Here is a 57,671-nt window from a genome sequence, read left to right on the forward strand (position 1 = left end):
CTCTCGACTTCGAATCTACCCCATCGAAAAGACACAAGCGCACGATGTGCGCGAAAAGCCAACAAAGCGGCGACGAGGCACCCTCCAGCGCCCACGCCCTGGGCCCCAGGCATCAGCACCAAACCACGGGGCAATCCCAGGTCCCACGCGGCCCCATCGCGCACATCGTGCGCTCCTACCCCTCCCGTCGGGCCGTTACTTCTTCTTGGTGGGGGCCGGTGCCGGCGCGGGCGCCGGCTTGGCGGCCGCTCCAGCCGCCGGGCACTGGCCCTGGGCGTTGAGGGTACCCTGGGTCTGCAGCTGGGCGATCATCTGCTGGCCGCGTTCCTGGCCCCACTGCTTGCCGATCTGCATGCCCTCGGCCATGGTCGCGGGCATCTGGGTGATGACCTTCTGGCCCAGGGGCGAGCGGTAGAACTTCAGCAGGCCGTCGATATCCTCGGCGGTGAAATGCTTCTGGTAGACGGGGACCATCCGGCCGATCAGCTGGTTGGTGGCGTTGGCGTCCACGAAGCCCTGCCAGTAGCTGGCCGGAACGCAGGGCAGCGCGTTCTGCATCACGCCCGCCATCTGGCTGTTCATCTGGCTGAGCATCCGCCCCATGCCCACGGCGTCCATCAGCTGGCGCACTTGCTGCTCGCTCGGCGCGGCGGCCATCGCCTGGCCCGTACAAACTGCCAGCACCAGGCCGGCCGCGATCCCTGTCCACTTACGCATGGGTATGTTCCTCTTCGGATGGATGGTCACCCCTCCCCGGGGTAGCGGCCATGGTAGCCGAGTCGGGCCGCCCGCCTGCGCCCGCCTTCGGCAGGGCTCACGAAACCCACCGCAGCGGCCCCGACCACCCCCGCACAACTGCTGTGATGAACCGTCAAAAGTCGACGCTGAATGAAGGCGGAAAACCCTTGGTATAGTCCGGGGCTTCCCCCATTTATGTAGGCACATGGACAGCATTCGCATCCGCGGCGCCCGCACGCACAATCTCAAGAATATCGACCTCGACCTGCCCCGGGACAAGCTCATTGTCATCACGGGGCTGTCTGGTTCGGGCAAATCCTCGTTGGCTTTCGACACGATCTATGCCGAAGGCCAGCGTCGCTACGTCGAGTCGCTGTCCGCCTATGCGCGGCAGTTCCTCTCGATGATGGAAAAGCCCGACGTGGACACGATCGAAGGCCTCTCGCCGGCCATCTCGATCGAGCAGAAGTCGACCTCCCACAACCCCCGCTCCACCGTCGGCACGATCACCGAGGTGTACGACTACCTGCGCCTGCTCTACGCGCGTGTCGGTACCCCGCGTTGCCCGACCCACGCTATCCCGCTGGAGGCCCAGACGGTCAGCCAGATGGTGGACACGGCGATGGCGCTGGACCCGGAGAAGCGCTGGATGCTGCTGGCGCCGGTCATCCGCGAGCGCAAGGGCGAGCATGTCCAGGTGTTCGACCAGCTGCGGGCCCAGGGCTTCGTCCGCGCGCGCGTGGACGGCGAGGTCTACGACCTGGATGCCGTGCCGCCCCTGACGCTGCGCCAGAAGCACACCATCGAGGCGGTGATCGACCGCTTCCGCCCGCGCGACGACATCAAGCAGCGCCTGGCTGAGTCGTTCGAGACCGCCTTGCGCCTGGGCGACGGCATCGTGGTGCTGGTGGACATGGACGACCGCAAGGCCGACGAGCAGCTGTTCTCGTCACGCTACTCGTGCCCCCTGTGCGACTACTCGCTGCCGGAGCTCGAGCCGCGCCTGTTCTCGTTCAACTCCCCGGTGGGTGCCTGCCCGACCTGCGACGGCCTGGGCGTGACCCAGGTGTTCGATGGCGCGCGCGTGGTCGGCCACCCCGAGCTCAGCCTGGCCGGCGGTGCCGTGCGCGGCTGGGATCGCCGTAATGCGCACTATTTCCAGCTGATCGTATCGCTGGCCAAGTACTACGGCTTCGACCCGGAAACGCCCTGGCGCGAGCTGCCCAAGTCGGTGCAGAACGCCGTGCTCAACGGCTCGGGCAAGGACGTCATCCCGTTCCGCTATATCACCGAGCGTGGTGGCAAGGTCACCCGCGAGCACAAGTTCGAAGGCATCCTGCCCAATCTCGAGCGCCGCTACCGTGAAACCGAATCCAACGCCGTCCGCGAGGAGCTGGCCCGCTACATTGCCGATCATCCCTGCCCCGACTGCGGCGGCCAGCGGCTGAACCCGTCCGCGCGCAACGTCTTCGTCGCCGACCAGGCCATCCCCTCGCTGACCTCGCTGGCCATCGACCGCGCCCTGGCCTTCTTCGACGGGCTGAAGCTGCCCGGCTGGCGCGGCGAGATCGCGGTCAAGATCGTCAAGGAAATCCGCGAGCGGCTGACTTTCCTCAACGACGTGGGACTCAACTACCTCACGCTGGATCGCCAGGCCGACTCGCTCTCGGGCGGCGAGGCCCAGCGTATCCGCCTGGCCAGCCAGATCGGCGCCGGCCTGGTCGGCGTGATGTACGTGCTGGACGAGCCGTCCATCGGCCTGCACCAGCGCGACAACGAACGCCTGCTGGGCACGCTTACCCGACTGCGCGACCTGGGCAACACGGTGATCGTGGTCGAGCACGACGAGGACGCGATCCGTGCCGCCGACCACATCCTGGACATCGGCCCCGGCGCCGGCGTGCATGGCGGCCATATCGTGGCCGAGGGCACGCTGGCGCAGGTGCTGGCCACGCCGGCTTCGGTCACCGCCAAGTACCTCACCGGTGAGCGCGGCATCGTCGTGCCCAAGGTGCGGCGTCCGGCCCGCAATGACCAGTGGCTGGAGTTGAAGGGCGCAACGGGCAACAACCTCAAGGACGTGGACGTACGCATCCCCGTCGGTACGTTCACCTGCGTGACTGGCGTCTCGGGCTCGGGCAAGTCCACCCTGATCAACGACACGCTCTACCGCCTTGCCGCGATGGAACTCAACGGCGCCGGCGAACAGCCGGCCGCTTACGAGTCGATCGAAGGCCTGTCGCTGTTCGACAAGGTGGTGGACATCGACCAGTCGCCGATCGGACGTACCCCACGCTCCAACCCCGCGACCTACACGGGGCTGTTCACCCCACTCCGCGAGCTCTACGCGCAGGTGCCCGAGTCGCGCCAGCGCGGCTACCTGGCGGGACGCTTCAGCTTCAACGTGCGCGGCGGTCGCTGCGAAGCCTGCGAAGGCGACGGCATGATCAAGGTGGAGATGCACTTCCTCCCGGACGTGTATGTGCCTTGCGATGTCTGCCACGGCAAGCGCTACAACCGCGAAACGCTGGAAGTGCTCTACAAGGGCCACACCATCGCCGACGTGCTGAACATGACGGTGGAAGATGCGTTCAAGCTGTTCGAGAACGTGCCGGTGATCGCCCGCAAGCTGGAAACGCTGCGCGCGGTCGGCCTGGATTACATCAAGCTCGGCCAGAGCGCCACCACGCTGTCCGGTGGTGAAGCCCAACGCGTGAAACTGTCGAAGGAGCTGTCCAAGCGTGACACGGGCAGCACGCTCTATATCCTCGACGAGCCGACGACCGGCCTGCACTTCCACGACATCGAACAGCTGCTCGAGGTGCTTCATAAACTCGTCGAGCACGGCAACACCGTGGTGGTGATCGAGCACAACCTCGACGTGATCAAGACAGCCGACTGGCTGGTGGACCTGGGTCCCGAAGGCGGCGCCGGTGGCGGACGCATCCTCGTCAGCGGCACGCCCGAGACGGTGGCCGCCACGGCGGAGTCGCATACAGGCAGGTTCCTGAAGACCCACCTGAAACCGGTGCGTGCGCCGGTGCCGAAGACCGCTCTCAAGGCGACCGGCAAGACGCCCGCGAAATCCGCCGCTCCCGCCAAACCGGCCGCGCCGGTGAAGACGCCCGCGGTGAAGAAAACGGCCGCCGCGACGAAAACGAGCGCTGCGACGAAGAAGACCGCCACGAAGAAGAAAGCCAAGGCATGACGACCGAGACCCCGAACACCCCCAACCCCTTCTTCATCACCCCGATGGAGGTCCGCTGGCAGGACCTGGACGCCTACAACCACGTCAACAACGCCAACTACCTCGTGTACCTGCAGGAAGCCCGGATCAAGTGGCTGCAGCAGTTGCCGGACAAGTGGTACGGCGAGGACGGTGCACCGGTGATGGCGCACAGCGAACTCAACTACCGGCTGCCCATCGAGTGGCCGGCGGACATCCAGATCGAGCTCTACATCAACCGCATCGGCAACAGCTCCATGACGATCGGCCACCGCATCGTAACCAGCGACGACGCGACGAAGATCCACTGCGACGGCAGCGTCACTATGGTCTGGATCAGCCCGAAGACCGGCCGCCCGGTACCGATCCCGCAGGCGATCCGCGATGCGGCGGGCACCATGCCCGCCTGAGCCCGGGGCGCGGCGATTCGCAAGATCACGCGCATTCACAAAGGCTATGTATGATTCGGCAGGGTCATCATGGAGAGAGTGAATCATGTCGCGTCGTATCCTTGCCCTTGCGATAGCCAGCGCCGTCGCCCTGCCCGCCCTCGCGGCCGGTGAGCGCACCTCGCTCACCCTGTACCGCGCCGACGGCGACCAGCTGTTCGCCACCAACGGCGATGCCGTCTCCGCCGAGGGCTACGCCGTCGTCCACGAGCGTCGATCCTTCGATCTCAAGGGCGGCACCCAGGACCTGTCGATCGACGGCCTGCCGTCCGCCCTGGACAGCGAGGCACTGTCGCTGCGCTTCCCCGGCAAGGACACCCGCGTGCTGTCGCAGCGCCTGCTGCTCGGCCAGGGTTTCGACGGTGCGGTGGCCGGCCTGGTGGGCCGCAATGTCACCGTGATCGGCGACGGCGGCCAGCCGATCGCCAGCGGCACGCTGGTGCGCGGCGGCGATGCGCTGGTGGTTCGCGACACCGGCGGCCAGGCCACGCTGATCCGCAACTACTCGGCCCTGCGCGCCACGGACGCGGCGGACTTCGCCCGCGGATCGACACTGCAGGTACGCGTGGCAGGCTCGGGGGCGGGCAGTACGTCCGCCCAGCTCGACTACCCCACCTCGGGCATCGGCTGGCGCGGCGCCTACGTCGCCACGCTGGCACCCGGCGACACGTGCTCGATGAATTTCACCGCCGCGGCAAGCATCGCCAACCGCAGCGGACGCGACTGGAAGGATGTTTCGCTCAAGCTGGTCGCCGGCGATGCCAACCGGGCGAAGGCCGCACCGCAGCCCAAGATGTTCATGGCACGCGCCGTCGCCGCGCCCGCCCCCATGGCGATGGAAGATGCCGCACCCGAGCAGGCCACGCTGGGCGACCTGCGCACCTACACCCTGCCAGCCGCCGTGGACCTTCCCGACGGCAGCGTGACGCAGACGCCGCTGTACGAAAGCCGCACCCTGGCGTGCGAGCGCAAGGCGGTGTACGACACCGGCATGCGTTACTACAACTCGCGGCCGCGGACGGAACCCGACATCGGCCAGCCGGCGGAAGGCACGCCCATCGTCTCCACGGTCGGCTTCAAGGCGTTCGACGCCCTGCCCGCCGGCTACGTACGTGTGCTGACGGTGGATCGCGACGGCAATGCCGAACTGCTGGGCGAAGGCCGCCTGGACGACACGCCGAAGAACAGGGACGCGACGATCACCCTTGGCAACGCCTTCGACCTGACCGCCAAACGCGAGCAGACCTCGTTCACCGCCAACGAAGCCCAGCATCGCATCGACGAAGGCACGCGCATCGTGCTGAGCAACGCCAGCGACGTGAAGCGCACGGTCACCCTGCGCGAGCATCCGGCGCGCTGGCGTGCCTGGACGGTGGTGTCGTCGTCGGTGAAACCGACGAAGAGCACGCCCGACGTCCTGGAATTCAACGTCGAGGTGCCGGCCAACGGCTCCGCCACGCTGGATTACGCGCTGCGCTACACGTGGTCGCCCGGCGACATCAAATAAGGAACCGCGCCATGCTCGACATCCTTCCGCACGAGGGCGGCATCCACGAAATCCGTCTGGCCCGCGCGCCGGTCAACGCGCTCGACATGGACCTGGTCACGGCACTGCGTGAGGCCATCGTCGATGCACCCCGCAACGGCGCCCGGGCCATCGTGCTGTCGGGTGCGCAGGGTATGTTCTCGGCGGGCGTCGACGTTCCCGCCCTGATGCAGCGGGATCGCGACGGCGTTGGCGAGTTCTGGACAGGGTTCTTCGCCCTGTGCGGCGCCATCGCCGCGTCGCCGGTGCCCACCGTCGCCGCCATCACCGGGCACAGCCCGGCCGGTGGCGCGGTGCTCACCTTGTTCTGCGATTACCGGGTCATGGCCCATGGCGTCTACAAGATCGGCCTGAACGAGGTCCAGGTAGGTCTGTCGGTGCCCGAGCCGATCCAGTTCGCCCTGCGCCGCATCGTCGGCGCCTGGCGCGCCGAGCGGCTGCTGGTGGCCGGTGCGCTGATCGATGCCGAACAGGCCCACGCCATCGGTCTGGTCGACGAACTGGCGACGGTGGAACAGGTGGTCACGCGCGCTGTGCTGTGGGCCGGCGAACTGCTCAAGGCACCGCCGGGCGCCATGCTCCGTACGCGCGCCATCGCCCGGACCGACCTGCTCGCCGTCTGGGGAAACACCGACGGGCTGTTGGGTGCGGACTTCATCGACGGCTTTTTCAGCGACGAGACCCAGGCCACCCTGCACGCGCTGGTCGCCCGGCTGAAAAGCAAATAAGCCGAAACGTTTCAGAAAAACCCGGTGATACCCGCCACGCCTTGTGCGGCGTGCAACCGCGCTTCCGCCACATCGTCAGGGCCGAGTCCACCCTGCGCGTAGACCGGCAGGGATGCCGCTTCGGCAAGCCGGGCAAAGCGCGGCCAGCCCATCGGCTCGGCGTCCGGATGGCTGGGCGTGGACTGCACGGGCGACAACGTGGCGAAGTCACAGCCCAGCCGGGATGCCAGGGCCAGCTCGTCAGCGTCGTGACACGAGGCGCCCACCCTTTGCGCGAACGGCAGCGGGCGCGCGCTCAACGCGTGCAACTGCGCGGCACCCAGGTGCACGCCGAAGCCCTCGCCCAGCGCCAGCGCACCTTCGATATCCCGGTTGAGCAGCAACGTCGCTCCGAAGCGATGCAGCTCGTCCTTCATCGATGCCGCGATCTGGCGCGTCACCGCGCAGGGCTGCCCCGGAAGACGCAGTTGCAGGAGCCGCTCTCCCCGCGCCAGCGCCACGCGCAAGACGCTGGCCACGCGATCCGGTGCTTCGCCGGCGGGCGTGATCGGGTAATGGGCCGGCAGGCGCATCGCGGCGAGGATGGGGCGATCGGCCGGCGCCAGCTGCGCCGCATCGATGTGTCGCGGGTCCTTCCACGCCAGCGCCGTGGCTTCGAGCGCCCGGGGTTCGCCGCTCCAGGCGCGGATGCAGATCGCCTCGAGCAGCATGGTGCGCTCGCCGTAGGTCCACGGAATGCGGATCAGCGCCTCGAACGAGAGAGGATCGGCAGCGATGCCCAGTTCCTCGTCCAGCTCGCGCAGCAGCGCCTCCACCGGGGTTTCTCCGGCTTCCCGCTTGCCGCCCGGGAACTCCCACAGCCCGGCCAGGTGCTTGCCGGGCGGCCGCTGGGCGATGAGCAGCCTGCCGGCGCCGTCGACGAGGACGCCGGCCAGCACGTGCATCAGACGTTCCGGACGTATTCGACCATGTCGAACGAGAAGGCGTGCTCCTTGTCCGCCGCGTGGTGCACGCGCGACACCTCGGACCACTCCTTGAAATCGATACCCGGGAAGAACACGTCGGCCCCGTCGACCGCGGCATACACCCAGGTCAGGTAGAGGGTGCGCGCATAGGGCAGCGCCTCGCGGAAGACTTCACCGCCGCCGATCACCATCAGCCCCGAGTAGCTGCAGCTGGCCTGGGCCTCCTGCACCGAACGCACCGTGACCTGCCCCGGGAAAGGGGCCTCGCCCTTGCGCGACAGCACGTAGTTGGTGCGGTCCGGCAGCGCCCTGCCGATCGATTCGGCGGTCTTGCGGCCCATCAGCACCGACTTGCCGGTGGTCAGTTTCTTGAAGTAACGCAGGTCGTCGGGGAGGTTCCAGGGAAGGCCTCCCTGCTTGCCGATGGCAAAGTTTTCGTCGAGCGCGGCAACCAGGTGTACGGCCATGGAACATCCTTCAACAAGGGAAAAGAGATCGGGCGGCGTGCGCCCGTGCGGTGCGAATGGTAGTCCTCCCCGGCCGGCGGGGAAACTAACGACCGTTTGATTTTGCCGTGCTAGCGGCGCCGCGAGGTGGCACGGGGCCGTAAATCGTCGAGTGCGCGGGCATTGTCGCGGGCCCACCCATAGATCATCTCGATCGGCTCGACCAGCCGCTGCCCGAGCGGGGTCAGGGCATACAGGACACTGGGTGGCACCGCGCCGTCCTCGACACGGCGCTGGACCAGCCCGCTGTCCGCCAGCTCGCGCAGGGTCTGGGTAAGCATCTTCTTCGAGATACCGGGCAGACTGCGCAACAGCACGCCGGAGCGGGCCTCGCCCCGGTGGCGCGCGTGCAGGGTATGCAGGATCATGCTGGTCCACTTCGTGGCGAACAGTTCCAGCACGCGGCGCGGCGCGCAGTCTTCCAGCCAGTCGTCGTCGGGGGAACCGGGTTTCATGCGTGGGTACCTTTTGGTGCCTTCTTGGAACGGGCTGCCAGCGTCTTTATGGTGAGGGGATGTCCCCATAAGAGTAACCCCATGAACCATGCACTCGTCGTCGGCGCCAGCGGCATTATCGGCAGCGCCCTCACCGAACGCCTCGTGGCGAGCGACTGGCAGGTCTCCGCGCTGGCCCGCCGACCCGGCGAACGCGCCGGCGTGACTGGCATCGCCGCGGACCTCACCGACGCCCAGGCCACCCGCGATGCGCTGGCCGGCATCGCGCCCACCCACGTCTACATCGCTACATGGTCGCGCCAGGCGAACGAGAAGGAAAACATCCGGGTCAACAGCGCGATGGTTCGCCACCTGCTGGACGGCCTGCGCGAGGCCGGCAGCGTGCGGCACGTGGCACTCGTGACCGGCCTGAAGCATTACCTCGGCCCCTTCGAGGCCTATGGACAGGGCGCGTTGCCCGAAACCCCGTTCCGCGAGGAGCAGGGGCGACTGGACGTTGACAACTTCTATTACGCCCAGGAAGACGAGGTGTTCGCGGCGGCAAAACGCGACGGCTTCCACTGGAGCGTGCACCGCCCGCATACGGTGATCGGCGTGGCGGTGGGCAACGCCATGAACATGGCGACCACGCTCGCGGTATACGCCTCGATCTGCAAGGCCACCGGCCGGCCGTTCCGCTTTCCGGGGTCCGACGCACAATGGCGCAGCCTTACCGACATGACCGATGCACGCCAGCTGGCGCGGCACCTGGCCTGGGCATCGACCACGCCTGTCGCGGCGGACGAGGCGTTCAACGTCGTCAATGGCGACGTGTTCCGCTGGAGCTGGATGTGGTCGCGCATCGCGCAGTGGTTCGGCCTGGAGGCCGCGCCGTTCGACGGCAACGTGCTGCCACTCGAACGACAGATGGAAGCGGACGCGCCGGTATGGGAACGTATCGTCGCCGAGCATGGCCTGGCCGAACCCGACATGCACCGCCTGGTCTCCGCATGGCACAGCGACGCCGACCTCGGCCGCCCCATCGAGGTCGTTACCGACATGTCGAAGAGCCGCCGCATGGGCTTCCTCGATTACCAGCCCACGGACGACGCGTTCTTCGACGCCTTCGCCCGCCTTCGCGCGGAACGCATCATCCCGTAATCGGGATGATGCCATCGGGTCAGGCGCCCCGGTCCTTCTTCAGGGCGCCTGCCTTGTGCGCGGCCTTCGCGCCCGTCTTCTCGCTGACGACCAGGTATTCGGGGTTGTCAGGCGACGCGGCCACCTCGTGGCCCTTGATCTTCGTGGGTGCGGTGAGCTTGCGCTCTACCGTGCCCTTCGTCGTGCCTTGCGACGTCTTCCACGTCACCTTGTCGCCACGCTTGGGGTTATCCATCGGTCACCTCCGCGTCAAAACGCGACCGTAGACCGCTCCACGTCGACACGACGTCTCGTCCAGGCCACCTCGACGTAAACGCCCGGAACGTCATTACCACTCGCCCGTGCCCTCCCCGCGACCCGCCCCTCGTAGGAGCCCACGATGTGGGCGAAACCTCATCGTTTTCTGAGGCGAATGAGGCAGAAGGTTAGGAAAAGCGACGGCTTCGTTTGGCGGTCGGAAACGCCTACAGGCATGAGGGGCGCGGCATCGGTCGCGCTAGCTACGTTGACGGTTCGCGCACGTGCGTGCGCTCCTACATTGAGGGTTCGCGCACGCGCGTGCGCTCCTACACGGCAACCGGCGCCCGAATGGCCGCATGCGGCTCATAACCTTCGATGGCGACATCCTCGAAGCGGAAGTCGAACACCGAGGTCACCGCCGGATTCAATACCAGGCGCGGCAACGCACGGGGCGTCCGCGCCAGCTGTGTCGTCGCCTGTTCGACATGGTTCGCGTACAAATGCGCATCGCCCAGGGTGTGTACGAAGTCACCGACGCCCAGCCCGGTCGCCTGCGCGATCATGTGGGTCAGCAAGGCGTAGCTGGCGATGTTGAACGGCACACCGAGGAAGATGTCACCGGAACGCTGGTACAACTGGCACGACAGTTTCCCGTCCGCCACGTAGAACTGGAACAGGGTGTGGCACGGCATCAGCGCCATCCGCGGCAGTTCGCCCACGTTCCAGGCGGAAACGATGAGCCGTCGCGAATCCGGGTTGCGCTTGATCTCGTCCACCACCCAGGCGATCTGGTCGACGGTCTTGCCGTCCGCGGTGGGCCAGGCCCGCCATTGGCGGCCATAGACCGGACCGAGATCACCGTTGGCGTCGGCCCACTCGTCCCAGATGCGGACGCCGTGTTCCTTCAGATATGCGATGTTGGTGTCGCCCTGGAGGAACCAGATCAACTCATGGACGATCGACTTCAGGTGAAGTTTTTTCGTCGTGACCAGCGGGAAACCTTTGGACAGGTCGTAACGCATCTGCCAGCCGAATACGCTGCGTGTACCGGTGCCGGTACGGTCGGCCTTGGTCGCGCCATGGTCGAGCACGTGGCGCAGGAGTTCGAGATAGGGTTGCATGATGGCTGTCGTCGTCAGGGCGCCGGGGCGGTAGCCGCCGACGTCGCGGGAGCCGCCAGCGGCGCATAGGGTGCGCGCCGGGACAGGGCCAGCAGCAGGATGCCCAGCGCAATGAGCGGCAGCGACAGCACCTGGCCCATGGTGACCCAGCCGAAGGCGAGGTAACCCAACTGGGCATCGGGCACCCGCACGAATTCGATCAGGAACCGGAAGCACCCGTAGAGCAGCCCGAACAGGCCGGACACCGCGTAACGGCGGCGCGGCTTCATCGAGAAGATCCACAGCACGATGAACATCACCACGCCCTCGAGCGCGAACTCGTACAGCGGATTGGGATGGCGCGGCAGCGCATCCGGCGCGTGCGGGAAGATCATGCCGATGGGCAGGTCGGTGGGCTTGCCCCACAGCTCGCCGTTGATGAAATTGCCCAGTCGACCCAGGCCGAGGCCCAGGGGCACCAGCGGTGCGACGAAGTCGATCGTGTCGAACAGCTTGATACCGTTGCGCCGCGACCAGAACAGGCCAGCCAGCACCACGCCCATCAGGCCACCATGGAACGACATGCCGCCGTCCCAGACGCGGAACAGCGCCAGTGGGTCGGTCCATATCCAGTTGATCGGCGTGTAGAACAGCATGTAGCCGACGCGACCGCCCAGCACCACGCCCATCATCAGGTAGAACATGAGGTCGCCCAGGCGCTCCGAGCTGACCGGCAGGCGGCCCTGCCGGCGGCGGTATTCGCCGAGGGCCCAACCACCGAGGAAACCGCCCAGGTACATCAAGCCATACCAGTGGACCTGGAGGGGCCCGAGCGACAGGGCGACGGGATCGAAATGGACGACGAACGGAGTGCTCATGGAAGACCTGGGGCGAACGCAGGCGCCCAGTGTACCGCCCCACCCCCGGTGTCGGGGACTGCCGGCGGCGAGGCCACCGGCGCCGGGCCCGGTTCGATGCCTCGCCTTGCCAAGGTCTTGCCGTCACGCCTTGCCGTATCCGCACGAATCGGCTATATCCCGGCGCTGGGTGCCGTCCGGGGGACGGTGCCGTCATGGATGCCGAACCACCAGGGGAGTTGAGGATGAACCATCGTCTTGTCCGGCCGTTACTGGCCGCGCTGTGCCTTGCCACTACCGCCGCCGCTGCCGCGGACCTGATTCCGGTCGCCGATTTCGCCCGCCGCATGCCGCTGACCGACCCCAAGCTTTCCCCGGACGGGCAATACGTCTCCATGGCGTTCCACGACCCTGACGGCAAGACGCACGGGTTGTCGATCTACCGCGTGAGCGACCTGAACAAGCCGGTGACGCTGATCCGCATGCCCACCTACGAGATGCCGGCGGACATGGTCTGGGCCAGCAATACGCGACTGGTGGTGGCGCGCGGCAAGGTGGACGGTTCCATTGGCGCCGCTTCCTATACCGGCGAACTGATGGCCATCGACGTCGACGGCAAGAACGCCGACTACCTCTACGGTTTCGAGAGCGTCGGCAAGCGTGCGTCCACGCGCGCCCTCGACCGCGGATGGGGCACGATCGAGGGTGCGCCGGTGACCGCCAACGGCCACTTCTACATGCGCGCCACGCCGTGGGACAACCAGGACCAGAGCACGCTGTACGACGTGGACGCCCAGTCCAGTGCCCGGCGGCAGATGGCCGACATCGCGCAGGGCGGTCTCAGTTTCATGATCGCCCCCGATGGCACGCCCCGCTTCGCCTTCGGCACGGACGACAATTTCAAGTGGGTGGTGCTGCGCCACGACGGCAGCGGCTGGACCAAACTGCCGGGCAACGCGGACCACCAGAACTTCACGCCGATCGCCAAGGTGGCCGGCAGTGAGCACATCTACGCGCGATACAGCCCCAACGGCCGCGGCGGCGAGTACGTCGAGCAGGACGAGGACGGCGGTAACACGAAGGTGATCCGCAAGGACGACTTCAGCATGGTGAGCTCCGCCGGCCTGTGGACGCCGGCACCGCTGCGTCCGTTCGGCACGATCGCCGACACGGGCGTGCCGAAGGCCGAGTACATCGACCCCCAGGCACCGATCGCCAAGCTGCACCTGGCGCTGTCGCAGAAATTCCCGGGCGCCTTCGTCAGCTTCATCGGCTTCAGCCAGGACGGCGGGCAGCTGATGTTCAAGGTGGCAAGCGACCGCGAGCCGGGCCGCTACATGCTGATCGACACCAAGACGTACAAGGTGTCCAAGCTGTTCGACGCACAGCCCTGGATCGATCCGGCGAAAATGGCCGAGCGTCGGCCGATGCGCTTCAAAGCCAGCGACGGTCTTGAACTGGAAGCCATCCTCACCTTTCCCAAGGGCGCCTCGCAGGCCAACCTGCCGATGGTGCTGCTGCCCCACGGCGGACCGCACGGCATCGCCGACGACTGGTACTACGACACGGACGCGCAGTTCCTGGCCAGCCGGGGCTACCTCGTGCTGCAGGTCAACTACCGCGGCTCAGGCGGTCGCGGCAGCGCCTTCGAGCAGGCGGGCTACCTCAAGTGGGGCACGCGCATCCAGGACGACCTGATCGACGGGGTGAAGTGGGCCATCGCCCAGAACTTCGCCGACCCCAAGCGGGTCTGCGTGTTCGGCGCCAGCTTCGGCGGTTACTCGGCGCTGATGGTGCCGGTGCGTGCGCCCGGTGTGTTCAAGTGTGCGGTGGCCTACGACGGCATCTACGACCTGAACATGATGTACGCCAAGGGCGACATCAAGCAGTCCAAGAGCGGTCGCAGCTACCTCACTACGGTGATCGGCCGCGACGAGGCCGACCTCGCCGCCAACTCGCCGACGCACCTGGCCGACAAGATCGACGTGCCGGTGTTCCTCGTTCACGGCGAAGACGACCAGCGCGCGCCCTTCGCGCAGTTCAAGGCGATGCGCGCGGCGCTGGACGCCGCCCACAAGCCCTACGAGACGCTGACCAAGCCGGACGAGCGCCACGGCTTCGTCAAGCCGGCCAACGTCGAGGAGTTCTACAACCGCTTGCAGGCCTTCCTCGAGAAGAACATCGGTTCCGGCCAGGCGACGACCGCGTCCGTGCCCTGACCGACCCATGACCTTCGCCGGTTGCCCCGGTCACGTCGCACGCGTTATCTTCGCGTGATCGTCGTGGCCGGGTGGATCGCGGCGGGTTTGGGAGGTTTCAGGGTATGCACGTCAGTTCCGGGCAGAAGCGCCACGTTGCAGGTCGACGTGCGGCGCTCGCCGTCGCGCTCGGGGGCTGCCTGCTCGGCTCCGTGGCACGCGCCCAGCAGACCGCGCCGTCGTCGGCGGAGACACTCTCGCCCGTCAATGTGACCGTCACCGGTTCGCGCATCCGCGGCACCGATGTGGAAACCGCCCAGCCGGTGGTCGTCATGGATCGCCAGGCCATCAAGGCCACGGGCCTTACCCGCCTGGACGACATCATCGCGAGGATGCCCTCCGCGGGCACACCCGAAGTCACGCCACAGGACACCCTGTCCTCCAGCCGCGATGCCGGTGGACGCTATGCCAACCTGCGCAACCTGGGCGCGGTACGCACCCTGGTACTGGTCAACGGCCGGCGCTGGACCACCAGCCTCGGTGGCCTCACCGATCTCTCCACCCTCCCCGTCGCCCTCGTGGAGCGCATCGAGGTGCTCAAGGACGGTGCCTCGTCGATCTATGGTTCCGATGCCATCGGCGGCGTGGTCAACATCATCACTACCGATCGCTTCGAGGGTGCCTCGGCGGACGTGCTGTACGGCGTCAACGGCCGCGGCGACGGCGCACAGAAGAACGGCAGCTTCACCTGGGGCAAAAGCACGCAGGACGCCTCGCTCATCCTGGGCGCCAACTACGAAGACGGCGACGACCTGAGCGATGCCAAGCGGGCACTGACGCGGTTGCCCAGCGGCCCGCGCCATCCGGACAGCGGTTTCGGGATGGGACCCTACGGCGGCGTCTACGATCCACGCCAGCCGGGGCGTGCCTACGTGCTGAACCACGGCCCCGGCGTCACCGCGGACAGCGCCGACCTGGCCGACTACCATCCCTACGACCCCAACAGCACCGCGGACAAGTACGCGACCACACGCGACATGACCTTCCGCGCGGGCAGCAAGCTGCGCAACCTGTTCGCCACGGGCCGCTACAACCTCACCGACGACATCGCGCTGCGCGGCATGGCCAGCTACGGCGTGCGCGACACCTCGTGGCAGGCCGCAGGTTACCCTCTGCAAAGCGGCGCGGGTCGCCGCACACCGCTGCTGATCGACGCCGACAATGCCTACAACCCGTTCCCCGGTGACGACACCGCATTCTTCCGGCGCACCACCGAGTTTCCGCGTGTCACGTGGGCGAAGAGCAAGACGTTCCATATCGACGGTGGTGCCGAAGGCAACTTCAACTGGGGCGACCACGTCTGGAACTGGGACGTCACCTACGCGTACTCCGAGGCGCGCGGCAGCACCACCACCAGCGGCAACATCGACCTGGACCATGCGCGCAAGGCGCTCGGCCCCACGACCGCGATCGACGGGCAACCAGCCTGCGCCGATGCCGCCGACCGGGCGGCCGGCTGCCTGCCGTGGAATATCCTCGCCGGTCCGGGCGCTACCCCCGCTTCGGTGTGGCGCTATGTCTCCTCGACCGGCACCTCGCGACAGACCACGCGCAGCAACGACATCATCGCCAACCTGACCGGCGGCGTGGTCGACCTGCCCGCTGGTGTCCTGCGCGTGGCGGGCGGCGTCGAGCACCGCGACGAGCGCGGCCGCTATGCGCCGTACGCCGCGGATGCCGCCGGGCTGACCACGCAACTGGCCAGCGCGCCCACCGATGGCGGCTACGTGGCGAACGAAGCCTACGTGGAGCTGGACATACCGCTGCTGGCCGACCTGCCGCTGGCACGCGAGCTGGCCGTCAACGTATCGACACGCTATTCGCACTACTCCGCCTTCGGCGGCCGCAGCGCGCGCAAGTACAGCTTCCGCTGGAAGCCGTTCGACGACCTGCTGCTGCGCGGCACATACGCGGAGGGCTTCCGGGCGCCGACGGTGGCCGACCTCTATGCCGGCACCAGCGAAAGCTTCGAGAGCTTCCTCGACCCCTGCGACACCGCCTACGGTGCCGCAGCCGGCCACGCCGACGTGGCCGCACGCTGTGCCGCCGCCGGTCTGCCGCCAGGTTACCGCCAGGTGGCGCAATCCGGTGCGCAGATCGCCTCGGCGACGGGTGGGCAGAACCCCGTCGCCTTCACCACGGGCGCCAATCCGGCGCTCAAGCCGGAGTCGTCCATCACGCGCACCGCCGGCCTGGTTTACAGCCCCAGCCGGCTCGATGGCCTGGACGTCACGCTCGACTACTACAAGGTGGCCATCCGGGACGTCATCACCCCGATCCTCGCGGGCGACATCCTCGACTTCTGCTACGTCGCCAACGACCCGACCTACTGCGGACGCTTCACGCGCAATGCCGCCGGGGCTATCACCTCGCTGGACGAGAGCCTGGCCAACCTTGGCTCGCTGCGCACCGAAGGTTACGACCTGGGCGTGCATTACCGCTTCCCGGTGACGCGATGGGGCGAGTTCGCCCTGCTCTCGGACAGCACCTATCTGCAGGACTACGCGCAGACCAGCGCCACGGGCGCCACGCCACGCCAACTGGCCGGCTACATGAACGGCGCGCAGGGACTGTATCGCGTGCGTTCCAACCTTTCCCTGGACTGGGCGCGCGAGCGCTTCGGCGCCACATGGACGGTACGTTATTTCTCCGGCCTGAACGATGCGTGCTGGTCGCCCGGCGTCGAGTGCAATCGACCCACGCAGACCAACGCGCTAACTGGCGTCACCGGCATCAGCCGCAAGGGCGGCGTCGCCTTCCACGACGCCCAACTCCGCTGGCAGGCGCCCTGGAACGGCAGCTTCCGCATCGGCATCAACAACGTGTTCGCACGCAAGGGCCCGCTGTTCTACAACGTGTCATCCGCCGGCGGCGGCAGCCCACCCTACAACCCCGCCTACGACATCGACCGCTACTTCTACGTCGGCTACCAGCAAAAGTTCTGACCGCCCAACGTACGCCGCACACGCGTACCTCATGCTGCATACCCCGTGTAGGAGCCCACGATGTGGGCGATCCACCCCGCCGCACCCCTCACTGAACCATCGACGCACCTTGCTGCTGCGCCTGCGCCATCTGCTGTGTCGTCTGCTCCCTCTGCCGATCAACATCACCGATCTGCTGTATCGACTGACCTGCCTCGGGCGGCGGCCGACTCAGATCGATCTTTGCCGGTGTCGCCATCGGATCGTTGGAATCCACAACCAGCCGCATGCGCTCACCATCGAGGTGGACATAGTCCAGGCCGCCGGCGGCAATGCGGTTCTGGTGGCAGGCGGCGGTGAACTGAAGCAGGCGATCTTCCGACGCTTCCGGCAGCCGTTGCTGCAACTCGTTATAAAGAGCGTGCTGCGCACTATCAGGATGACGGGGGTCGTCGCGGGAAGGTGATGCTTGCGGTGAAGCGATCACGGCTCGATCCATCGGATGCGCCGCAGGGCCGTCACGCTCCGCGTTACTTCGCGAGTGCTGCATGGGCTCGACGACGCGGTTCTCCGTGCCGATGCCTACGTGCCCCGCCGATCTCAGTTCTGCGATGAAGGCCTGCCCTTGCACCATCGATTGCGTCGCGTCATCCGCCCTCCCGGTGACCGGCAAGGCATGAGCGGACTGGAAGCGAGCGACCGCCGTCTGCGTCGCCATATCGAGTTCACCGTGGGTTGCCAGCGGCTTGCCTGCCATGTCGCGAATGCCGAGGGTGTTGAGGTTCTGCTGGAGGCTGCGGATGGCGTCGGAACCCTGGCGTTCGGGCTGTACGCCGTGGTGTTGTGCGACGTTGGGCATTACAAAGGCAGCATTCCCGCGCTCCGCATTGGCGGCACGGGCCACGAGCTGCGGTTCTTCCTGACGCATCGAATGGGATCGCATCGGCTCCGGCATCGCCTGTAGCGGCGACGCCATAGACAGATCACTATCCCGCTGCCGGGCCGCGGCTTCTCGCGATGTATCCAGCGCCTGCAAGGCATCGATACTTGCCGACCGCGAAACCGGGACGCCTAGCGTGTCAGATGACGTCTGTGTGGCTTGCAAGCTCGGCCGACCCGGACCAATCGCCTCGCCGAACCGCACATCCGTAATCTCGGTCATTCCCTGGCGCTTCGCCTCGTCGACGAGCCCAGTCGCCAACCGGTCCACTTGATCGGCTTCGAGATCGAAGCCGGAGCGCACATGCAACTCCAGGATCTGCACGCTGGCGGACTGATACATGGCATGGTCGGGATGAGAAGGTTCGCTCAGCTTGGCAGGCGGGTCGATGGCCACAGAGCCGAGGCCACCGCTATGGACGCCGACGGGATAACGTGGGCCGACCTGGGACGCAAGGCTCGGATCGAAGGGATCGGGTGGTGCGCACGCAATGATCTCGCGAACATCCACGCAATGCGGCGGCGACGCCTGCGAACCCATGATGTCCCGATGTCCGTGCTGCCTGAACTCCGACGTGCCGTAGAACCACATGTGGTCCTCGGAGTGGTGAATCACGTACATGCTGGGGTCGGTCGGCTCCGGTAGCCGACTCACCAGCGGTACGTCGCTGTGCGCGTTGAGAAAGTCGGCCGCCATGTTGAAATTGAGCGTCGACAGGCCGTTCTGGTGATAGCTTCCGCCGATGTCCGAGTGGGCACCGGGGACGGTCACGCCTACGAATCGCCCATCCGCCGAACGACCAGGCGGCAGGATCTGCGTGGAGGGAAAGGCGTTACGGCGCTCGTCGCGTGCCGTGATCTGCAAGCCGGATACCGTCGACGAGGTAGGCTGTCGATCGTGGTTGTTTGGCGTACCCGTCCCCACCGGATCGAACAGGATTTCGCTCATCAGCGTCTTGCCGGGCTCTCGAAGCGGCGGCAGCGCCCAGGAAACATCGGTATGCCCGAGCGAGCGCTTTGTTTCTGTACGGCCGGCGTAATCCTGAATACCCAGCTCATTTACCATGCGCACGAAGCCGGCAGCTTGCTCGGCGCCACGACTAAAACCAGTCGCCACCACCCTGATATCCGCCTCCGGATCATCGGTTAGCCATTTCTTCGACGTAAAAGCAAAATTGCGGTACATCCATTCAATACGCTCGCCATACGACTGACCAGTCACACCATCGATGGTTTTTGAGATGAAATTTTCCTGAGTTCCCGCACCTCGAATGTACTCTGACACAACCCGCCCATCATGGCTCTCAAATGAATCGATCTGATCGTGCAGTAATGCGACATTAGTTGCGTGCTCCGGTTCGGCATACTTGTCGTTACCGGTACCGTCAAAGTTCGCCACATACAGACGAGCGTGGGGGTTCAACGAATTGAACATTCTCGGCACAGTTACCGAGCCGATCTCAGAAGCAGACCTTGCATAGGAGTTATAGTCCTCACGACTCAGGCTCTCCATGCGCACCGAGTCAACGATACGGCCTTGCTTGTTACGTTTATGCTTTTCGCTCACTTCCATGCGTCCCTAGCTAGAATTTTTTTGAATACGCAAGAACAAGGTCATGTCGGTAATTGGTGTGCTTATTACGTGGGTCCATCGGACGAATCAAAGGAATCATGGCTTTCATATACACGTGCACGGACCGCCCCTCGACGACGAGGATAATGTCGGGCGGCATGTAAGACACGGCAAGGTTTACGTCGCCGATATTCAACTGGGGCGAATAGATAACCAACCTTGACTTAAAGATCTCTTCAAGATCTATTTCTTCTTCATGCATCTCACCATCTTTCGAAGTCCATACGACTTGGGCTTTCGAGGGGAAATCAAGAATGCCCCATCCCCCTCTGAGATTTTTGCTAATCGCAGAGGTAAGAGGACCTGATGGCTTATCCTCATTCACGACGTACGATTTGTCATAGAGAACACGGCAGGCAAGTGTGTCGTAGCACCTGGCAGAAAAATTATGGTCAAAAAATGGCATGATCAACTTGCCATTTTTAACGGTGGGCGGAACATATCTACGATCGATGCTCGACCCATATAAGACATGGGCAGCCGTCCCGTATTCCTGCCTTGGACTTCTATGACCATCAGAAGCGCAGCCACTCGCAGCACAAAGCACCGTTGCCATGGCAAGATTTCGATAACTGCTCATTTCTCCGTCCTCAGCCTCTCTGTCTTTCATTTTTTCCAGACCTATCGGATCAGCTATAAAGGGCTTCGGCTTAGGCTCTTCAGCCATGCAGCCTCCCGCAGCACCCAACTCGATTCGCGTACGCGCATTGGCTATTTCCAATTCCCGCTGCAAACGCAAGTCGTACAGAGGATCGGGCGCTCTCAACTTGTGTACCGCACGAAACGACGATGATCGCGTCTGCCTCGGCAAGGATTCATCGTTTGTCATTTCTACCTCGATCCCGTCCCACTACGCCCCGCTGGACGTCTGCCGCAACGCATCCAACACCGGCCCAGTTCCTCGTTCACCAGCCGGACGACCAGGTTTAGGCAGCGGAGCGCTCTTCTCCCTACGCACGCGCACAGGCGCCACCCCCGCCCGCTCGCGGAACATCTTGTCCTTGAAGAACCAGTTCTTCCGCGCGCGAATCGGCTTGCAGCCTTCGTAGAAGATCAGCTCCTCATCACCGGGAAGCTCCTTGATCTCCTGCGGCAACAACAACGCCCGACGTTCCTCGCTATGACTGGTCGACACCTGGTGCGAACCACTCCCACGACTCGTGTTGCGATGCTCCTTGCGAACGGTCTTGTAACCGAGCATTTCGCTGTACTGGTTGGCGTCGGCCTGCTCGCGTGGCGCGAACACAATCTGGGCACCGTGGTTGGTGATGAAGTTTTCCGCATCGTGGTCGCCGTACGCCGCGCGTAGCTGCGCCCGGCTCTGCACAATGCACAGGTCGCGCACGCCGTAGCTGGCGGAGATGGAAATACGCTTGGCCCATACATCCACGCGGCCCATGGCCGTGAACTCGTCCATGAGCATCAGCATCTGGTAGCGGAGGTCGGGCTCTTCCCCAAGCTGCCTTCCGAGGTTGTTGCCGATCACGGTGCTGAAAAAGATGTTCAGCAGCTTGGCGCTCTCGTCCAGCTTGTTGGTCGGGATGATGACGTAGAGCGTGGTCAACTTCTTCCGGAGGCTGGTCACGTCGATGTCGCTGTCGTTGGTGGCGGCGGCCAGGATGGGGCTCAGGAATTGCTGCAGTGGCGCGTGCATGGAGGCGACGACTGAAGAGAAGGTCTGTTCGGCCAGACCCACCAGGTTGCCGAACACCGTTCGGGTCTGGGGGCTGATGTAGTCATAGGAGGGATCCTTCAGCAGTTGCTCGAGGGTTTCCCGGGTGCTCCCGTGGTGCTCGCCGCTGGAAAAGCGCAGCACGCGTTCGAAGCTGGGGAACAGCGGTGCCTCTTGCTTCGCGCCCGGCGCCCCCTGCCCCTGGACAACGGCACGACCCGCCGTCTTGTGTTCCCACGCTTCGAACAGGTACGACGTGAACGCCGTAAAGGCGGCACGACTCTGCGACGTCCAGAAGGGATCGCCGCCCGGCTGGTCGGGATACAGGATGGCGGCGATCGTCTGGATTTCACCGATGCGCTTGTCCGGGCTCATGCCCTCGAGCGTGGTCATGGGATTGAAGCGATGCGTGTCGCCGTTCTCGTCGTAGGGCGCCCACACGCGGATGAGCTGGCCCTGTTGCTCGCGCCAGCCGCTGGTGGCCTTGTGCAGCTCACCCTTGAGGTCGAGCACCACCATCGACTGCTGGTAGGAAAGCAGCACGGGAATGGCGATGCTCGTGGTCTTGCCCGAACGGGTCGGACTGATCGTGATGACGTGCTGCGCACCGCCCAGCCAGAGGTAGCGCCCCCTGAACTTGCCGAGCAGGATGCTCTGCGGTGTCTGCTTGAGCAGGCCCGCCTTCTTCAGGTCCGATAGCTTCGCGAAGCGTGCCTCGCCGTGCATGGACTCGGCACGCCCGCGCAGCGACGTAACGAGGACGAGCAGCCACGCGAGCAGCGGCACGCCGAAGCCCGCCGCACCGCACAGCTTGATCTTCATGGCATACGGCGCGACCTGCGGTAGCTCCAGCGCACGCACATACTGCCAGTAGGTAACCGCCTCCAGCGGCACCTGGTCCAGCTGCAGGGCCCACAAGGTAAGAAACCCCGCCAGGTATTCCCCGCCCGCTGCGCCGAGCACTGCGAGGATGGCGAGCGTCGTCGTCTTGGTCGTGCCACTCATCGTCCGGTGATCCGTCACTGAAAAATCGGATCGCAAGGATGCGCCAGCGGCACGCCGAATCAGAGCGTCCCGGGCAAGAAAGTCCTATTTTTCAGATTTATTCTATGCCGGTGAACTTTCTCATCGGCTGGGTGCCCGGGGGATCAGAGCACCAGCGGACGATCGGGCAACTGGTTCTCACGCGGCCGGCCGTCGCCCGGAAAATGCCGTGACAGCAAGGCTCCCGCTTCGGCCACGCCTGTCTGCACCGCTTCGCGGAAACGGCCGCGGGCGAACTCGTCGCGCATGTGGGCCGTGATGGCATCCCACTCCGGTGAGGAGACCAGGCGCGAGATGCCCCGATCGGCGACGATCTCGATGCGGTGCTCGGCGAGCAGGACATACAGCAGCACACCCGAGTTGTCCTCGGTGTCCCACACGCGCAGGTGCGAGAACAGCATGGCGGCGCGATCGCGTGCAGTAACGCCGGCGAGTACCGACGACAGCGGCAAGCGCGACTCGATCACCACACGCAACTCGCCTCGGTGGGTGACCTCCCCCGCCGCGACGGTTTTCGCGATGGCATCCAGCGTGGCGGCCGGGAATTGCCGGTTCATCTGGAACCAGGCGCCAAACAGGTTGCTGACGATCCGTTGCATCACCATCACCAGCTCCCCGACGAACCGCCACCACCAAAGCTGCCGCCGCCGCCGCTGAAGCCGCCACCGCCACCACCGCCGAAACCTCCACCACCACCGCCGAAGCCACCGCCACCAAACCCGCCGAAGCCGCCCCAGCCACCGCCGCCGATATCGCGACCGCTGCCGAGCGGGATAGCCATGAACAGCGCACCCGCCACCAGGCCCACCACCCCGCCAAGCAGCGAATGCAGGAACAGCCAGCCCAGGCCGCCCGTCACCAGGCCGCCGAGCGGTGCACGAACCCCCAGCGGGGCGCGACCGAGCACACCGCGCAGCATCAGCACGCCGAAGAGCAGGGGAAGCAGCAGGCTGCCGCCGCCACGACGTCGCTCATGGCTCTCGTCCGGAGCGACGGGCGCCGGTAACGCCTCGCCCTGCACGATCTGGGTGATCGCGTTGAGCGCCTCGGTGATACCGCCGTAGTAATCGTTGGTGCGTAGTTTGGGCGCCATGTACTCGCGGATGATCCGCGAGGCGATGGCGTCGGGAAGCGCACCCTCGAGCCCGTAGCCGACCTCGATGCGTACGCGACGGTCGTCCTTGGCCAGCAGAAGCAACACGCCGTCGTCCGAGCCCTTGCGGCCCACCTTGTTGGCCTCGGCCACCTTCAGCGAGTAGCTCTCCAGGTCGTCCGGCTGGGTGGTCGGCACCATAAGCACGACCACCTGGGCCCCCTTGGTCTTTTCCAGGTCGGCCAGGCGGGCATCCAGCTGGGTCACCTGATCGGTGGACAGCGTGCCTGTCAGATCGGTGACATGCCGCGACAGCGTCGGCACGACCGCATCGTCCGCCGACACCGCCAGGGGCGGCGCCAGCAGGGCAACGGCAAGCAACAGCCGTGCGGCCAGCCGCCGCATCAGTGAGCGGCCGACGCCGCCGGGGCCGGAGCCTGGCCGGGTGCCGGCGCCGGGGTCGAGCCGAAGTCGACGGTGGGCGCGGTGGAGATGGCCTTCTCGTTCTCGACGCTGAAGTTCGGCTTCACCTGGTAGCCCATGACCTTGGCCGTCAGGTTGTTGGGGAACGAGCGGATCAGCACGTTATACGACTGCACGGCCTGCACGTACCGGTTGCGCGCCACGGTGATGCGGTTCTCAGTACCTTCCAGCTGGGCCTGCAGGTCGCGGAACGAGCCGTCGGCCTTCAGCTGCGGGTAGTTCTCGCTGACCACCATCAGCCGCGACAAGGCGCCGGTGAGCTGGCCCTGGGCCGCCTGGAACTTGGCCAGGGCTGCCGGATCGTTGGCCAGCTCGGGGGTGATCTGCGTGGAGCCGACGCGGGCGCGGGCGTTGGTCACCTCGGTGAGCACGCGCTCCTCGTGCTGGGCGTAGCCCTTCACGGTATTGACCAGATTGGGAACCAGGTCGGCGCGGCGCTGGTACTGGTTGAGCACCTCGGACCAGGCGGCCTTGACCCCTTCGTCCTCGCGCTGGATGGCGTTATAGCCACACCCCGACAGGAAACCCGCCAGGGCGACGAGGGCGAAAGCACGAAGAACGTTTTTCATGGCGCGGATTCCTTTGGGTGTGCGGGGCACAACTTAACCCAAAGGCGGTGAAAGCGGACGATACGTCGACGACGCGGCTCAACCCAGCCAGCGCGGCACCAGGATAAGGCCCCAGCTGATCATGACCATCACCAGCAGCAGGAACACCGCGGCGGAACCCATGTCCTTGGCCCGGCCGGCCAGTTCGTGGAACTCCGGACTGACCTTGTCGACCACGGCCTCGATGGCGGAGTTGAGCAGTTCAGCCGACAGCACCAGGATCGGGAAGGTGATCAGGACGATTTTCTCGACGCCCCCGTGCCCCAGCCAGAGCCCCAGCGGAACGACGACCACGGCGAGAAATACCTCAAGCCGGAAGGACGCCTCATGGAGATACGCCGCTTTCAGGCCCTTCATGGACCACTGGAAGGCCGCGAAGATCTGCCGCGGGCCGCGGGGGACGGTGGTGGCCATGAGGGATCAGGCGCCGGAAGCGGACGGGGGAAACGGGATCGGGAACATGGCGCCGGCCTGGGAGGTCACGAAACAGCCTCGCATCATGCCATAGGCCGCCTGCCCGGCGTCTGGCCGGGTCGCCCACGGCCTGCCGTGGTGAATCGCCGCGCCCCTCTGGCGCTGCAGCACAACCCGGCGGAGCATTTGTATTACGCTTGAAAAGCTGTGGCCCCGTTCAGGGTCGCCGCGATGGGAGCGGGCCTGCGGGCCCGTTCGCTGTTTCCAATGCGTCCGGAAAATACATGGCAACCCAGAACCCGCCCATTTCACAGACCAAGTCCTTCAGCACGGTCTTCCTCATCGAGATGTGGGAGCGCTTCGGCTTCTACGGCATGCAGGTGCTGATGGTCACCTATATGGTGAAGAAGCTCGGCTTTCCCGATGTCGACGCCAACCTCGTCTGGGGCGCGGCCGCCGCCCTGATCTATGCCACCCCGGCCATTGGCGGCTGGATCGGCGACCGGTTCCTGGGTACCCGCCGCACCATGCTCACCGGTGCCGTGGTGCTCATGGTCGGCTACGCGCTGCTGTGGATTCCGACCGAGAACACCTCGTTCCTGTATATCGCGCTGGGCGTGATCATCCTCGGCAATGGCCTGTTCAAGCCCAACGCCGGCAACCTGGTGCGCAAGATCTACGAAGGCGACGAGGTCAAGATCGACAGCGCGTTCACCATCTACTACATGGCAGTGAACGTCGGCTCGACCATCTCGATGCTGCTCACGCCCTGGATCCGCGACTACGTCGGCGCCCATTACGGCGACGCACTGGGCTGGCACACGGCCTTCGGCGTCTGCTCCATCGGCCTGATCCTTGGCCTGGTCAACTACTTCTTCATGCGTCGCACGCTGGCCCACGTCGGCTCGACGCCCGACGAGGTGCCGCCGGTGATGAAGAACGTGCTGGGCATCATCGGTGCCGGCATCCTGATCATCGCCGCCTCGGCCTACATCCTCCAGAACCAGGGCGTGGCACAAGCCTGCGTGTATATCGCCGGCGTGGTCATCCTGGGCATCTTCGCGCACCTGATCCGCTCCAGCCAGCAGGGCGAGCGGGCCGGCCTGATCGCCGCGCTGGTGCTCACGGTACAGACGATCTTCTTCTTCATCTTCTACCAGCAGATGTCGACCTCGCTGAACCTGTTCGCGCAGCGCAACGTCGACCTGGACTTCAGCCTGTTCGGCTGGCACATCCTCACGTGGATTCCCGAGCAGTTCCAGTCGCTCAACGCGATCTGGATCGTGATCCTCTCGCCGATCCTGGTCTGGATCTACAACGCGCTGGGCCGTCGCGGCAAGGATTTCCCGGTCGCGGCCAAGTTCGCCCTCGGCTTCGTCGCCGTGGCCGTGGGCTTCTTCATGTATGGCCTGGGCGCGACCACCGCGGTCGCCGGCAAGATCTCGTCCTGGTACATGGTCTGGGGCTACGGCTTCTACTCGCTGGGCGAGGTGCTGGTCAGCGGCCTGGGGCTGGCGATGATCGCCCGCTACGTGCCCGCGCGCATGGGCGGCTTCATGATGGGCGCCTACTACGTCGCCTCCGGCGTGGCCCAGTACATGGGCAGCGTGGTCGCCAACTATGCGGCCATCCCGGACAACATCACCGATCCGCTGGAATCCCTGCGGATCTACACCAGCCTGTTCAACAAGCTGGGCTTCGTCGGCGTGGGCTGCGTCCTCATCGCCGTGGCGATGCTGCCGCTGATGAAGAAGCTGTCGCTCAACCATGCCCTGGCCAACGTGCCGCCGGTACCCCCGGTACACAACGAAGACCTGTGACGCGACGAGGGCCGCCCCAGCGGGCGGCCCTCGTGACTTCAACGAGATCCTGCCACCGTGAGCGACACCCTGCACTCGCCATCGTCACGCTCCGGTCCCTTCGCACTCGCGCGCACGCTCGCCTGGCTTCGCCTCTGCGCGATCGCCGGCCAGAGCGTGGCCATCCTCTCTTGCGTCACCCTGCTCCAGCTCGATGTCCCGCTGTTGCCGCTGATGATCGGCGTGTGCGTGCTGGCCGTGTTCGCGGCCGCCGCGGCGTTCCGGCTGGGCATGCCGTGGAAAGTGAGCGAGGGTGAGGCCATCGTGCATATCGCCGCCGACACGCTGGTGCTGGGCTATCTGCTGTATTTCACCGGTGGCGCCGCCAATCCCTTCGTCGCCCTGTTGCTGGTGCCGATCGCGCTGTCGGCGGCCGCGCTGTCGATCGCCGGGGTGTCACTGGTCGCCATCCTCACCGGCGTGGCGTACGTGCTACTGGTGCCCTATCACCTGCCCCTGCCCACCCTGGGTGACAAGGGCCGCGATTTCGACCTTTACGTGGCCGGCATGGGCGTCAACTTCGTCATCATGGCCGTGCTGCTGGGCGTGTTCATCAGCAACCTGGCCAAGGCGATCCGCCTGCAACAGGGCGAGGTGCAGCGAGTGCGCGAGCGCGCCCTGCGCGATGAGGGCATCCTGGCCATTGCCACGCAGGCGGCGGGCGCGGCGCATGAGCTCAACACGCCGCTGTCCACCATGCGCACCCTGCTCCCGGAGATCCGCCGCGAGCACGCCGGCGATAACGCGCTGGGCGACGACCTCGACCTGCTCGACGGCCAGGTGGAGCGCTGCCGCACCATCCTGCGCGAGATGGTGGCCTTCGGCCAGGCACAGCTGTCGCAGGTGCCGGAGCGCGTTACCCTGGACCAGTTCATCCATGGCTGCCTGGAACGCTTCCAGTTGCTGCGGCCTGAGGCCGAGGTAGCCCTTTCCGTGGAACCCGGCGCCGGTCGCGTCGCCCTGCGCTCACCACCCGGGCTACGCCACGCATTGATCAACCTGCTCAACAACGCCGCCGACGCGTCCGCGATGAACGACAGCACGGCCGTGTCGCTGTCCATCGGTATCGTCGGTGCCTGGCTCGAGCTGGTCGTGACGGACGAAGGCCCGGGGTTCGACGAGTTCGACGAACTGGGCACGCTTGGCCTGTCGCAGAAGGACACCGGCCTGGGCATCGGCCTGGCGCTGGCCGAGGCCACGGCCGAGCGACTCGACGGCGAGCTTGCCGCCAGCAATACAGGGCACGGCGCCAGAATGCGCCTGCGCCTCCCCCTTTCGGTCATTGGAGATCACACATGAACGAGCTGGTTCCGCCGGGCGGACGCCCGCTGCTGATCGTCGATGACGACACAACGTTTGCCCGCGTGCTCGGTCGCGCCCTCACCTCCCGCGGCTTCGAGGTGATCACGACGCATACGGCCGACGACGCGCGTGCCCTGACCCGCCGTCACCAGCCGCGTTACTGCGTGCTCGACCTGAAACTGGGCGACGAGAACGGCCTGCGCCTGATCCCGGAACTGCAGTCGCTGGTGCCGGACATGCGCGTATTGCTGCTGACGGGTTACGCCTCGATCGCCACGGCCGTCGAAGCGATCAAGCGCGGTGCGCACGACTACCTGGCCAAGCCCGTGGATGCGGATGCCGTGGTCCGCGCCCTGCTCGACGGCGATTCCGGCCCACTGGATTCCGACGACTTCGCCGACGCACCGGATGCCCCGCTGCCGCTGCGGCGCCTTGAGTGGGAACACATCCAGCGCGTGCTGACCGAATGCGAAGGCAATATCTCGGAAACGGCGCGTCGCCTCGGCATGCATCGGCGCACGTTGCAACGCAAGCTCAGCAAGCACCCCGTGCGCGAGCGGCCGGACGAGACCTGACGGCGCCTTGCGTGACAGCGCTCGGCACGCTGCAGTCGGGAATCAGGCCTCGACGGGCTGTGGATGCGGGAAGCGGACGCTGGACACGCGGTTGGCACCCGGAAGCGAACGGGTCTCCAACGGCCACTGGAAGCGATCCGACAGTCGCCGCGCGATGGCCAGGTCGAATCCATGCGGATTGACTGACGCATGCCGACGCGTGCCCGGTTCCGGCGCGTCCACCGCGGGATTGATGACACTGACGCTGCCGGGCATGACGGTGACCACCACCGTGCCCTGATCGGTCTGCTGCAAGGCATGCCGGATCAGCTGGCCGCATAGCACCGCGAACACACGCGGCGACGCATGCAAGGCAAACGTGGCCGGCTCGTCCAGCACCAGTTCGACGGGGCGGCCCGCGATCAACTCGCGTGCGTAATCCACTTCCTGGCGCAACACCTTGTTGACCACGAAGTCTTCCTCGGCAAGCCCCTGGTCGGACTCGCGGGAAAGAATCAGGAAGGCCTCGACCAGCGCCTCGAGTTCGCGTGTGGAGCGCCGGATGCGTTCCAGTGAGCGATGCCCGAATTCGGAGAGGTCTGCTTCGTCGGCCAGCATGTCAGACGACATCTTGATGACCGTGAGCGGGCTGCGCAGTTCGTGGCTGGCGTCACGCGTGAAGTTGCGCTCGCGCTCGCTGTAACCTTCGATGCGCGACGCAAGGCCGTGCAGTCCACGCACCAGCCGCGACACATCGCCGTCCGACTTGCGTCCGCTTTGCTCGTGCAGGCCCGCCATGTCCGGGCGATCGGGGTCCCAGCCTTCCAGCAGGCGTGCCAGTGCCTGGACGGGCATCCACTCACGGGACACGGCCAGCCAGGCCAGGCCGCCCGATGAAAGCATGATGGCGATCGCGGCGCTGATCGGCGCCACGTTGTTCGCCGCCATCAGCGATGCGATGACGACGACGAGGGTCTGCAGGACGAAAACCACCGCGATACGGGCTTTGAACGAGCCCCGCCGGATGGTTCCCCGCGTTTTGCTGCCTTCCATCGACTATGCCCGGTCCTGCACGTTCCTCATGCCGTCTGCGACGCGGCGACTTCGGAATCCAGGTCCGCCAGGCGGTAGCCGGCCGAATGGATCGTGTGCAGCAGCGGACGCTCGAACGGCTTGTCGATCACGCGACGCAGGTTGTACAGGTGCGAGCGCAGCGTGTCGGAATCGGGCAACGTGTCGCCCCAGATCTCGCGCTCGATATCGCGGCGGCTGACCACGCGCGGCGATTCGCGCATGAGAATGGCCAGCAGCTTCAGGCCGATCGGCGAAACGGTGAGTTCCTGCCCACCGCGCGTCAGGCGCAGCGTGGCGGTGTCGAGCGTCATGTCGCCGACGTTGAGCACCTCGGAGGAGACCTGGCGGCGGTCGCGGCGGATCAGGGCGCGCAGGCGCGCTTCCAGCTCACGCACTTCGAACGGCTTGACCAGGTAATCGTCGGCACCGGCCTCGAGGCCGACCAGCTTGTCTTCCAGCGTGTCGCGCGCCGTGAGCATCAGCACCGGCGTGGACTTCTTGCCGTCCTTGCGGAGCTTGCGGCACACGTCCAGACCGTCCATGCCCGGAAGCATGAGGTCGAGCACGATCACGTCATAGCTGTTGGATACGGCCAGGTGGAGACCACTGACGCCATCGGCGGCATAGTCGACCGAATAGCCCCTGCGCTCGAGGAACTCGCCGACCATCTCGGCAATCTGGCGGTTGTCTTCGACCAGAAGGATCAGGCCTGCCTGTTCATCGCGGTTGCTCATCGCTCCACTCCTTCGCTGATTCACAAATGTGAAGAGTTAACGGCCGAACCGGTGAGCACAGCGTGAAGACCGGAAACCAACGTTTATTCTGGGTACGACGACGTGCACGCGGCGTCGTCTACCTAAGTAAAGGGCTTAGCGTTTTCCACACATTCTCCGCGACACGCGGCTCGCCCTTGGCCTTCGGATGGAGGCCGTCGTCCTGCATGAGCGACGGGTCGAGTGCCACGCCGTCGAGCAGGAACGGCACCAGCGGCACGCCGTGGCGGGCAGCGGCATCCGCGTAGACCTTGCGTAGCCCGTCGCGGTACTGCGGGCCGTAATTGACCGGCAGTTCGATGCCCAGCAGCAGCACCTTGGCGCCGGAGGCCTTCGCGGCGGCGACCATCGCATCCAGGTTGGCCGTCAGCTGCGTCAACGGCAGGCCTTGCAGGCCATCGTTCGCGCCCAGTTCGATCACCACGACGGCGGGATGCTGTGCCTTGAGCAAGGCAGGCAGGCGATTCTTCCCGCTGAGCGAGGTCTCGCCGCTGATGCTGGCATTGACCATCGTCCACGGCGTCGCCATGTTCGACATGCGAGCCTCGAGCAGGCGAACCCATCCCGCGTCCACGGGGATGTTGTGCGCCGCCGACAGCGAGTCCCCGAGCACCAGCACCTTGCGTGGCGCATCCGCCGCGGAGGCGATGGCGCAGCAAACCCATAGCAACAGGACCAGGCAACGACGCATGAGCGATTCTTCCCGTGTTCTTCTCGAAGTGACCGATGTTACCAAGTCGGTCTTCGGCCCGGAGGGACGACTCGACATCCTCTCGGGCGTGAACCTGCAAGTGGCCGCGGGCGAGAGTTTCGCCATCGTCGGCGCCTCCGGCTCCGGCAAGACCACGTTGCTGGGACTGCTTGCCGGGCTGGACGTCGCTACCTCGGGCAGCGTGCGGATCGACGGCCAGGCGCTGGAAGCGGTGGACGAGGAAGCCCGCGCGGCGATCCGGCGGCGGTTGGTCGGCTTCGTCTTCCAGTCGTTCCACCTGCTGCCCGCGCTCACTGCGGAGGAAAACGTGATGCTGCCCCTGGAGCTGGAAGGCGACGACGGTGCGCGCGAACGTGCGCACGCCGCGCTCGACGCGGTGGGGCTGACGGCGCGGCGCCGCCATTATCCCGCCCAGCTGTCCGGCGGCGAGCAACAGCGCGTGGCCCTGGCGCGCGCCTTCGTACACCGGCCACGCGTGCTCTTCGCCGACGAGCCCACGGGCAACCTCGACCAGCACACCGGCGAACAGGTGGGCGACCTGCTGTTCGCGATGAATCGCCAGCATGCGACCACCCTGATCCTGGTGACCCACGATCCGCGCCTGGCCGCTCGCTGCGCACGCTCGGCCACGCTGCACGAGGGCCGTCTCGAGGTTGCCGCGTGAACGTCACACGACTGGCCCTGCGTACCCTGCGCCGCGAGTGGCATCTGGTCGAGCTGCGTACGCTGGCCGCGTCGCTGGTGCTGGCGGTCATCGCACTCGGCGTGGTGGCCACGCTGTCCACGCGGATCGAGCGCGGCATCCTCGCCAGCGCGGCCGAGTTGATCGGCGGCGACCTCGGCGTGACCGCCCCGGCACCTTTGCCCGAGCCGTTGTTCCGTGCCGCGCAGGATGACGGCCTGACCGTGTCGCGCGGCGCCTCGTTCCGTAGCGTGGCGTTCGTCGGCGAGCGCAGCCAGCTGGTCGAGGTGCAGGCCACCGATGCCACCTATCCGTTGCGTGGCACGCTGGAAGTGCGCGGTGCGGACGGGCGCAGCCGAGTGGCGCACGGGCCCGGCCGCGGCGAGTTGTTCCTCGATCACCGCGCCATGGTCGGGCTGGGCATCCGGCCGGGGCAGACCGTGCAGGTGGGCGGCAAGGACCTGCACGTCACGGGCGAGCTGCTCCGCCAGCCAGACGGCGGCGAGCTGTTCGCCCTGGCGCCGCGTGCCCAGATGAACCTCGACGACGCCAGCGAGGCCGGCCTGCTCTCCGTCGGCAGTCGCGCCCGTCATCGCCTGCTGGTGTCCGGCCCCGCCGGCGCCGTGGCGACCTGGCGAGGCACGCTGGAAGCCTCGCCGCTGCCCCAGGGCGCCGAGCTGGTCACGCCGGAGAAGATGCAGGAGCGCATGCGCTCGGCGTTCGACCGGGCCAGCGCCTTCCTGCGCCTGACCGCCCTGCTTTCCGCCCTGCTTGCTGGCGTGGCGATCGCGCTCGCGGCGTCGCGCTATGCACGGCGCAAGGCCTCCGAAGTGGCCTTGCTGCGCGCGCTCGGCGTCCCCCGTCGACGGGTGGCCGCCCTGCTGGTCGGCACCCTCGCGGCGCTGGCGCTGCCCGCCGCCGCGCTGGGCATGGTGATTGCCCTCGCGCTGGCCCAGGGCGCGTGGTATTTCGCGCAGCAACTGTTCGACAACATACCGACCACGCTGCCGCTCGGCCCCGCGTTCGCGGCCGCCGCCATGGGCCTGGCCGTGCTCGCGGGCTTTGCGTTGCCGCCCCTGGTCCGTCTCGCGGAGGTGCCGCCCGTAGCGGTGTTCCGCGAGTCCATGCAGCGTCGCGTGCGCCGTTTCGATGGGCTGTACCTGATCCCGTTGCTGACCGCCATCGCGCTGGTCTGGGTACAGAGCGACTCGGCCAAGCTGGCCGGCATCCTTGCCGCCAGCCTGGCCGGCGTGGCCGTGGTCGCGGCCCTGCTGTCCGCCCTGCTGCTGGTGATCGCCCGTCGCGTGGCGCCGGGTGCGCATCCTGCGCTGCGACTCGGCCTGGCCGCGCTCGCCCGCCGCCGCGGCCTGTCGCTGGTGCAGGCCACGGCGCTGTCTCTCGGCCTGTGCGCGCTGCTCCTTCTGGCGGTGATCGCACCGTCGCTGCTGGACGGCTGGCGACGCGAGCTTCCTGCCGACACGCCGAACTGGTTCGCGCTCAACCTGCAGGACTACCAGCGCCAGGGTTTCACCGATGCCCTGGCGAAGATGGGCGCCACGCGCAGCAACATGATGCCGCTGGCCGTGGGCAAGCTCACGGCGATCAACGGCCACGCCGTGGATACGCTGACGTTCGCCGACCCACAGGCGCGCGATGCCGCGGACCAACAGCTGCGCCTGTCGTGGAGCGCGGACCTGCCGCCGTCCAACCAGGTGATCGCCGGTGCGTGGCCGGGCCCCGCACCCGCCCAGGCGGAGGTGTCGCTGGATACGTCCTGGCGCGACCGGTTCCAGCTCAAGCTGGGCGACACCCTGCGTTTCGAGGTGGGTGAAGGCAGCATCGACGCTCGCGTGACCAGCATCCGCAAGGTTGACTGGAGTTCGTTCCGGGTCAACTTCTTCCTGATGCTCGATCCGGCCCACGCGTCCGACCTTCCACACACGTGGCTGACCAGCTTCTACCTGCCACGTGGCCATGCGGACGAGCTGGCGCGCCTGTCGCGCGATTACGGCAACCTCAGCCTGATCGATGTCGATGCCCTGCTCGATCGCGTGCGCGACATCGTCGACCGGGTGGGTGGCGCGGTGCGCTGGGTGCTCGGATTCAGCCTGCTCGCAGGCGCCCTGGTGCTCACCGCGGCGCTGGCCGCCAGCGCGCAGGAACGCCGCAAGGAAGCCGCCCTGCTGCGCACGCTGGGCGCCACGCGCACGCAGTTGCGCGCGGCGGCGGCCTGCGAGTTCGCGCTGTTGGGGCTGGTCGCGGGGCTGACGGCGGCACTGGGCGCGGCGGGGGCGGGGCTATGGATGGGCCAGGCGGTGTTCCGCATCGAGCACTTCGTTCCTCCGCTGTGGCCGCTGATCGGCACGGCGGCCGGGGCGGCGGTCGTGGTGATGCTGATCGGGCTGTTCGGCACGCGACGGGTGCTGAACACCTCGCCGATGGCCCTGCTGCGCGAGGGCTGAGCCTTCGACTAGGCGGGGCGCTGCATGTCGAAGGCCATGACGATGGCTTCTTCGCGGCCGCCTTCCGCGGGGTAGTAGCCCGGCCGGCGGCCGATCTCGTGGAAACCCAGCGAGTCGTACAAGGCCTTGGCGGCGGGATTGGACGGGCGCACCTCGAGGAACACCCGCTCCACGCCATACCACCGGGCCAGATCGATCAGCCGGCGCATCATGCGCCTTCCGTAGCCCAGGCCGCGCCAGGCGTCGCCGATGCAGATGTTGAGTACATGGGCCTCGCCCGCGGCCACCGACAGGATGCCGTAGCCGGCCACCTGGTCGTCGTGCACGAGCACCCAGCAGTTGTGCCCGGCCTGCAGGCAGTCGCGGAAGATGCCCGCTGTCCAAGGGAAGGGATAGGACGCATGTTCGATGGCGACCACGGCATCGAGGTCTTCGCGGCGCATCACGCGGACTTCGGTGGACGGGCGGGTGACGGCAGCCATGGCGGATCAGTTCCGTGCGAACGCGCGGCCCAGGGCGCGCAGGCCGTTCCAGAGGCGGCGCTTGGCGGCGGCATCGGTCAGGATGAGCGAGGGCGTGTCCACGAGCACGATCTGCGCTGCGCCCTGCTGTGCGGCGGAAAGCTGGTGGCCGAGGGCGCGCGCCTGGGCATCGCCGAAGACCAGGTACGTGGCCGCCGCGGGTACGTGCCCCAGGCCGGCGGCGCCAACCTCCAGGCGTGCTGCGCGAGCCGTGACCGCACCGAAGGCGCGCAACGCATGCCCGACCACGTCCCGCTCGCGCTCGGTGCATCCCGCGGGCAGGATGACGACGCAGGTGGCACGCTCTCCCGTGGTCGCCGGACCCTCACCCTCGATGGCATCGACGGAACGCGATGCCATCTCACCCGCCCGAAGACGCCACGGCGTGACGCCCATGACCTTCAGCAAGCGCGCATGGCGGACGGGCACGGCCGACATCAGGGAGCCCCCGTCGTCCTGGCGTGGCGACGCACACGACGACGGTGCGCGGCGCGGCCCCACAACGTCATGACCGGACCGGACACCGTGTAGAACACGGCCACCGCGAACAGCACGCGGGCGGTGTCGATCACCAGCAGCACGACGACCAGCACGGCGGCGATGAGCCAGATAAAGGGCACGCGGTCGCCCTGGGGCCACGCCTTGAAGCTGTAGTAGCGCACGTTGCTGACCATCAACAGCCCGGCGATGACGGCCAGCGGCAAGGCGAAGAAGGCCACCGACGGACCCGATACGTCGAACTTGGCCATCGTCCAGACGAACGACATGCACAGACCCGCCGCAGCGGGACTGGCCAGCCCCTGGAAATAGCGCTTGTCGGCCACGCCCACCTGCGTGTTGAAACGGGCAAGCCGAAGGGCGGCACACACCGCGTAGATGAACGCCCCCGCCCAGCCGATCTTGCCCCAGACGGGGCCGTAATCCGCCAGCGACGACAACGCCCACGTGTAGAGCACCAGCGCGGGGGCCAGGCCGAAGCTGACCAGGTCGGACAGCGAGTCGTACTGCACGCCGAATTCGCTCTGGGTGTTGGTCATCCGAGCGACGCGGCCGTCCATGCCGTCGAGGATGGCGGCGACGAACACCGCCAGGGCGGCCGTCTGGTAGTGGCCGGCGATCGCCGAGACGATCGCGTAGAACCCCGAGAACATCGCGCCCGTGGTGAACAGGTTCGGCAGCAGATAGATGCCGCGGTGTCGCGGCCCCCGGGGTTGGATCGAATCGCTCATAGCCAAAGCCGTAACGTGGGCCATCAGTGTAGCCCAGGCGTCGTCGCTTGCACGCGCGCGGGCCCGGTGATACTTGTTGCGCCACCCTTCCCCTGCCGGAACCACGCATGCGCCGCTGCCTCGCTCTCGCGATCCTCGTCACGGCCTGCCCCCTGGCGATGGCCCAGGCCTACAAGTGGAAGGACGCCCAGGGCGTCACGCACTACGCCGACACGCCGCCCCCGGGCAAGGTGAAGTACGAGACCGTGAAGACCAGCGGCACCGCGGCAGCGCCCGCACCCTCAACCGCACCGGCCGCACCCGCGAAAGCTGCCAGCACGCCTCCGCCGCCGGGTAGCCCGGTGGCCGACAACCCGGCCAACCGGGCCAGGCTGTGCGACCAGTTGCGCAAGAACATGGACGTGCTGGGCAAGGACCAGGTCGTCTCCGTGGACGACGGCAAGGGCGGCACCCAGCCACTCGACGACGCCGGCAAGAAGCGCCAGGTGGAAACCACCCAGGCCCAGATGACCCTGTACTGCAAATAGATGCCCGGCGCGGGGCCGGGCTTGCACCTATAATCGTCCGTTCACTCCCGACGAATCGCCCGCATGCGCCTCAGCCAGTTCCATCTCGCCACCGTCAAGGAAGTTCCCGCCGACGCGGAAATCGCCAGCCACCAGCTGATGCTGCGCGCCGGCATGATCCGCAAGCTGGCGTCCGGCCTGTACACCTGGTCGCCGCTGGGTCTGCGCATCATGCGCAAGGTGGAAGCCATCGTGCGCGAGGAAATGGTCCGCGCCGGCGCCATCGAGGTCCTGATGCCCTCGGTGCAACCGCGTGAGCTGTGGGAAGAGACCGGCCGCTGGGAGAAGTTCGGCGGGCAGTTGCTGAAGATCAAGGATCGCAAGGAGCAGGAGTTCTGCTACGGCCCCACGCACGAGGAAGTCATCACCGATTTCGCGCGCAACGAGCTGAAAAGCTACAAGCAGCTGCCGCTCAACTTCTTCCAGATCCAGACCAAGTTCCGTGACGAGATCCGCCCTCGCTTCGGCGTGATGCGCGCGCGCGAGTTCCTGATGAAGGATGCCTATTCCTTCCACCTCACGCCGGAATCGCTGGGCGACACCTACAAGGTGATGTACGACGCCTATTCGCGCATCTTCACCCGCCTGGGCCTCACCTTCCGCGCCGTGGATGCCGACACCGGCGCCATTGGCGGCAGCGCTAGCCACGAATTCCAGGTCATCGCCGACTCGGGCGAGGATGCCATCGCGTTCTCCGACGGTTCGTCCTACGCGGCCAACATCGAGAAAGCCGAAGCCATGGCGCCCGGCATCGAGCGTCCGGCACCGTCGGCCGAACTGGCGCGCGTCGCCACGCCGACCCAGCGCACCATCGAGGAGATCACGGCGCTCCTTGGCGTGCCCGCGGCGCAGACGGTCAAGACGATCCTGGTGCGCGGCGCGGAAGGCCTGGTCGCGCTGGTGGTGCGTGGCGACCACGACATCAACGAAGTGAAGGCGGCCCACCTGCCCGAGCTGCCGGACACCTCCGAACTGGCCAGCGAGGCGGACATCCTCGCCGCGATCGGTACGCGTCCCGGCTTCATCGGCCCGGTCGGCCTGCCCGACACCATCCCGGTCATCGTCGACCGCAGCGCCGCGGTGCTGGCGGATTTCGTCTGCGGCGGCAACCAGGACGGCACCCATTACACCGGCGCCAACTGGCAGCGCGATGCGCGGATCAACCGTGTGGCCGACATCCGCAAGGTAGTCGACGGCGACACCTCCCCGGATGGCCATGGCACGCTGCGCCTGGCCCGCGGCATCGAGGTCGGCCATATCTTCCAGCTCGGCCAGAAATACGCCGAGGCCATGGGCGCCCGCGTACTCGACAACAACGGCAAGATGGCCACCATGTATATGGGCTGCTACGGCATCGGCGTCAGCCGCATCGTGGCCGCGGCGATCGAGCAGCGCCACGACGACGCCGGCATGATCTGGACCGACGCCATGGCGCCATGGCGCGTGGCCGTCTGCATCATCAATCCGAAGAACGACCCGCTCGTCACCGAAGCCGCCGAGTCGCTCTACCAGACGCTGTCACAGGCCGGGGTGGATGCCGTGCTGGACGACCGCGGCCTGCGTCCCGGCCCGATGTTCGCGGACATGGAGCTGATCGGTATCCCGCACCGCGTGGTGGTCAGCGGACGCGGCCTGGAAGCCGGCACCTTCGAATACCGTGCCCGCACGGATGCCGAAGCCCGCAACATCACCCGCGACGACCTGCTGGCGCTGCTCAACCCCTGAGCAGGCCGTAACGCCCCATGTAGGAGCGCGCGCTCGCGCGCGACATGTGTTGAGGCCAAACCCCGGAGCTGGCGCGCCAGCTCCGGGGTTATCGCAAAAAAGATGTCGCGCGCAAACGCGCGCTCCTACATGTCGGGGCCCCGGCGCATCGCACTAGCGTCGTCACCCTCAGCGACATCGCATCATTCCACCGCGGTATTGATCGCCCTTGCATAATCCGCCGTGGTCCGACCCGACGCGGAGCACTTCTGGATATCGTCGTACAGCCACATGAAGCCGCCCGGGATGACCGCGCTCTGCTTCCACGCCGCCATCTTCGACTGCACGGTCGCCGGTGAATCACCGGCCGAGCAGCCGCTGCCATTCTTCGACCACAACCCAGGAATCACCGGCATGCCCAGCGCACTCGTCCACTGCGCCGGATTATTACCCGTCCCGCCGGCGTAGGCCTGCAGATAGACCTTATCCACGGTGCTGCCCAGGTTGGTTTTCAACGACGCCCAGAAACTGCGGTTGGTATAGGGCGCAAACGTGATCTTGTAGCCCAGGCCGGCCAGCATCTTGCCGAACGCTGTCGCGGACGCCAGGTCGTAGGCGCTCTCGTCATCGAAATTAGCCGCATCCGCCCCGGTAATCTGCTTTAGCAACTGGAAGTTACGGTAGAGGATGCTGTCCGGGCCGGTGCCGGAACCCGCGCCGGTGCCGTTCACCAGCGCCTCGATACTCTCGAAATCCGTGGTGCCGCCTGCCCCGATCGATACCTCGATGCGATTGACCGAGGTCGGCGCCTGCTTCAGGGTCGCCAGTTCAGCCGACCAACCGGTATTCGGACCGACGTAAAGGCCATCGCTGATAAGCGGTTCGTCATTGAGATGCAGGTCGCCGTTGGTATCCACATGCACGCTCCACAACATCACGGTAGTGAATCCGGACGCGCGAAGGTCGTTCATCACAGCGGTACCGCCGCTGTAAAAGGGGCCACCGCCGTAAATGGCGGATTCGGCGAGGGCGCTCCCGGAAAGACAAAGGCTACCGGCGAGGATGAGGCCTAATAGGGATTGACGTGGACGCGCGATAGACATGACGATTTCCTTGTTGAGGAAGACGAGGGCCGGCGATCACAACGGCCGGCGATCGAGCTGAATTGGGCCAGATAGCCCGTCATGAACTGTAGGACTAATCCGATAATTTAGTGCGATAACGTCGAGCATCCCATATGGAGTTCCCATGGGTACGCCAATTAGGTCACAATTACGCTCGTTAACCCTTTCCGGTTAATAGCCTGATTAACCGGGCAACCACCCTCTTAAATCACCACCGGGAGATGCCCATGGCCATCGATATCAAGAATCTCAACCTCAACCAGCTCAGCGAGTTGATCGCCAAGGCCCAGTCGCGCCAGAACGAAATGCGCAAGGACCGGATTTCCGACCTGCGCGATAAAATCAATGGCATGATCAAGGCCGAGGGTTTGACCTTTGATGAGGTGTTCGGCGTACGAGCCCCGAAGTCACGTCGTACCGGCACGTCCGTAGCGGCAAAGTACCGCAATCCGGACGATGCCGAACAGACCTGGTCGGGTCGCGGCAAGCGCCCCCGCTGGTTCAACGATGCACTGAAGGCTGGCAAGAAAGAAAGCGACCTGCTGGCCTGAGCCTCACGCTACACCGAAGAAGCACGACCGACGCCAGACGGCTTGCCGTACTGGCGTCATTCGTATCCGCTCCCAGCGTCAGCGCTTCACGAGTGGTGGAGCAACGCTGTCACGATCGATCGTCCCCTCATCCCTCGCTATCGAGAAGCCCTCAAGCTCAAGGGGGTAACGCGTCGAATAGGCCGCTTTCCTGGAAAAAACACTGATGGTGACCGACGACGATGTCGCAACGAACGATGTGTGGTGAAATCGACCCGCTATGTACCGGTCACGCACGTACGTCGCACCTGCCACCTCGATATCAACGCCCGGCTGAAAGTACCGGGTCACGGAAATAATCGTGTACCGCTTTCCTGGAACGGTCATGACGTCGAATTCGAGCAACAGACGACGCACCTGGTCCGCAAGATATACCGGCGTGCCCTTAATAGTCGCCGGCTTCAACGGATACCCTGTCGGGCCTGGCCGGCTATAGGCAAGCAGGCGATTTTCCGCAACGCCGAGGAATCCCGACCAGTGATAATGCACGAGATCGATAAACGCACTGTCCGAGTTGTTTGTCCCGCCAGACCCACCGCCGCCCACTCCAGCGTCTCCCGCGCCGGTATCCCCGGTATTCCCCGAGCCACCTGTGCCGGCATTCTCCGAGCCTCCCGTATTACCTGTGCCGTCCGTACTACTTGCGCCGTCCGTACTACTTGCGCCGTCCGTACTACTTGCGCCGCCGGTACTACTTGTGCCGCTCGTATTACCTGTGCTTCCGGCGCCAGCATTACCGGGAGAAACACCTTCGCCCGAGCCGCCCGCGCCGTGCTTCGTCAGAATCACCGTCGCAAAGAAGTCCTTTTTCCGGTTGCACAAACCTTCGAAGTCGAGCTGAAGCGGAAAGCCCTGTCGTTGCACCACGTCCTGGAGCCAGGACCGTGACAGCGGGAACCGGATGGTCGTCCCCAGGTCGCGTGCCGTGATCGCGTACTTGTCTATCACCGTGGCAGTGGCGGAAGCCGTGGCGCTTACGCCGGTCATTCGCGTCGCTGCGACCACGACATGAATGCGGTCGCCGATGGCCATGCCCGTCCAGGGTTTCAGCACTAACGTCGCGTCGTTCTCCAGCCTCGTCATGTCCAGATAGGGCGTGGTATTGCCGGCGTAAGTGCGGGCTTCCTCGATCGCAAGCGACGGACGATCCTCGACCGGGGGCAACGGTGGTCCGCCGCCTGCCTCGGGATTTGTGGCCGCCCCCGCTCCCTCACTCGACTTCCGTACCTCGTCGAGATTGACCACGTTGACGACGGCCACGGGCAAGGTCATGTAGCGAAAACCGGCCGCTGCCAAGGGACGCTCGATGCTGACGACGATCTCGATGTCGGTGGCAGCGACCTTGGGTTGCCCGAGCAGCCACGACCTGGGCAAGCGAACGGCGACGCCCTTCTCCAGATGCGAGGCGGTCACCACCATGGCGTCCGCCAGATCGATGGTATCGGCCAGCAGGATCGAATCGATGAACCCGCGTGCCGACACCGTCAGGCGCTGGCCCGCGCGCATGAACGGCCAGCGCGGGACCCGGACGGTAAGGAACTCCGGGAGCGGCCGGTTCATGTCCAGGAACGGATGGCCCTTGCCGCCGGGTTTTTCCGTGGCCTCGTCGATCGACGCCTTGGGCAGCCGGGGATCGTTGGAGTTGTAGCCCCGAAGGGGAACGGACAGGGTATCGGAGGTTCGCGACAGGCCGTCGCGGGTGACGACGTAGCGGGCTTCGAACACGCCACCCAGCGCAGGGATGAGCTGGTCCGCACTGACGCTTGCACTCGCATGACCGGTGGCCGCGGTCGCCAAGAGATCATTCCATGGCGATCCAGGAACACGACACTGGAAACGCACTGCATCGTCTGGACGCACGTCAGCCGTCGAGGGCGTGGTGAGCGTGATGCCATCGGCCGACCGGGTGACATCGAGTGAGTCGCCATTCAGTGCATCGGTATGCGGTGGTGGAAGGTCGCCGATGGTCGCCGCAGCGATACGGACGGCCAGGGCTTTCGCGGGTAAGGGACCGATCACCGTCCCGTGGCGTTTCACCGTGTAAACCACCGATATCGTCTTGCCAGCGTCCTTTGCCGCCTCCTGCCGAGGTACGTCGAAGACCATGGCCCGCGGTGGCACGCCTTGCACGACGCACGATCCCGAGGCCCTGCCTGCCCATTCCAGGGATACGTCATCCCCATCCTGGAAGAGGCCGTTCGGCGTCAGCACGACTTTTACCGACGCATCGCGCAGCGCAGATAACGCCAGTTCGTTGTCGGCGGATGCCTGCGGCAACGCCAGGTCGGGCCAGGATATCGCCGCGGGCGCCTGGCGCAGGTTTACGGTAGCGACGCCGGAAAGCCATGTCGCCTTGTCCGCGTTGGCAAAGGCGACGGTTAGCCGCCATGTCTTCGCACGCAGTTCCTCGAGGCGACCGCGCGGCAGCATCCAGACCAGCCGATCCTGATCGTCCGCCTGGCCAACGGTCATGCTCATTTCGAGGCTCTGGGCCGATTCGTCGCTGCGCATCCGCAGGGTAGCCACCCACTCGGCCGGAAAGGTCGACCCGACCGGCATGCGTACCTCGATGTCACCCTTTACCGTGGCCAGGTCAAGCACCCCATCCACACTCTGTGGCACATCGGGCGCGGGAGGGACGGCGGCCTCACCGATAATCGGTCGGGTTCGGGTCGCCGACTCACGGATGCTCGCGCCGCGCTTCACCACGTAACCGGCAAACACCGTTCCGCCCACGAAGTAAGCCAGCCAGCTGCGGAGAATGCTGAATTCGTACCGCGTCATCACGGGGCCGTCCGGCGTCGAAAGGCCTTCCGTCCGGGGATCGTCGGGCATGCCACCGCCAGCGAAGGTGGTCTCCAGATAAGGATTGAGGACCAGGCCGGTCGAGGTCGTACCCGTGAGCGTCAGGGTAATCTCGTCCCCGTCGACGACATCGGGATACGCCACCTCGACCGTCACCGTCGAAGCCTGGCTATCGTAGTCACTTGCAGGCGCGCGCCCCAGATCCAGCTGGCCACGCGCATTGACACCGGCAAACGTGGGCATGGGCAGGAGCGTGTCGAAAACGGCGTTGACGTCGACGGCCGGCGCCTTGCCTGACGTATTGCCGACGCGATCGCGAATGTCGTACGACACCGATACGATGCCTTGCGGCGATGCCGCGATCACGGCCCACGGAACGATGGCCTCGACCGGACGCCCCACGACAACCGTCGCCGGATCGACCTCAACCACCTCGCTTCCCCAATACACGGCAGGCCGCGCACCCTCCTCCATGTTTTCCCAAGCGGGAATGGACAACGCCAGGTCCTGTCCCTTCGTCAGCCCGTCGGTACCTTCGATAGGCCTCAGGTTTTCGTTGACCGCCGTCATGTCGGTAGGCGAAGGTCCCTCGCCGCCAGGACGGGTGAACTTTGCATCCAGGGTGAGCGAGGGTGAACGCCGCGCCTGCCGGGTATCCGGCTCGCCCACCGTCTGCACCACGTAATACACCTCGATGCTGCCCGGGTGTCGTTGCAGCACCGGCGGCGGCACCGCGAAGTCGATCCAGTAGTTGTACCAGGACACTTCGGCCGTATCGATCCACTCGCCATCCCAATAGAGGTGGATCAGGTCGCCGGTATTCCTCTCGGACGTGGATACCGTCAGCAACATCCCACCGACATCGGGTGACAAATGGGAGCGGTTGACTACCGCAGGGACGTCCGTGCCGAGCGCGGGCCGCGGGTAGGTGGGGTCGATCGTGAATGTGTCCGTCATGGGGATGTCTCGCTCCGTGAGTCCGTCGTGTTTCAGCCTGCGTCGTGCAGACCGTCTCCCCAGCGTAGGAGCGAGCCCCCGCCACCACCATCGTCCGGAAGTCGTAGGATGAGCGTAAGCCGATTCGGCAGCCCTGGTTACAACGACCGGCGCGGCGCCACGATCAGGTCACCGAACAACAGGCCGGCCACCAGCGACACCAACAGGGTCACGCCCAGCAGCCCGGTATCCATGCCCAGCGATGCATCGTGGTCGAGCAGGTACGACACGCTGCGGAAACTGACCGATCCCGGCACCAGCAGGATGATGCCCGGCTCGCGGACCACCGCGCCGGGCTGCTTCGCGTAGCGCGCGTAGACGTTGCTCAGCGAGCCCAGCAACAGCCCCCCGACGAACACACCGAACGGTGCCCCCGGCAGCGAGCCGGAGATGCTGCCGCCCCAGCGCGTGGCCAGGTAGCCCACGATCACTGCCCCCATGACCACCAGCCAGTCACGGCGCGCGGCGCGGAACAGGATGGCGAACGAGAACGCACCGATCGCCAGCATCGGCCAGTCTGCCCAACCGGGTAACGGCGCCAGCGCGTAGTCGCGCGACACGATGCCGAAGGCCTCACACAGTTGGCTGGCCGCCACCGTACCGAAGGTCAGTTTCAGCAGCGTGGCGATGGCCCCGCCCATGCGGGCCACGCCCGCGACCAGGTGCTGGCTGGAAATCTCGCGCACCGCCGTGGTCAGCGCCATGCCCGGCATCAGCACGATCAGGCTGCCGAGGATCACCGACTTCACCGCCAGCGGCACGAGGTAGGCGCTGACCACGATGGCGATCGCCGTGGCCACCATGGCACTGATGGCGTCGCTGGCCGTAGCCAGCCGCGGCCGGCTGCCCGAGGCCACCGTGATCCAGCCGATGATGACGCCGATGAATCCCGCAGTGATGAGGTCGGGCCAGGCGCTGTGCAACAGCAGGCCGACGACCGTAGCGGCACACAGTCCGTAGCTGGCGATGACGCCCAACGCCGCGCGGGAGGTCTCCGGCGCGCCGAGCTTGCGCAGCAGGTGGAAGCCTTCGCGCAGTTCCATCTGGCCGTCGATCACCGCGTCGGCGATGCGGTCGGCCTCGCACAGGCGGGCCAGGTTGACGTCGCCTGGGGGCAGCCGCATCACCTGGGTGACCTGGGCCACGCCGTCGTCGCCCTGCCCCAGGTCGGCGAAGGACACGATGATGGCGGTGGGACTGGACCAGACTTCCGCCGACAGGCCCAGGCGCTGTGCGGACCGGGAAATGGCGGTTTCCAGGCGTGGTGCCGTGGTGCCGTACTGGTGCAGGCGACGGGCGAGCTCGGTCAGGAACGCGATGCGGGTGTTGATCGCCGTGGTGGCGAAGCTCACCGGGACGGTCAGCGGTGCGGTGTCAGGCAACGTCCGCCGCCTTCACGCGAAGGGTGGTGCCGTCGATGCCGACGACTTCGACGGTGGCGCCCAGCGGCAGGTCGGGGCCGGCAACCAGCCACATGCCGTCACCGACCCTCGCCTTGCCGCGGCCCTGCACGATCGGCTCGCACAAGGTGTAACGCTGCCCGATCAATTGCTCGCCGCGCCGGTTCAGGCGCTCGTTACCCGCCGGAGAGCGGTTCAGGCGAGGCCGCAGCCACTTCCAGTAGAGGAAGCACGAGGCAAAGGCCAGCACCACGAATACCACCGCCTGCGCCAGCACGGTGAGGTCGGGTATCGCCAGCATCACGATGCCCGTGACGGCGGCGGCGATGCCGATCCAGAGCAGGAAATAGCCCGGTAGCAGCACCTCGCCGCCCAGCAGCAGCAAGGCGGCGATCCACCACAGGTAATGCAGTGCGATCTGGCTCATGGCGTCAGCGCGGCAACGGTGGGGTGCGGTTGGCGGTGCCGGTATCCGCCTGCGCACGCTGCTGTTGCTGCGTGGCCAAGGACGACTTGGCCAGCTCGGCGATGCCCGCCAGCGAGCCGAGGATGCCCGTGGCTTCCATCGGCAACAGCAGGGTTTTCTGGTTGGGCGACTTGGCCATTTCCTTCAGGGCCTCGACGTAGTTGTTGGCCACGAAGTAATTCAGCGCGTTGACGTCGCCGTGCGAGATGGCATCGGACACCATGGAGGTGGCCTTGGCTTCGGCCTCGGCCAGGCGTTCGCGGGCCTCGGCCTCACGGAAGGCGGCTTCCTTCTTGCCCTCGGCGCTGAGGATGGCGGATTGCTTTTCGCCCTCGGCCTTGAGGATGGCCGCCTGGCGGAAGCCCTCGGCGTCAAGGATGTTGGCGCGCTTCTCGCGCTCGGCCTTCATCTGGCGCGCCATGGCGTCCACCAGGTCGCGTGGCGGCGAGATGTCCTTGATTTCGATACGGGTGACCTTGACGCCCCAGGGATGCGTGGCTTCGTCGATCACGCCGAGCAGCTTGGCGTTGATCGCATCACGCTGGCTGAGGCTCTCGTCCAGGTCCATGGAGCCGAGCACCGTGCGGATGTTGGTCATGATGAGGGCCAGCGCCGCCCCTTCGAGGTTGGCCACTTCATAAGCAGCCTTGGCCGCGTCCAGCACCTGGTAGAACACCACGCCGTCCACACGGACTACCGCGTTATCCTTGGTGATGACGTCCTGCGAGGGGACCTCGAGCACCTGCTCCATCATGTTCATCTTGCGCCCGATGGCATAGACGAACGGAATCAGGAAATGAAGGCCCGGGCTCAGCGTGCCGGTGTACTTGCCGAACATTTCCACCGTCCACTCGTAGCCCTGCGGCACGATGCGGATCAGCTTCGCCAGGATCGTGACGGCAACCACGACTACGACCAGCGCGACGATACTTCCCATGACCTGTTATCCCTGTCCGAGGTGTGTTGCCCGGAGTATAGGCGAAGCGGGTCAGCCGGGACCGGCGGGCAGCGCCAGGGTGACGCGCAGGCCGCCGCCCTCGCGGTTGGACAGGGCGATGCGCCCGCCGTGGGCCTCGGCGATCTCCCGCGCCAGCGCCAGGCCCAGGCCGGTACCCGCGCGCTTGGTCGAATAGAACGGCAGCAGCGCTTGTGCCAGTACGGTGTCGCTCATGCCGGGCCCCTTGTCGGCGACCTCGATCAGTATCTCGCGTCCCACTGCGTGCACCGCCAGACTGACACCGGATGCGTCGCCGCCGGCCTCGTGCGCATTCTTGATGAGGTTGATCAGCACCTGCTCGATCTGGCTCGCGTCGAACCAGCCGTCCCGTTCCGGCACCGCCGCGGCCAGTTGGAATTGCGCATGCAGTGCCAGGCCGTCGAGGAACGGCTTCCAAGGCACGGAGGCCGCCTGTGGCGCCGGCAGCTTGGCGAAACTGGCATAGCCCGAAATGAAACCGTGCAGGTGCTTCGCCCGGTCGCCGATGGAGGCGAACACGCCCGGCAGGCGTTCCAGGTCACCGCGCCGTGCCAGTTCGGCACCGGAATAGGAAAGCGACGAGATGGGCGCCAGTGAGTTGTTGAGCTCATGGCTGATGACGCGGATCACGCGTTTCCAGGTGTGCACTTCCTGGCGCGACAGTTCACGGGTCATCCGGCGGTAGAGCTGCAGGCGGTGTGGTCGCCCCTGCAGGCGGAAACCACGCTGGGAGAGGTGGAAGGTTTCCTCGCTGCCCTCCATCTCGACGTTGAACAGCGCATCCTCGCCCGCGGCCGCGGCGGCGCGCAGGCTTTCGGGCATGGCGTCCAGCAGCGTCTGGAAATCCAGGCCGGCCAGCGCGCGACCTTCATTGAAGAGCTGACGCGCGGCGATATTCGCGTAGGTAACCTTGCCTACGGTATCGGTGAGCACCAGGGCCACGGGCGTGTTCTGCACCACGGTGTCCAGCAGCAATTCACGCTGCGCCAGGTGCTGGCGCTGCTCGCGCAGGGTCTGGCCCAGTTCGTTGTGCATCCGGATCAGGTCACCCAGTTCGTCGTTGCGCTCCGACCGGATGGAGATGCTGAAGTCGCCGTCGCGATAGCTGGCCACCGCGCTTTCCAGCGCACGCATCAGCCGGCGCACCGGTTCGATCAGCACGTGGGCCATCAAAGCGGAAAGCGGCACCAGCAGGACGAGGCAGATCAGCAGGGCCGTAGTGGCGTCGAAAGTCTCGACCGGCACCGCTGGCAGCAACTTGCCCGATTTGGCGGGCACCGTGCGCATCCAGGTGACCAGCTGGGGGAAAGGCCAGAAGCATATCCCGGCGAACACCAGCGCACCGACGATGGCGGAGGTGGCCACCACCAGGGTCATGCGCCCTTCCAGGGTCAGTATGCGCATGCGGTGGCTCGTCAGCCCGCCAGCCCGTAGCGTTCCATGCGCCGGTAGAGCGCCTGGCGTGAAAGGCCCAGGCTGCTCGCCGCGCGACTGACCACGCCGCCGGCGGACGCCAACGCCGTTTCGACCGACTCGCGGCTGGGCTCATCCAGGCTGCGGCCGGGGCTGGCTACCGGCGGCGGCAGGTTGAGGTGCACGGGCTCGATGCGCCCGTCGGGCGCCAGCAGCGCAGCGCGGGCAATGGCGTTTTTCAGTTCGCGCACGTTGCCCGGCCAGGCATGCCCCAGTAGCGCTTCGCGCGCGTCCTCGCTGAGCACGGCGCGACCGTCGAGGAAGTGCTCGGCCAGGGGCAGGATGTCGTCGCTGCGCTCGGCCAGCGGCGGCAGGTTCACGTCGATCACGTTCAGGCGGTAATAAAGATCCTCACGGAAGGTGCCCGCGGCGATCATCGCCTTGAGATCGGCATTGGTAGCGCTGATGACGCGCACCTTGACCTGGCGCGTACGCCCCGAGCCCAGGCGCTCGAACTGGCCGGTTTCCAGCACGCGAAGCAACTTCATCTGGCCCGGCAGGGGCAGGTTGCCGATCTCGTCGAGGAACAGCGTGCCGCCATCGGCCATCTCGAAGCGACCCTCGCGGGCCTTGTTGGCGCCGGTGTAGGCACCGGCATCGGCACCGAAGAGCTCCGCCTCGATCAGTTCGCCCGGCAAGGCGCCGCAGTTCACCGCCACGAAAGGCCCGCGGCGAACAGCCGAGTTGGCATGCACGATGGCGGCGACGCGCTCCTTGCCGGCGCCATTGGGGCCCGTGACCAGCACCGAGACATCCGAACGGGCAACCTGGCAGGCCAGTTCGATGGTGCGGCTCATGGCTTCGGAGGCGAACACCAGGCCGCCGAGGTCGTAGCGGCTCTCCAGCGCCTCGCGGCGACGGCGACGCTCCACCCGCACGCGGGTGACCTCGCGCGTGGATTCGGATAGCTCCAGCAGGTTCTCCACCGTGGCCAGCAGCTTTGTGTCGTCCCAGGGCTTGGCCAGGTAATCGGAGGCGCCGGCCTTGATCAGTTCCACGGCGGCTTCCAGATGCGTCCAGGCCGTCAGCAGGATGACCGGGAGATCCGCATGCCGCGCGCGGATGGCCTGGAACAGCGCCACGCCCTCCTCTCCCGACGTGGTGTCGGCGGTGAAGTTCATGTCCTGGATGACGACATCGACACGCCCGGCGGCCAGCAAGGCCAGGCCTTCTTCGGGGGTAGTCGCCACGAGTGGGTGGATGTCACGCAGGCTGAGGACGAGCGAAAGCGCTTCACCCACGGCCGGGTTGTCATCGATGATCAGTACGCAGCGCATCTTTTCCCTTTGCATGCAGCCATGGATGCTTCCCCGGGCAAAAGGGTTGCATGCGTTTCGACACTTTCCACCATTCTAGCCACGAGTGGCCACGACCGGGGGAACCGCTGCGGCACGCATGGCCGGCGCAAGCACGGCCACTTGTCCCAGCAACCAGAGCACCACGGCGCCCGCGGGCAGATAGGCTGCCGGCAGGCGTGGCGCCTCGTACTGCCACATCAGCAGCAGGTTGATGCCGTAGGCCATGACCATGCCGATACCGATGCCGATGCTGGTCAGCAGGAAGTTTTCGGTCTGGAAGTAGCGCAGCACGTCTACACGTCGCGCCCCGAGAGCGCGGCGCACGCCGATCTGACGGCGTCGCTGCCCCACCCAGAAGCTGGCCAGGCCGACGATACCGAGTGCGGTGACAGTCAGTAGCGCCACGCAGACGCCGACCAGGAGAACGGCCATGGCGCGATCACTGGCGAAGAACTCATCGCGGATCTGCCTGTAGGTCTGCTTTTCGGTGATCACCCGCCGCGGGTCGAGCTTGCGCAGGGTAGCGACCGCTGCGGCAAGCACGCGGTCTGCCTCGCCCGGCTTGACACGCAAGACGAAACCGGCGCCCCAGACGGGGGACTCGCGCAGTGGCGCGATCGTAGTCATACCTATGGTTGCACGGTCGTCATGACCCGCACGCGACAGACGTGCGACGACGCCTACGATACGCATCTCGTTCTCGCCGACGAATACACGCCGCCCGAGGGCGTGCCCCTCGGGGAACAGCTTCTGGGCCGTAGCCATCGAGACGATGAGGGCAGGGGCAACCTTGACCCTGGCGCTGACCACGTCATCCATCCAGGCGTACTCATCGGGACGGAACCAGCGACCCGCGACCAGCTGCAGGCCCAGGGTTTCGCCGACGCCCTCACCGTAGAAATTGCCGGTATTCACGCTCGACTCGCGCTGGTTGCGCTCCAGGGTGATCCCGCCGTTCCAGCTGCGGTCGCCGAAGGGCAGCGAATTCATCACGGTCGCGGCCTGCACCCCGGGCAAGGCCCGCAGCGCCGTCAGGTCGGCTTCGGTGCGCGCATGCACGTCGCTGCGCGTACCAATGTCACCCACTTCCATCCGGACCAGCTGGTCTTCGGCCACGCCGCTGGGCGTGTCCATCCAGTCCAGTCGATCGCGCACGAGGAACACGGCATTGCAGACGATGGCGCAGGTCAGTGCGATCTGCAGGATGAGCAACGTGCATGTGATGCGGTGGCGCTTCAGCGTGGAAAGGATGGGGCGGATCTGCAGGTTCATATCATTGGCTCTTCAGTTGCAGGCCCGGCGTTACGCTGCATGCGCGCCACGCGGGCAACAGGCCGGCGACAAGCGCGGCCAGCACGGACAGCACCAGCGTGGCGGCGAGCATCGGGGCATCCATGTGCGCGAGCCGCGCGGAGTCGTGCGGTTGCATCCGGACCATCGCCAGCCCGGCGGCCGCGAGCAGCAGGCCGCCCAGCCCTCCCGCCACCCCGATCAATCCGGCTTCGGTCAGCAGTTGGGCGAACACGCTGCCGCGCGATGCGCCAAGCGCGCGACGCACGCCGACTTCACCCGAGCGACGCATGAACCTGGCAAGCATCAGGCCTACCGTGTTGACCAGGCAGACCACGAAGAAGCCCAGCGCCAGCCACACCTGGAGCCGAACGTCGCTCGGCACCACCTTCTGCTCGTCGAGGAAATCCATCAGGCCGGTCAACTGGGCAGGCACGGGCCTAGCGAAGCGCCCCGATCGCTGCTGCTCGCGCGCATAGCCATCGAGATACCGACGATAAGCGGCCACCCCTTCCACGCTGTCGATCTGCACCCAGTACTGCAACCAGGTGCACGAGGCACGTTCCATGTCCGCCTCCGCCGTCGATCCCTCGCCCCAGCAACTGATGCCGCCGGCGCGGGTCATCGCCAGTGCACGGTACGTCGAGAGCGGGACGAAAACGGCTTCGCTGCCGGAATAGCTGCCGGTGTAGATGTCATAGAAGTGAGGCACGGGATGCCACGGTTCGAGCACGCCGATGATACGCAGGTCCGCGCCGTTGGCACGCAACGTACGGCCCACGCTGTCGGCGCCAGCGAACAACCGGTCGTTCAGCTCCGAACCGATCACGACGACACGGGCACGCGACTCGTCATCCGCGGCCGACCATGCGTGACCGTAGCGAAAACGCGGCTGGAACATCGGAAAAAAATCCGCGGTCGTATAACGCGCCTTTTCGAAGAACGGGTCCATGCCCGGATCATCGGGCTGCACCGGCACGGTGCCGCCGACCATCAGCGCCTGACGGTCGGCGCGATGCTCGCGCAGCATCTGCATGCCGTCGGTCCAACTGACCTGGATAGGCATATCCCTGTTCTCGGCATGGTCCAGGCCGCGAGGATCGAGCCGGGGCATGTAGATCGACCCGCTGCGTCCCGGCAGCGGATCGCCCGACATCACATGCAACACCGTCAGTGTGGTCATGCTGGCGCCGATACCCAACGCGATGGCCACGACCATCAGCACCGTGAGTGCCTTGCTCCGCGCCAGGCCGAGCACCGCCAGTTCCAGGTAATAAGCGAACATCGATCGTCCTTCGATTCAGACGCTGCGCGTCGCTTCGACGGGCGATACCCGTGAAGCGCGCAGGGCCGGCGCCAGCACCGCGGCCTGGCCAAGGCCCAGCAAGGCGACCACGCCGACCAGGACATAGGTAAACGACAGTCGTTTCATCTCGAAGTGGTTGACCATCCACTGGCTGAGTCCGACCGCCAGTACCGTGCCAACGATCACACCGACCAGGGCGATCAGGAAGTTCTCGGTCATGAAATAACTGAGGATATCCCTACGCCGTGCTCCCAATGCCCGCCGCACGCCAATCTGCCTGCGCCGCTGACCCACCCAGAAACTGGACAGCCCGACAATGCCCGCCGCCGTGATCGCCAGCAGCACGCCGCACACCACGCTCATCAGGATCGCCATGCCACGATCCGCCTCATAGGCGTTCGCGCGGACCGTCTCGAAGGTACGCACACCGTATTTCTCCGGAAGCACACGCATGCGGCTGGTGTCGTAGAGCCGCTTGGCGATACCTTTGAACACGGCATCCTGCTGTCCCGGCTTCGTACGCACCACGAAGATCTGCGACGCGGAATCCATGGTCAAGGGCATGATGCTCACGTTGTCCATGAAGTCCGAGTCGACCCAGGGCACCGTCAGCTTCGCCACGATGCCGATGATCGTGGACGGCGTTCCGTTCCGGTAGAACACCACCTTTCCCAGCGCGTCACCCGCTGGATACAACTTGTCTGCGAGCGACTTGGTAAGGATCACCTGCGACGGTGCCGGGTCCTTGTCTCGCCCGAAGGAACCGATTTCCGAAGCGGTGAAATTACGTCCGGCGACGAGCTGTACGCCGAGCGTCTTCAATGCGCTTTCGTCACCGAAATACAGCGCGGTCTGCGCCCCCTCCTTCGCCTTGTCCGGCGTGATGCGTGCTTTGGTCGACCATCCGCCCCTGCGCAGCGGAAACGCGTTGGTGGCGTACGCCCCCTCAACGCCAGGCATGTTCCGGATCGCCTGAAGATCCGTCGCGATGAGCGGCAGGAACGTCGTGGGCGCGCCCACGTACAGGTTCTGCACCGCCACGAGGTTGGACTCGTTCATGCCCGTTGGCCGGTTGGCACGCTGGATGCGCTCGTTCACGATGAACAGGGCATTGCACACGATGGCCAGCGTCAGGGCAATCTGGAGCGCGATGAGGATGGTACCGGCCTTGTGCCTGCGCAGTGCCGAGAGGATGGGACGAATCTGCATGGCGTGATCCTCAGTTGGACTTCAGCTGCCAGGCGGGCTGCACTTGCGCGGCCCGCCAGGTCGGATAGAAAGCGGCGACGACCGAGGCGACGATCGATACCAGCAGCGTGAGCAGGACCAGCACGGGATCGAGCGTGGCCAGCCGGGCGATGTGTTCGGGGAAGACCAGCCCGATGCCCAGCACACCCAGTCCCGTCAGCAATAGGCCGAGCAAACCACCCACGATGCCGATCGTGCCCGCCTCGATCAGAAACTGGGCATAGATGTCCAGGCGCGACGCTCCCAGTGCCCGGCGGACGCCGATCTCCGGCGCACGGCGCATGAACTTCGCCAGCAACAGGCCCACCGTATTGACCAGGCAGATCACGAGGAAGCCGAGTGAGACCACCAGCGAGACCTGCGACTCCTGCGGCACGACTTCGTTCACCGACAACCAGTCCATGACGTTGCGCAAGCGTACGTTGGGTGCCCAGCGGAAGCGGCCTGCACGTTGCTGCTCGGCGGCGTAACCGGCCAGGTACTGCCGATAGGACTCGGCGGCGGAGGTCGTCGGAACCTCGGCCCATAGGGAAAGCCAGATACACTCGGACCGCAGGTAGTTGTCCCACCCTTCGCCTGGGTCCGCCGGACAATTGTTGTTGCCCCCATTCGGCAGCCGCAGGTCCACCGCACGGTTGAACGGCACGTACACCGAGGCGCCGTCGTCGAAACCACCGGTGTTGGGCACGTCGAAGAACAGCGGCTGCGGCGCCCAGTCCTGAATGACACCGGTGATCCGGAACAGGTGTCCGTCGACATTGACCTGTTTGCCGATGCTGTTACCACCGCTGAAGAGTGCATCGTTCAGTGACTTCGATATGACGGCCACGCTCGCGTGACGATCGTCATCGTCGCGGGTCCACCCCTGCCCCTGAAGGAAGGGAACGTCGAACATCGGAAAGAAGTCGGCCCCGGTGGCATACGCGCCCTTGTGCACCGGCAGGCGGGATGCGTCATCCGGGATCACAGACACGTTGATCGGATAGGTGACCGTCTGCCGCTCGGCCTTGCGCGCTCGCAGCAGCGCCGTGGCATCGATGTAGGACAGGGCCGGCGGCGGCTCGCCCTTCTTCGTGTTCTCCGGCCCCCAGTTGTCCACCTGCACGTTGTAAAGCACGTCGGATTTTTGCGGGATGGGGTTACGCGACGTGGCGCGGAACACCGAATACGTCGTCATCGAGGCGGCCACGCCGAACCCGATGGCCATCACCATCAGGGCGGTGAGCACCGGGTTCCGGCGCAGGCTGCGCAGGCCTAGCTGCAGGTAATAGCTGAACATGAGGCGTGTCCCCCTGGGGAGCGTGTGACGATCAGGGCTGGGCGAGGTGGGAATGGGCGTGGAAACGCGGCTCTTCCGCCAGGTCCACCACCTGCCCATCGATCACGTGGACGTTGCGCTGCGCGCGAGCGGCCAGCTCCGGATCGTGGGTGACCATGACGATGGTGGCGCCTTCGCGATGGATTTCTTCCAGCAGTTCCATCACGCCGCGCGCCATCTGCGTATCCAGGTTGCCGGTGGGCTCATCCGCCAGCAGCAATCGCGGCGAGCCGGCCAGGGCGCGTGCGATGGCAACGCGCTGCTGCTGACCACCGGACAGTTCTGCCGGGTAATGCTTGGCACGCGAGGCCAGGCCGACGCGTTCCAGGGCATCCATGATTCGCTGCTTGCGCTCGGCGGCCTTCATCCCGCGATAGCGCAGCGGCACTTCCACGTTGTCGAACACGTTCAGGTCGGGAATCAGGTTGAAGGCCTGGAAGATGAAACCGATCTTCTCGTTACGGATACGCGAGCGCGCATTGTCGTCCAGTTTGCTCACTTCCACGCCATCGAGGTGGTACTCACCACCGGTGAAGGTTTCGAGCAGGCCGGCAATGGTGAGGAAAGTGGTCTTGCCCGAGCCGGACGGCCCCGTGACGGCGACGAACTCGCCCTGCTTTACGTCGATGTTGAAGTCGCGCAGCGCATAGGTCTCGACGACTTCCGTGCGGTAGACCTTGGCCAGATGATTCATCTTGAGCATGACGTGTCCCTCGTTTCGGTAAGTGGGTGCCGGATCAGCGGCTGATGGCGATGTGCTTGGCGGCGCCGAAGGCATCCGCACCGGAGATGACGATCTTGTCACCTTCCTTCAGTCCGTCCAGGATTTCGACCTTGTCGATGCTGCTGGCCCCGACGCGGATGTCGCGGCGATCGGCCATGCCATCGTTGACGACGTAGGCGTAGTGGCCGGCACTCTCGTCGACGAAGGAGCCACGCTCGACGGTGAGCACGTTGTCGCGCTTGTCCAGCAGGATACGCACGGACATGCGCTGGCTCTGGCGCAGCTGCTTGGGCGTATCGCCGTCGAAGCGCAGGCGTGCGGCCACTTCGCCGTTGACCACCTCCGGCGAGATGGCGCTGACCTTGCCGTTCCATACCTTGCCGTTGCCGGTGATCTCGCCCGGCATGCCGATGGCCAGGTCGCGTGCGAAGCTTTCCGGCACCTTCATCTCCACTTCCAGCGCGGACAGGTCGATCACGCTCACCAGCTGGGCGTCCTTGGCCACCGTGGCGCGCTCGGCGATGAACAACTGGCCCACCTGGCCGTCGACCGGGGACTTCACGTTGAGGTCGTCCACCTGGCGTTCCAGGTCCTTGACCATCAGCAGTTGCCGATCGTGCGCCAGCCCCTTGGACTGCACGTCGAAGGTCAGGCTGTCGTTGTCCATGGCGAGATCGGACTGCGCGTGTCTGGTGGTGACCGCCGCCTTGTCCAGGGTCGATTTGGCCTTATCGACGTCGGCCACGGGCACGGCGCCTTTGTCGAAGGCGGTCTGGTAGCGTTTAAGGTCGCGGTCGGCGGCGGTCTGGTCGATGGTCGCGTTGTCGAAAGCCTTCTGCAGTTCGGATCGCTTCTTCTTCGCGTCGATCTGCGCGCGCAGGAACTCCACCTGCATCGCATCGGCGGCCGACTTTTCCTGCGCCAGCTTGCTGGTCAGTTCCGGGCTGGTGATGACCGCCAGCACCTGGTCCTTGGTCACCACGTCGCCCGCATGCACCTTCAACACCACCGCGCCTGCGGAGGCGGCGTAGAGGGTGGGGCTGACGGCGGCGACCACCTTGCCCTCGGCGGCGATATCGCGCACGAAGGGACCGCGCGATACCGTGCCAAAGGACAGGCGCGAGGCGCTGATCGACGAATCAGCCGAAAACAACGAGGCCACCTTCGGTGCGGCCAGCACAAGCATGGCCAGCAAAGCAGCGCCCCCGCCGATAAGCAGCAGCTTGCGGCGGTGGTTGGGGCGTACTTCGACGAGGCGGTCCGTGGCGGACGTGTCGCGAATCATGGCGATCTCCCTGGCTGATTTCACCGTGTAGCTCAGCAAGGACCATGCCAGGGCGCCGACGTTAGTCCGATCAAGTACTTGGGTCGCCATGTAGCCACCGAAAGCGTGTCCGCGGACAGTGCCGGACACAGGCAGCGCTGTCCGCGCATGACGTGGTGGCGCCTACGACGACCAAGCGCGTGCCGCGACTCGCGCCGAGTGTTTTTCGGCCAAGTGCAACGTAGATGGCTTAACCCGCCATGTTCGTCGGCGCCGATGCAACGGCGCCAACGCGGCGTCAGCCTGCGATGCCCACCGATTCCGACAGCGCGATATCGCGTGCCACGCCATGACCGAGGGTGGAGATGCGCGCGTCACGTGCACCAAGCACCGTGAAGCCGGCCATGCGGCGACGGGTGAAGGTGAGCACGCGGGCACGCGAGGCGCGGAGCCACTCCCTATCCGGCGCGCGACGCAACGGTGCATCGACCAGTACGGCGTCCGCGAACAGACCATCCCAGGCGAGATAGTCGGTATCCGGTAGCAGGTAAATGCGGGCGACGGTGTCGCCCTCCCCGCTCACACAGTCGATCCACTCACGCGGACCTTCCGCCGTGACGGCGCAGGTCAGCCCCACGCAACGCGTCACCAGCAGCGGCGCGAGGTCGGCCGATTCCACGAGGCAGGTGTCGGCAGCCGGGGTACCAAGCACACATTTCGTCAGCGGCGGCGCGAGATAGAGCACGCCGCCAAGTTGCCCGAATCCCTCGAACAGGGTCCGTGGCGCCAGCGCCAGCCAGCGTGTGGTCGAGGAACTGCGGGCGCGCGTGGGCACGCCAAAGGACGAGAGCCAGCCGAACATGTCGCCTCCGGGAGGTGGGACGAGTAACGGAGGCCTGGCTGGCGCGGTCCGGGGAGGTGCCGCGTGGCTTGGCGT

The 57,671-nt window shown here is 66.0% G+C and carries 49 protein-coding genes; 15 read left to right on the plus strand and 34 right to left on the minus strand.

All coding sequences use genetic code 11. The features are described from left to right. Positions 1–195 precede the first annotated feature (195 nt). Positions 196–717: a DUF2059 domain-containing protein gene (locus QRN34_RS09240; RefSeq protein WP_285403981.1), complete on the minus strand. Its 522-nt coding sequence runs from the start codon at positions 715–717 to the stop codon at positions 196–198. Between the two features lie 226 nt (positions 718–943). Between QRN34_RS09240 and uvrA the strand changes: the two genes are divergently transcribed. From uvrA to QRN34_RS09260, 4 genes are all read left to right on the plus strand, one after another. Next, entirely contained in the window at positions 944–3,946 is a 3,003-nt protein-coding gene (gene uvrA / locus QRN34_RS09245) for an excinuclease ABC subunit UvrA (RefSeq protein WP_285403982.1), read from the plus strand. Next, positions 3,943–4,374 carry a thioesterase family protein gene (locus tag QRN34_RS09250; RefSeq protein WP_285403983.1) on the plus strand — a complete coding sequence of 144 codons (432 nt, stop codon included), beginning with the start codon at positions 3,943–3,945 and terminating at the stop codon, positions 4,372–4,374. The genes uvrA and QRN34_RS09250 overlap by 4 nt, the downstream gene beginning before the upstream one ends. An 85-nt stretch (positions 4,375–4,459) precedes the next feature. Continuing rightward, positions 4,460–5,920, plus strand: coding sequence for a DUF4139 domain-containing protein (locus QRN34_RS09255; RefSeq protein WP_285403984.1), 1,461 nt, complete (start codon positions 4,460–4,462; stop codon positions 5,918–5,920). An 11-nt stretch (positions 5,921–5,931) separates the two neighbouring features. Continuing rightward, entirely contained in the window at positions 5,932–6,687 is a 756-nt protein-coding gene (locus QRN34_RS09260) for an enoyl-CoA hydratase/isomerase family protein (RefSeq protein ID WP_285403985.1), read from the plus strand. Between the two features lie 11 nt (positions 6,688–6,698). On the opposite strand, the gene QRN34_RS09265 is transcribed toward QRN34_RS09260, so the two are convergent. The 3 genes from QRN34_RS09265 to QRN34_RS09275 form a co-directional block, all read right to left on the minus strand. Then, entirely contained in the window at positions 6,699–7,631 is a 933-nt protein-coding gene (locus tag QRN34_RS09265; RefSeq protein WP_285403986.1) for a Nudix family hydrolase, read from the minus strand. Next, on the minus strand, positions 7,631–8,119 hold the full coding sequence (locus QRN34_RS09270) for a dihydrofolate reductase (protein ID WP_285403987.1): 489 nt from the start codon (positions 8,117–8,119) through the stop codon (positions 7,631–7,633). Before QRN34_RS09270 ends, QRN34_RS09265 begins: the two co-directional genes overlap by 1 nt. A gap of 110 nt (positions 8,120–8,229) precedes the next feature. Then, entirely contained in the window at positions 8,230–8,613 is a 384-nt protein-coding gene (locus tag QRN34_RS09275; RefSeq protein ID WP_285403988.1) for a helix-turn-helix domain-containing protein, read from the minus strand. An 81-nt stretch (positions 8,614–8,694) separates the two neighbouring features. On the opposite strand from QRN34_RS09275, the gene QRN34_RS09280 reads away from it, so the two are divergent. Beyond that, entirely contained in the window at positions 8,695–9,753 is a 1,059-nt protein-coding gene (locus tag QRN34_RS09280; protein ID WP_285403989.1) for an SDR family oxidoreductase, read from the plus strand. A 19-nt stretch (positions 9,754–9,772) separates the two neighbouring features. Here QRN34_RS09280 and QRN34_RS09285 read toward each other — a convergent pair whose 3' ends face one another. The 3 genes from QRN34_RS09285 to lgt all read right to left on the minus strand — a co-directional run bounded on the left by QRN34_RS09285 (position 9,773) and on the right by lgt (position 11,971). After that, positions 9,773–9,988, minus strand: coding sequence for a DUF2945 domain-containing protein (locus tag QRN34_RS09285; protein ID WP_285403990.1), 216 nt, complete (start codon positions 9,986–9,988; stop codon positions 9,773–9,775). Positions 9,989–10,319: 331 nt separating this feature from the next. Next, on the minus strand, positions 10,320–11,114 hold the full coding sequence (locus tag QRN34_RS09290) for a thymidylate synthase (protein ID WP_285403991.1): 795 nt from the start codon (positions 11,112–11,114) through the stop codon (positions 10,320–10,322). Between the two features lie 14 nt (positions 11,115–11,128). After that, positions 11,129–11,971: a prolipoprotein diacylglyceryl transferase gene (gene lgt / locus QRN34_RS09295; RefSeq protein ID WP_285403992.1), complete on the minus strand. Its 843-nt coding sequence runs from the start codon at positions 11,969–11,971 to the stop codon at positions 11,129–11,131. A 224-nt stretch (positions 11,972–12,195) separates the two neighbouring features. Here lgt and QRN34_RS09300 point away from each other — a divergent pair, with 224 nt between their 5' ends. After that, positions 12,196–14,169: a prolyl oligopeptidase family serine peptidase gene (locus QRN34_RS09300; protein ID WP_285403993.1), complete on the plus strand. Its 1,974-nt coding sequence runs from the start codon at positions 12,196–12,198 to the stop codon at positions 14,167–14,169. Positions 14,170–14,273: 104 nt separating this feature from the next. Then, entirely contained in the window at positions 14,274–17,153 is a 2,880-nt protein-coding gene (locus QRN34_RS09305) for a TonB-dependent receptor (protein WP_285403994.1), read from the plus strand. Between the two features lie 88 nt (positions 17,154–17,241). Here the strand turns inward: QRN34_RS09305 and QRN34_RS09310 are convergent, their stop codons facing one another. The 7 genes from QRN34_RS09310 to QRN34_RS09340 form a co-directional block, all read right to left on the minus strand. After that, positions 17,242–19,644 carry a DUF2235 domain-containing protein gene (locus QRN34_RS09310; RefSeq protein ID WP_285403995.1) on the minus strand — a complete coding sequence of 801 codons (2,403 nt, stop codon included), beginning with the start codon at positions 19,642–19,644 and terminating at the stop codon, positions 17,242–17,244. Between the two features lie 10 nt (positions 19,645–19,654). Further along, the gene (locus QRN34_RS09315; protein ID WP_285403996.1) at positions 19,655–20,533 is read right to left on the minus strand and encodes a hypothetical protein; all 879 of its coding nucleotides are present in this window, start codon (positions 20,531–20,533) and stop codon (positions 19,655–19,657) included. Between the two features lie 21 nt (positions 20,534–20,554). Further along, positions 20,555–22,381, minus strand: a complete 1,827-nt coding sequence (locus QRN34_RS09320; RefSeq protein WP_285403997.1) for a type IV secretory system conjugative DNA transfer family protein — start codon at positions 22,379–22,381, stop codon at positions 20,555–20,557. Positions 22,382–22,524: 143 nt separating this feature from the next. Beyond that, positions 22,525–23,025, minus strand: coding sequence for a TPM domain-containing protein (locus QRN34_RS09325; RefSeq protein WP_345782897.1), 501 nt, complete (start codon positions 23,023–23,025; stop codon positions 22,525–22,527). Continuing rightward, positions 23,025–23,918 carry a YgcG family protein gene (locus tag QRN34_RS09330; RefSeq protein WP_285403999.1) on the minus strand — a complete coding sequence of 298 codons (894 nt, stop codon included), beginning with the start codon at positions 23,916–23,918 and terminating at the stop codon, positions 23,025–23,027. The genes QRN34_RS09325 and QRN34_RS09330 overlap by 1 nt, the downstream gene beginning before the upstream one ends. Beyond that, entirely contained in the window at positions 23,918–24,565 is a 648-nt protein-coding gene (locus tag QRN34_RS09335) for a LemA family protein (RefSeq protein ID WP_285404000.1), read from the minus strand. The genes QRN34_RS09330 and QRN34_RS09335 overlap by 1 nt, the downstream gene beginning before the upstream one ends. Before the next feature lie 78 nt (positions 24,566–24,643). Further along, on the minus strand, positions 24,644–25,018 hold the full coding sequence (locus QRN34_RS09340; RefSeq protein WP_285404001.1) for a diacylglycerol kinase: 375 nt from the start codon (positions 25,016–25,018) through the stop codon (positions 24,644–24,646). Positions 25,019–25,302: 284 nt separating this feature from the next. Here QRN34_RS09340 and QRN34_RS09345 point away from each other — a divergent pair, with 284 nt between their 5' ends. The 3 genes from QRN34_RS09345 to QRN34_RS09355 are packed head-to-tail and all read left to right on the plus strand — an operon-like array spanning position 25,303 to position 28,754. Further along, on the plus strand, positions 25,303–26,838 hold the full coding sequence (locus QRN34_RS09345) for an oligopeptide:H+ symporter (protein WP_285404002.1): 1,536 nt from the start codon (positions 25,303–25,305) through the stop codon (positions 26,836–26,838). Between the two features lie 57 nt (positions 26,839–26,895). Next, entirely contained in the window at positions 26,896–28,176 is a 1,281-nt protein-coding gene (locus QRN34_RS09350; protein ID WP_240003937.1) for an ATP-binding protein, read from the plus strand. Beyond that, positions 28,173–28,754, plus strand: coding sequence for a response regulator transcription factor (locus QRN34_RS09355; RefSeq protein ID WP_285404003.1), 582 nt, complete (start codon positions 28,173–28,175; stop codon positions 28,752–28,754). The genes QRN34_RS09350 and QRN34_RS09355 overlap by 4 nt, the downstream gene beginning before the upstream one ends. Before the next feature lie 42 nt (positions 28,755–28,796). Here QRN34_RS09355 and QRN34_RS09360 read toward each other — a convergent pair whose 3' ends face one another. The 3 genes from QRN34_RS09360 to QRN34_RS09370 all read right to left on the minus strand — a co-directional run bounded on the left by QRN34_RS09360 (position 28,797) and on the right by QRN34_RS09370 (position 31,271). Next, positions 28,797–29,786 (minus strand): HAMP domain-containing sensor histidine kinase, encoded by a 990-nt coding sequence (locus tag QRN34_RS09360; RefSeq protein WP_285404004.1) that lies wholly within the window; start codon positions 29,784–29,786, stop codon positions 28,797–28,799. Positions 29,787–29,812: 26 nt separating this feature from the next. After that, positions 29,813–30,541, minus strand: coding sequence for a response regulator transcription factor (locus tag QRN34_RS09365; protein WP_285404005.1), 729 nt, complete (start codon positions 30,539–30,541; stop codon positions 29,813–29,815). Positions 30,542–30,659: 118 nt separating this feature from the next. Continuing rightward, positions 30,660–31,271: an arylesterase gene (locus QRN34_RS09370; protein ID WP_285404006.1), complete on the minus strand. Its 612-nt coding sequence runs from the start codon at positions 31,269–31,271 to the stop codon at positions 30,660–30,662. On the opposite strand from QRN34_RS09370, the gene QRN34_RS09375 reads away from it, so the two are divergent. Next, on the plus strand, positions 31,270–31,956 hold the full coding sequence (locus tag QRN34_RS09375) for an ATP-binding cassette domain-containing protein (RefSeq protein WP_285404007.1): 687 nt from the start codon (positions 31,270–31,272) through the stop codon (positions 31,954–31,956). The genes QRN34_RS09370 and QRN34_RS09375 overlap by 2 nt on opposite strands. Continuing rightward, the gene (locus QRN34_RS09380) at positions 31,953–34,436 is read left to right on the plus strand and encodes an FtsX-like permease family protein (protein ID WP_285404008.1); all 2,484 of its coding nucleotides are present in this window, start codon (positions 31,953–31,955) and stop codon (positions 34,434–34,436) included. The genes QRN34_RS09375 and QRN34_RS09380 overlap by 4 nt, the downstream gene beginning before the upstream one ends. A gap of 8 nt (positions 34,437–34,444) precedes the next feature. Here the strand turns inward: QRN34_RS09380 and rimI are convergent, their stop codons facing one another. The 3 genes from rimI to pssA are packed head-to-tail and all read right to left on the minus strand — an operon-like array spanning position 34,445 to position 36,186. Then, positions 34,445–34,918: a ribosomal protein S18-alanine N-acetyltransferase gene (gene rimI, locus QRN34_RS09385; RefSeq protein WP_285404009.1), complete on the minus strand. Its 474-nt coding sequence runs from the start codon at positions 34,916–34,918 to the stop codon at positions 34,445–34,447. 6 nt (positions 34,919–34,924) lie between these two features. After that, entirely contained in the window at positions 34,925–35,395 is a 471-nt protein-coding gene (locus tag QRN34_RS09390) for a hypothetical protein (RefSeq protein ID WP_285404010.1), read from the minus strand. Continuing rightward, a complete protein-coding gene (gene pssA / locus QRN34_RS09395) occupies positions 35,395–36,186 on the minus strand; it encodes a CDP-diacylglycerol--serine O-phosphatidyltransferase (RefSeq protein ID WP_036143247.1) in 792 nt (263 codons plus the stop codon). Before pssA ends, QRN34_RS09390 begins: the two co-directional genes overlap by 1 nt. A gap of 107 nt (positions 36,187–36,293) precedes the next feature. On the opposite strand from pssA, the gene QRN34_RS09400 reads away from it, so the two are divergent. Together QRN34_RS09400 and QRN34_RS09405 are read left to right on the plus strand one after the other, a co-directional pair. Next, positions 36,294–36,713, plus strand: coding sequence for a DUF4124 domain-containing protein (locus tag QRN34_RS09400; RefSeq protein ID WP_285404011.1), 420 nt, complete (start codon positions 36,294–36,296; stop codon positions 36,711–36,713). A 63-nt stretch (positions 36,714–36,776) separates the two neighbouring features. Then, positions 36,777–38,477, plus strand: a complete 1,701-nt coding sequence (locus QRN34_RS09405) for a proline--tRNA ligase (protein WP_285404012.1) — start codon at positions 36,777–36,779, stop codon at positions 38,475–38,477. 182 nt (positions 38,478–38,659) lie between these two features. On the opposite strand, the gene QRN34_RS09410 is transcribed toward QRN34_RS09405, so the two are convergent. Continuing rightward, positions 38,660–39,559 carry a hypothetical protein gene (locus QRN34_RS09410; RefSeq protein WP_285404013.1) on the minus strand — a complete coding sequence of 300 codons (900 nt, stop codon included), beginning with the start codon at positions 39,557–39,559 and terminating at the stop codon, positions 38,660–38,662. Positions 39,560–39,807: 248 nt separating this feature from the next. On the opposite strand from QRN34_RS09410, the gene QRN34_RS09415 reads away from it, so the two are divergent. Then, positions 39,808–40,131 (plus strand): H-NS histone family protein, encoded by a 324-nt coding sequence (locus tag QRN34_RS09415; protein WP_036143256.1) that lies wholly within the window; start codon positions 39,808–39,810, stop codon positions 40,129–40,131. 78 nt (positions 40,132–40,209) lie between these two features. Here the strand turns inward: QRN34_RS09415 and QRN34_RS09420 are convergent, their stop codons facing one another. From QRN34_RS09420 to QRN34_RS09480, 13 genes are all read right to left on the minus strand, one after another. Further along, complete coding sequence (locus tag QRN34_RS09420) at positions 40,210–43,932, minus strand: hypothetical protein (protein WP_285404014.1); 3,723 nt, start codon at positions 43,930–43,932, stop codon at positions 40,210–40,212. A 137-nt stretch (positions 43,933–44,069) separates the two neighbouring features. Beyond that, entirely contained in the window at positions 44,070–45,353 is a 1,284-nt protein-coding gene (locus QRN34_RS09425) for a threonine/serine exporter family protein (RefSeq protein ID WP_285404015.1), read from the minus strand. Beyond that, on the minus strand, positions 45,346–45,798 hold the full coding sequence (locus QRN34_RS09430) for an NfeD family protein (protein WP_285404016.1): 453 nt from the start codon (positions 45,796–45,798) through the stop codon (positions 45,346–45,348). Before QRN34_RS09430 ends, QRN34_RS09425 begins: the two co-directional genes overlap by 8 nt. 4 nt (positions 45,799–45,802) lie before the next feature. Continuing rightward, positions 45,803–46,774: an SPFH domain-containing protein gene (locus QRN34_RS09435; RefSeq protein WP_285404017.1), complete on the minus strand. Its 972-nt coding sequence runs from the start codon at positions 46,772–46,774 to the stop codon at positions 45,803–45,805. Positions 46,775–46,825: 51 nt separating this feature from the next. Continuing rightward, positions 46,826–48,217 (minus strand): ATP-binding protein, encoded by a 1,392-nt coding sequence (locus QRN34_RS09440; RefSeq protein ID WP_036143264.1) that lies wholly within the window; start codon positions 48,215–48,217, stop codon positions 46,826–46,828. A gap of 11 nt (positions 48,218–48,228) precedes the next feature. Continuing rightward, positions 48,229–49,563, minus strand: coding sequence for a sigma-54 dependent transcriptional regulator (locus QRN34_RS09445; protein ID WP_285404018.1), 1,335 nt, complete (start codon positions 49,561–49,563; stop codon positions 48,229–48,231). 75 nt (positions 49,564–49,638) lie between these two features. Then, positions 49,639–50,856, minus strand: a complete 1,218-nt coding sequence (locus tag QRN34_RS09450; protein WP_345782898.1) for an FtsX-like permease family protein — start codon at positions 50,854–50,856, stop codon at positions 49,639–49,641. 1 nt (position 50,857) lies between these two features. After that, the gene (locus tag QRN34_RS09455) at positions 50,858–52,159 is read right to left on the minus strand and encodes an ABC transporter permease (RefSeq protein ID WP_285404019.1); all 1,302 of its coding nucleotides are present in this window, start codon (positions 52,157–52,159) and stop codon (positions 50,858–50,860) included. 15 nt (positions 52,160–52,174) lie between these two features. After that, positions 52,175–53,389, minus strand: a complete 1,215-nt coding sequence (locus QRN34_RS09460) for an FtsX-like permease family protein (RefSeq protein WP_285404020.1) — start codon at positions 53,387–53,389, stop codon at positions 52,175–52,177. A gap of 10 nt (positions 53,390–53,399) precedes the next feature. Further along, a complete protein-coding gene (locus QRN34_RS09465) occupies positions 53,400–54,707 on the minus strand; it encodes an ABC transporter permease (protein WP_285404021.1) in 1,308 nt (435 codons plus the stop codon). 31 nt (positions 54,708–54,738) lie between these two features. Next, on the minus strand, positions 54,739–55,449 hold the full coding sequence (locus tag QRN34_RS09470; RefSeq protein WP_036143280.1) for an ABC transporter ATP-binding protein: 711 nt from the start codon (positions 55,447–55,449) through the stop codon (positions 54,739–54,741). A 34-nt stretch (positions 55,450–55,483) separates the two neighbouring features. Beyond that, the gene (locus QRN34_RS09475) at positions 55,484–56,755 is read right to left on the minus strand and encodes an efflux RND transporter periplasmic adaptor subunit (RefSeq protein WP_285404022.1); all 1,272 of its coding nucleotides are present in this window, start codon (positions 56,753–56,755) and stop codon (positions 55,484–55,486) included. Positions 56,756–57,032: 277 nt separating this feature from the next. Next, positions 57,033–57,596 carry a hypothetical protein gene (locus QRN34_RS09480; RefSeq protein WP_285404023.1) on the minus strand — a complete coding sequence of 188 codons (564 nt, stop codon included), beginning with the start codon at positions 57,594–57,596 and terminating at the stop codon, positions 57,033–57,035. Between the last annotated feature and the right edge of the window lie 75 nt (positions 57,597–57,671).

Source organism: Luteibacter sp. ME-Dv--P-043b (genome assembly GCF_030209605.1).
Lineage (GTDB): Bacteria > Pseudomonadota > Gammaproteobacteria > Xanthomonadales > Rhodanobacteraceae > Luteibacter.

Bases quoted from the DNA above. Each gene is read 5' to 3' on its own strand.
- QRN34_RS09240 (WP_285403981.1), bottom strand. From the start codon at position 717: ATGCGTAAGTGGACAGGGATCGCGGCCGGCCTGGTGCTGGCAGTTTGT.
- uvrA (WP_285403982.1), top strand. From the start codon at position 944: ATGGACAGCATTCGCATCCGCGGCGCCCGCACGCACAATCTCAAGAAT.
- QRN34_RS09250 (WP_285403983.1), top strand. From the start codon at position 3,943: ATGACGACCGAGACCCCGAACACCCCCAACCCCTTCTTCATCACCCCG.
- QRN34_RS09255 (WP_285403984.1), top strand. From the start codon at position 4,460: ATGTCGCGTCGTATCCTTGCCCTTGCGATAGCCAGCGCCGTCGCCCTG.
- QRN34_RS09260 (WP_285403985.1), top strand. From the start codon at position 5,932: ATGCTCGACATCCTTCCGCACGAGGGCGGCATCCACGAAATCCGTCTG.
- QRN34_RS09265 (WP_285403986.1), bottom strand. From the start codon at position 7,631: ATGCACGTGCTGGCCGGCGTCCTCGTCGACGGCGCCGGCAGGCTGCTC.
- QRN34_RS09270 (WP_285403987.1), bottom strand. From the start codon at position 8,119: ATGGCCGTACACCTGGTTGCCGCGCTCGACGAAAACTTTGCCATCGGC.
- QRN34_RS09275 (WP_285403988.1), bottom strand. From the start codon at position 8,613: ATGAAACCCGGTTCCCCCGACGACGACTGGCTGGAAGACTGCGCGCCG.
- QRN34_RS09280 (WP_285403989.1), top strand. From the start codon at position 8,695: ATGAACCATGCACTCGTCGTCGGCGCCAGCGGCATTATCGGCAGCGCC.
- QRN34_RS09285 (WP_285403990.1), bottom strand. From the start codon at position 9,988: ATGGATAACCCCAAGCGTGGCGACAAGGTGACGTGGAAGACGTCGCAA.
- QRN34_RS09290 (WP_285403991.1), bottom strand. From the start codon at position 11,114: ATGCAACCCTATCTCGAACTCCTGCGCCACGTGCTCGACCATGGCGCG.
- lgt (WP_285403992.1), bottom strand. From the start codon at position 11,971: ATGAGCACTCCGTTCGTCGTCCATTTCGATCCCGTCGCCCTGTCGCTC.
- QRN34_RS09300 (WP_285403993.1), top strand. From the start codon at position 12,196: ATGAACCATCGTCTTGTCCGGCCGTTACTGGCCGCGCTGTGCCTTGCC.
- QRN34_RS09305 (WP_285403994.1), top strand. From the start codon at position 14,274: ATGCACGTCAGTTCCGGGCAGAAGCGCCACGTTGCAGGTCGACGTGCG.
- QRN34_RS09310 (WP_285403995.1), bottom strand. From the start codon at position 19,644: ATGGAAGTGAGCGAAAAGCATAAACGTAACAAGCAAGGCCGTATCGTT.
- QRN34_RS09315 (WP_285403996.1), bottom strand. From the start codon at position 20,533: ATGACAAACGATGAATCCTTGCCGAGGCAGACGCGATCATCGTCGTTT.
- QRN34_RS09320 (WP_285403997.1), bottom strand. From the start codon at position 22,381: ATGAGTGGCACGACCAAGACGACGACGCTCGCCATCCTCGCAGTGCTC.
- QRN34_RS09325 (WP_345782897.1), bottom strand. From the start codon at position 23,025: ATGGTGATGCAACGGATCGTCAGCAACCTGTTTGGCGCCTGGTTCCAG.
- QRN34_RS09330 (WP_285403999.1), bottom strand. From the start codon at position 23,918: ATGCGGCGGCTGGCCGCACGGCTGTTGCTTGCCGTTGCCCTGCTGGCG.
- QRN34_RS09335 (WP_285404000.1), bottom strand. From the start codon at position 24,565: ATGAAAAACGTTCTTCGTGCTTTCGCCCTCGTCGCCCTGGCGGGTTTC.
- QRN34_RS09340 (WP_285404001.1), bottom strand. From the start codon at position 25,018: ATGGCCACCACCGTCCCCCGCGGCCCGCGGCAGATCTTCGCGGCCTTC.
- QRN34_RS09345 (WP_285404002.1), top strand. From the start codon at position 25,303: ATGGCAACCCAGAACCCGCCCATTTCACAGACCAAGTCCTTCAGCACG.
- QRN34_RS09355 (WP_285404003.1), top strand. From the start codon at position 28,173: ATGAACGAGCTGGTTCCGCCGGGCGGACGCCCGCTGCTGATCGTCGAT.
- QRN34_RS09360 (WP_285404004.1), bottom strand. From the start codon at position 29,786: ATGGAAGGCAGCAAAACGCGGGGAACCATCCGGCGGGGCTCGTTCAAA.
- QRN34_RS09365 (WP_285404005.1), bottom strand. From the start codon at position 30,541: ATGAGCAACCGCGATGAACAGGCAGGCCTGATCCTTCTGGTCGAAGAC.
- QRN34_RS09375 (WP_285404007.1), top strand. From the start codon at position 31,270: ATGAGCGATTCTTCCCGTGTTCTTCTCGAAGTGACCGATGTTACCAAG.
- QRN34_RS09370 (WP_285404006.1), bottom strand. From the start codon at position 31,271: ATGCGTCGTTGCCTGGTCCTGTTGCTATGGGTTTGCTGCGCCATCGCC.
- rimI (WP_285404009.1), bottom strand. From the start codon at position 34,918: ATGGCTGCCGTCACCCGCCCGTCCACCGAAGTCCGCGTGATGCGCCGC.
- QRN34_RS09390 (WP_285404010.1), bottom strand. From the start codon at position 35,395: ATGTCGGCCGTGCCCGTCCGCCATGCGCGCTTGCTGAAGGTCATGGGC.
- pssA (WP_036143247.1), bottom strand. From the start codon at position 36,186: ATGAGCGATTCGATCCAACCCCGGGGGCCGCGACACCGCGGCATCTAT.
- QRN34_RS09400 (WP_285404011.1), top strand. From the start codon at position 36,294: ATGCGCCGCTGCCTCGCTCTCGCGATCCTCGTCACGGCCTGCCCCCTG.
- QRN34_RS09405 (WP_285404012.1), top strand. From the start codon at position 36,777: ATGCGCCTCAGCCAGTTCCATCTCGCCACCGTCAAGGAAGTTCCCGCC.
- QRN34_RS09410 (WP_285404013.1), bottom strand. From the start codon at position 39,559: ATGTCTATCGCGCGTCCACGTCAATCCCTATTAGGCCTCATCCTCGCC.
- QRN34_RS09415 (WP_036143256.1), top strand. From the start codon at position 39,808: ATGGCCATCGATATCAAGAATCTCAACCTCAACCAGCTCAGCGAGTTG.
- QRN34_RS09420 (WP_285404014.1), bottom strand. From the start codon at position 43,932: ATGACGGACACATTCACGATCGACCCCACCTACCCGCGGCCCGCGCTC.
- QRN34_RS09430 (WP_285404016.1), bottom strand. From the start codon at position 45,798: ATGAGCCAGATCGCACTGCATTACCTGTGGTGGATCGCCGCCTTGCTG.
- QRN34_RS09435 (WP_285404017.1), bottom strand. From the start codon at position 46,774: ATGGGAAGTATCGTCGCGCTGGTCGTAGTCGTGGTTGCCGTCACGATC.
- QRN34_RS09440 (WP_036143264.1), bottom strand. From the start codon at position 48,217: ATGCGCATACTGACCCTGGAAGGGCGCATGACCCTGGTGGTGGCCACC.
- QRN34_RS09445 (WP_285404018.1), bottom strand. From the start codon at position 49,563: ATGCGCTGCGTACTGATCATCGATGACAACCCGGCCGTGGGTGAAGCG.
- QRN34_RS09450 (WP_345782898.1), bottom strand. From the start codon at position 50,856: ATGAACCTGCAGATCCGCCCCATCCTTTCCACGCTGAAGCGCCACCGC.
- QRN34_RS09455 (WP_285404019.1), bottom strand. From the start codon at position 52,159: ATGTTCGCTTATTACCTGGAACTGGCGGTGCTCGGCCTGGCGCGGAGC.
- QRN34_RS09460 (WP_285404020.1), bottom strand. From the start codon at position 53,389: ATGCAGATTCGTCCCATCCTCTCGGCACTGCGCAGGCACAAGGCCGGT.
- QRN34_RS09465 (WP_285404021.1), bottom strand. From the start codon at position 54,707: ATGTTCAGCTATTACCTGCAGCTAGGCCTGCGCAGCCTGCGCCGGAAC.
- QRN34_RS09470 (WP_036143280.1), bottom strand. From the start codon at position 55,449: ATGCTCAAGATGAATCATCTGGCCAAGGTCTACCGCACGGAAGTCGTC.
- QRN34_RS09475 (WP_285404022.1), bottom strand. From the start codon at position 56,755: ATGATTCGCGACACGTCCGCCACGGACCGCCTCGTCGAAGTACGCCCC.
- QRN34_RS09480 (WP_285404023.1), bottom strand. From the start codon at position 57,596: ATGTTCGGCTGGCTCTCGTCCTTTGGCGTGCCCACGCGCGCCCGCAGT.